The organism is Phytobacter sp. (genome assembly GCF_059074235.1).
In genome coordinates, this window is sequence record NZ_JCACPZ010000004.1 from 1,720,245 (window position 1) to 1,777,915 (window position 57,671).

The 57,671-nt window shown below is 52.2% G+C and carries 54 protein-coding genes, 1 tRNA gene and 2 pseudogenes (2 of these 57 cut by a window edge); 28 read left to right on the top strand and 29 right to left on the bottom strand.

Annotated features, from left to right (window positions below; translation table 11 throughout):
- Together AC5JPW_RS12065 and AC5JPW_RS12070 are read left to right on the top strand one after the other, a co-directional pair.
- Positions 1–976: the 3' portion of a site-specific DNA-methyltransferase gene (locus tag AC5JPW_RS12065; protein ID WP_494240545.1), read on the top strand. 563 nt of this gene lie to the left of the window's left edge; the window shows 976 of its 1,539 coding nt (coding positions 564–1,539); its start codon lies beyond the left edge, outside the window; its stop codon occupies positions 974–976.
- An 11-nt stretch (positions 977–987) separates the two neighbouring features.
- Positions 988–3,696 (top strand): DEAD/DEAH box helicase, encoded by a 2,709-nt coding sequence (locus tag AC5JPW_RS12070; RefSeq protein WP_494240546.1) that lies wholly within the window; start codon positions 988–990, stop codon positions 3,694–3,696.
- A gap of 437 nt (positions 3,697–4,133) precedes the next feature.
- Here AC5JPW_RS12070 and AC5JPW_RS12075 read toward each other — a convergent pair whose 3' ends face one another.
- Positions 4,134–4,442, bottom strand: a complete 309-nt coding sequence (locus AC5JPW_RS12075) for a hypothetical protein (protein ID WP_494240548.1) — start codon at positions 4,440–4,442, stop codon at positions 4,134–4,136.
- 49 nt (positions 4,443–4,491) lie between these two features.
- Entirely contained in the window at positions 4,492–5,190 is a 699-nt protein-coding gene (locus tag AC5JPW_RS12080) for an HNH endonuclease (RefSeq protein ID WP_494240549.1), read from the bottom strand.
- Between the two features lie 620 nt (positions 5,191–5,810).
- Here AC5JPW_RS12080 and AC5JPW_RS12085 point away from each other — a divergent pair.
- From AC5JPW_RS12085 to AC5JPW_RS12105, 5 genes and pseudogenes are all read left to right on the top strand, one after another.
- Positions 5,811–6,104 carry a hypothetical protein gene (locus AC5JPW_RS12085; RefSeq protein ID WP_494240551.1) on the top strand — a complete coding sequence of 98 codons (294 nt, stop codon included), beginning with the start codon at positions 5,811–5,813 and terminating at the stop codon, positions 6,102–6,104.
- A gap of 85 nt (positions 6,105–6,189) precedes the next feature.
- Positions 6,190–7,101 (top strand): annotated as a pseudogene (locus AC5JPW_RS12090) (ArdC family protein).
- Between the two features lie 419 nt (positions 7,102–7,520).
- A complete protein-coding gene (locus tag AC5JPW_RS12095; protein ID WP_494240553.1) occupies positions 7,521–7,763 on the top strand; it encodes an ogr/Delta-like zinc finger family protein in 243 nt (80 codons plus the stop codon).
- Positions 7,764–7,777: 14 nt separating this feature from the next.
- Positions 7,778–8,344 (top strand): phage polarity suppression protein, encoded by a 567-nt coding sequence (locus tag AC5JPW_RS12100; protein ID WP_494240554.1) that lies wholly within the window; start codon positions 7,778–7,780, stop codon positions 8,342–8,344.
- A gap of 292 nt (positions 8,345–8,636) precedes the next feature.
- A complete protein-coding gene (locus tag AC5JPW_RS12105; RefSeq protein WP_494240555.1) occupies positions 8,637–11,390 on the top strand; it encodes a restriction endonuclease in 2,754 nt (917 codons plus the stop codon).
- Positions 11,391–11,463: 73 nt separating this feature from the next.
- On the opposite strand, the pseudogene AC5JPW_RS12110 reads toward AC5JPW_RS12105, so the two are convergent.
- Both AC5JPW_RS12110 and AC5JPW_RS12115 read right to left on the bottom strand, forming a co-directional pair.
- Positions 11,464–12,495 (bottom strand): annotated as a pseudogene (locus AC5JPW_RS12110) (tyrosine-type recombinase/integrase); the annotation flags it as partial.
- Positions 12,496–12,743: 248 nt separating this feature from the next.
- Positions 12,744–12,828: transfer RNA gene (locus AC5JPW_RS12115), tRNA-Leu, on the bottom strand.
- Positions 12,829–13,073: 245 nt separating this feature from the next.
- On the opposite strand from AC5JPW_RS12115, the gene AC5JPW_RS12120 reads away from it, so the two are divergent.
- Genes AC5JPW_RS12120 through ahr form a run of 3 tightly spaced genes read left to right on the top strand, consistent with a single transcriptional unit; the run spans position 13,074 to position 15,742 of the window.
- Positions 13,074–14,087, top strand: coding sequence for an HNH endonuclease family protein (locus tag AC5JPW_RS12120; protein ID WP_494240557.1), 1,014 nt, complete (start codon positions 13,074–13,076; stop codon positions 14,085–14,087).
- Positions 14,087–14,665: a class I SAM-dependent methyltransferase gene (locus AC5JPW_RS12125; protein ID WP_494240558.1), complete on the top strand. Its 579-nt coding sequence runs from the start codon at positions 14,087–14,089 to the stop codon at positions 14,663–14,665. Before AC5JPW_RS12120 ends, AC5JPW_RS12125 begins: the two co-directional genes overlap by 1 nt.
- A 57-nt stretch (positions 14,666–14,722) precedes the next feature.
- On the top strand, positions 14,723–15,742 hold the full coding sequence (gene ahr, locus AC5JPW_RS12130; protein WP_494240560.1) for an NADPH-dependent aldehyde reductase Ahr: 1,020 nt from the start codon (positions 14,723–14,725) through the stop codon (positions 15,740–15,742).
- A 44-nt stretch (positions 15,743–15,786) separates the two neighbouring features.
- On the opposite strand, the gene AC5JPW_RS12135 is transcribed toward ahr, so the two are convergent.
- From AC5JPW_RS12135 to AC5JPW_RS12150, 4 genes are all read right to left on the bottom strand, one after another.
- Positions 15,787–17,424 carry a dihydroxyacetone kinase subunit DhaK gene (locus AC5JPW_RS12135; RefSeq protein WP_494240562.1) on the bottom strand — a complete coding sequence of 546 codons (1,638 nt, stop codon included), beginning with the start codon at positions 17,422–17,424 and terminating at the stop codon, positions 15,787–15,789.
- A 171-nt stretch (positions 17,425–17,595) separates the two neighbouring features.
- Positions 17,596–18,678 carry an LPS export ABC transporter permease LptG gene (gene lptG, locus AC5JPW_RS12140; protein ID WP_494240563.1) on the bottom strand — a complete coding sequence of 361 codons (1,083 nt, stop codon included), beginning with the start codon at positions 18,676–18,678 and terminating at the stop codon, positions 17,596–17,598.
- Positions 18,678–19,778 (bottom strand): LPS export ABC transporter permease LptF, encoded by a 1,101-nt coding sequence (lptF, locus tag AC5JPW_RS12145; protein ID WP_494240564.1) that lies wholly within the window; start codon positions 19,776–19,778, stop codon positions 18,678–18,680. The genes lptG and lptF overlap by 1 nt, the downstream gene beginning before the upstream one ends.
- Positions 19,779–19,842: 64 nt before the next feature.
- Complete coding sequence (locus AC5JPW_RS12150; RefSeq protein WP_215195782.1) at positions 19,843–19,893, bottom strand: hypothetical protein; 51 nt, start codon at positions 19,891–19,893, stop codon at positions 19,843–19,845.
- A gap of 153 nt (positions 19,894–20,046) precedes the next feature.
- On the opposite strand from AC5JPW_RS12150, the gene pepA reads away from it, so the two are divergent.
- From pepA to AC5JPW_RS12165, 3 genes are all read left to right on the top strand, one after another.
- On the top strand, positions 20,047–21,558 hold the full coding sequence (pepA, locus tag AC5JPW_RS12155) for a leucyl aminopeptidase (protein WP_494240565.1): 1,512 nt from the start codon (positions 20,047–20,049) through the stop codon (positions 21,556–21,558).
- 124 nt (positions 21,559–21,682) lie between these two features.
- Positions 21,683–22,126, top strand: a complete 444-nt coding sequence (holC, locus tag AC5JPW_RS12160; RefSeq protein ID WP_494240566.1) for a DNA polymerase III subunit chi — start codon at positions 21,683–21,685, stop codon at positions 22,124–22,126.
- Positions 22,126–24,981, top strand: a complete 2,856-nt coding sequence (locus AC5JPW_RS12165; protein ID WP_494240567.1) for a valine--tRNA ligase — start codon at positions 22,126–22,128, stop codon at positions 24,979–24,981. The genes holC and AC5JPW_RS12165 overlap by 1 nt, the downstream gene beginning before the upstream one ends.
- 97 nt (positions 24,982–25,078) lie before the next feature.
- Here the strand turns inward: AC5JPW_RS12165 and AC5JPW_RS12170 are convergent, their stop codons facing one another.
- A complete protein-coding gene (locus AC5JPW_RS12170; protein WP_494240568.1) occupies positions 25,079–26,281 on the bottom strand; it encodes a YjgN family protein in 1,203 nt (400 codons plus the stop codon).
- A 205-nt stretch (positions 26,282–26,486) separates the two neighbouring features.
- Positions 26,487–27,677 carry a YjgN family protein gene (locus tag AC5JPW_RS12175; protein ID WP_494240569.1) on the bottom strand — a complete coding sequence of 397 codons (1,191 nt, stop codon included), beginning with the start codon at positions 27,675–27,677 and terminating at the stop codon, positions 26,487–26,489.
- 177 nt (positions 27,678–27,854) lie between these two features.
- Between AC5JPW_RS12175 and AC5JPW_RS12180 the strand changes: the two genes are divergently transcribed.
- On the top strand, positions 27,855–28,358 hold the full coding sequence (locus tag AC5JPW_RS12180; RefSeq protein ID WP_494240571.1) for a GNAT family N-acetyltransferase: 504 nt from the start codon (positions 27,855–27,857) through the stop codon (positions 28,356–28,358).
- 41 nt (positions 28,359–28,399) lie between these two features.
- On the opposite strand, the gene AC5JPW_RS12185 is transcribed toward AC5JPW_RS12180, so the two are convergent.
- The 3 genes from AC5JPW_RS12185 to rraB form a co-directional block, all read right to left on the bottom strand.
- Positions 28,400–29,236, bottom strand: a complete 837-nt coding sequence (locus AC5JPW_RS12185) for a topoisomerase II (protein WP_494240573.1) — start codon at positions 29,234–29,236, stop codon at positions 28,400–28,402.
- 63 nt (positions 29,237–29,299) lie between these two features.
- Positions 29,300–30,070 carry a tRNA isopentenyl-2-thiomethyl-A-37 hydroxylase MiaE gene (gene miaE, locus AC5JPW_RS12190; protein WP_494240574.1) on the bottom strand — a complete coding sequence of 257 codons (771 nt, stop codon included), beginning with the start codon at positions 30,068–30,070 and terminating at the stop codon, positions 29,300–29,302.
- 45 nt (positions 30,071–30,115) lie between these two features.
- Positions 30,116–30,538 carry a ribonuclease E inhibitor RraB gene (gene rraB, locus AC5JPW_RS12195; RefSeq protein ID WP_494240575.1) on the bottom strand — a complete coding sequence of 141 codons (423 nt, stop codon included), beginning with the start codon at positions 30,536–30,538 and terminating at the stop codon, positions 30,116–30,118.
- Positions 30,539–30,635: 97 nt separating this feature from the next.
- Here rraB and argL point away from each other — a divergent pair, with 97 nt between their 5' ends.
- Positions 30,636–30,704, top strand: a complete 69-nt coding sequence (gene argL / locus AC5JPW_RS12200) for a putative translational regulatory protein ArgL (RefSeq protein WP_408939024.1) — start codon at positions 30,636–30,638, stop codon at positions 30,702–30,704.
- Positions 30,701–31,708, top strand: coding sequence for an ornithine carbamoyltransferase (gene argF, locus AC5JPW_RS12205; RefSeq protein ID WP_494240576.1), 1,008 nt, complete (start codon positions 30,701–30,703; stop codon positions 31,706–31,708). Before argL ends, argF begins: the two co-directional genes overlap by 4 nt.
- Positions 31,709–31,786: 78 nt before the next feature.
- Here argF and AC5JPW_RS12210 read toward each other — a convergent pair whose 3' ends face one another.
- Positions 31,787–32,239 carry a YhcH/YjgK/YiaL family protein gene (locus AC5JPW_RS12210; protein ID WP_494240577.1) on the bottom strand — a complete coding sequence of 151 codons (453 nt, stop codon included), beginning with the start codon at positions 32,237–32,239 and terminating at the stop codon, positions 31,787–31,789.
- Positions 32,240–32,514: 275 nt separating this feature from the next.
- Here AC5JPW_RS12210 and pyrL point away from each other — a divergent pair, with 275 nt between their 5' ends.
- The 5 genes from pyrL to AC5JPW_RS12235 all read left to right on the top strand — a co-directional run bounded on the left by pyrL (position 32,515) and on the right by AC5JPW_RS12235 (position 35,101).
- A complete protein-coding gene (gene pyrL / locus AC5JPW_RS12215) occupies positions 32,515–32,661 on the top strand; it encodes a pyr operon leader peptide (protein WP_437432329.1) in 147 nt (48 codons plus the stop codon).
- Complete coding sequence (gene pyrB, locus AC5JPW_RS12220; protein WP_494240578.1) at positions 32,654–33,589, top strand: aspartate carbamoyltransferase; 936 nt, start codon at positions 32,654–32,656, stop codon at positions 33,587–33,589. The genes pyrL and pyrB overlap by 8 nt, the downstream gene beginning before the upstream one ends.
- An 11-nt stretch (positions 33,590–33,600) precedes the next feature.
- The gene (gene pyrI / locus AC5JPW_RS12225; RefSeq protein ID WP_494240580.1) at positions 33,601–34,062 is read left to right on the top strand and encodes an aspartate carbamoyltransferase regulatory subunit; all 462 of its coding nucleotides are present in this window, start codon (positions 33,601–33,603) and stop codon (positions 34,060–34,062) included.
- Between the two features lie 93 nt (positions 34,063–34,155).
- On the top strand, positions 34,156–34,542 hold the full coding sequence (ridA, locus tag AC5JPW_RS12230; protein WP_494240582.1) for a 2-iminobutanoate/2-iminopropanoate deaminase: 387 nt from the start codon (positions 34,156–34,158) through the stop codon (positions 34,540–34,542).
- A 100-nt stretch (positions 34,543–34,642) separates the two neighbouring features.
- Positions 34,643–35,101: a transposase gene (locus AC5JPW_RS12235; RefSeq protein WP_494240583.1), complete on the top strand. Its 459-nt coding sequence runs from the start codon at positions 34,643–34,645 to the stop codon at positions 35,099–35,101.
- Here the strand turns inward: AC5JPW_RS12235 and AC5JPW_RS12240 are convergent, their stop codons facing one another.
- From AC5JPW_RS12240 to mgtL, 4 genes are all read right to left on the bottom strand, one after another.
- Complete coding sequence (locus AC5JPW_RS12240) at positions 35,102–35,470, bottom strand: hypothetical protein (RefSeq protein WP_494240584.1); 369 nt, start codon at positions 35,468–35,470, stop codon at positions 35,102–35,104.
- Between the two features lie 3 nt (positions 35,471–35,473).
- The gene (locus tag AC5JPW_RS12245; RefSeq protein ID WP_494240585.1) at positions 35,474–35,887 is read right to left on the bottom strand and encodes a hypothetical protein; all 414 of its coding nucleotides are present in this window, start codon (positions 35,885–35,887) and stop codon (positions 35,474–35,476) included.
- A gap of 277 nt (positions 35,888–36,164) precedes the next feature.
- A complete protein-coding gene (gene mgtA, locus AC5JPW_RS12250) occupies positions 36,165–38,870 on the bottom strand; it encodes a magnesium-translocating P-type ATPase (RefSeq protein ID WP_494240587.1) in 2,706 nt (901 codons plus the stop codon).
- A gap of 140 nt (positions 38,871–39,010) precedes the next feature.
- On the bottom strand, positions 39,011–39,061 hold the full coding sequence (gene mgtL / locus AC5JPW_RS12255) for a mgtA regulatory leader peptide MgtL (protein WP_222557130.1): 51 nt from the start codon (positions 39,059–39,061) through the stop codon (positions 39,011–39,013).
- A 166-nt stretch (positions 39,062–39,227) separates the two neighbouring features.
- On the opposite strand from mgtL, the gene treR reads away from it, so the two are divergent.
- The 5 genes from treR to nrdG all read left to right on the top strand — a co-directional run bounded on the left by treR (position 39,228) and on the right by nrdG (position 46,517).
- A complete protein-coding gene (treR, locus tag AC5JPW_RS12260; RefSeq protein ID WP_494240588.1) occupies positions 39,228–40,175 on the top strand; it encodes a trehalose operon repressor TreR in 948 nt (315 codons plus the stop codon).
- Between the two features lie 130 nt (positions 40,176–40,305).
- Complete coding sequence (gene treB, locus AC5JPW_RS12265; protein ID WP_494240589.1) at positions 40,306–41,724, top strand: PTS trehalose transporter subunit IIBC; 1,419 nt, start codon at positions 40,306–40,308, stop codon at positions 41,722–41,724.
- Positions 41,725–41,772: 48 nt separating this feature from the next.
- Positions 41,773–43,434, top strand: coding sequence for an alpha,alpha-phosphotrehalase (gene treC / locus AC5JPW_RS12270; protein WP_494240590.1), 1,662 nt, complete (start codon positions 41,773–41,775; stop codon positions 43,432–43,434).
- Between the two features lie 385 nt (positions 43,435–43,819).
- Positions 43,820–45,955: an anaerobic ribonucleoside-triphosphate reductase gene (gene nrdD / locus AC5JPW_RS12275; RefSeq protein WP_494240591.1), complete on the top strand. Its 2,136-nt coding sequence runs from the start codon at positions 43,820–43,822 to the stop codon at positions 45,953–45,955.
- A 97-nt stretch (positions 45,956–46,052) separates the two neighbouring features.
- Positions 46,053–46,517, top strand: coding sequence for an anaerobic ribonucleoside-triphosphate reductase-activating protein (gene nrdG / locus AC5JPW_RS12280; RefSeq protein ID WP_494240593.1), 465 nt, complete (start codon positions 46,053–46,055; stop codon positions 46,515–46,517).
- Between the two features lie 31 nt (positions 46,518–46,548).
- On the opposite strand, the gene AC5JPW_RS12285 is transcribed toward nrdG, so the two are convergent.
- Positions 46,549–47,148 carry a nitroreductase family protein gene (locus AC5JPW_RS12285; protein WP_494240594.1) on the bottom strand — a complete coding sequence of 200 codons (600 nt, stop codon included), beginning with the start codon at positions 47,146–47,148 and terminating at the stop codon, positions 46,549–46,551.
- Positions 47,149–47,536: 388 nt separating this feature from the next.
- Between AC5JPW_RS12285 and AC5JPW_RS12290 the strand changes: the two genes are divergently transcribed.
- Positions 47,537–48,016: a hypothetical protein gene (locus tag AC5JPW_RS12290; protein ID WP_494240595.1), complete on the top strand. Its 480-nt coding sequence runs from the start codon at positions 47,537–47,539 to the stop codon at positions 48,014–48,016.
- Between the two features lie 169 nt (positions 48,017–48,185).
- On the opposite strand, the gene AC5JPW_RS12295 is transcribed toward AC5JPW_RS12290, so the two are convergent.
- From AC5JPW_RS12295 to AC5JPW_RS12340, 10 genes are all read right to left on the bottom strand, one after another.
- Positions 48,186–50,096 (bottom strand): BglG family transcription antiterminator, encoded by a 1,911-nt coding sequence (locus AC5JPW_RS12295; protein ID WP_494240596.1) that lies wholly within the window; start codon positions 50,094–50,096, stop codon positions 48,186–48,188.
- A gap of 65 nt (positions 50,097–50,161) precedes the next feature.
- Positions 50,162–50,902 (bottom strand): 2-dehydro-3-deoxy-phosphogluconate aldolase, encoded by a 741-nt coding sequence (dagF, locus tag AC5JPW_RS12300; RefSeq protein ID WP_494240597.1) that lies wholly within the window; start codon positions 50,900–50,902, stop codon positions 50,162–50,164.
- Positions 50,899–52,017, bottom strand: a complete 1,119-nt coding sequence (locus tag AC5JPW_RS12305) for a DgaE family pyridoxal phosphate-dependent ammonia lyase (protein WP_494240598.1) — start codon at positions 52,015–52,017, stop codon at positions 50,899–50,901. Before AC5JPW_RS12305 ends, dagF begins: the two co-directional genes overlap by 4 nt.
- Entirely contained in the window at positions 52,001–53,134 is a 1,134-nt protein-coding gene (locus AC5JPW_RS12310) for an amidohydrolase/deacetylase family metallohydrolase (protein ID WP_494240599.1), read from the bottom strand. Before AC5JPW_RS12310 ends, AC5JPW_RS12305 begins: the two co-directional genes overlap by 17 nt.
- Positions 53,135–53,176: 42 nt before the next feature.
- Positions 53,177–53,818 (bottom strand): DUF4310 family protein, encoded by a 642-nt coding sequence (locus tag AC5JPW_RS12315; protein ID WP_494240601.1) that lies wholly within the window; start codon positions 53,816–53,818, stop codon positions 53,177–53,179.
- 9 nt (positions 53,819–53,827) lie between these two features.
- The gene (locus AC5JPW_RS12320; RefSeq protein WP_494240603.1) at positions 53,828–54,604 is read right to left on the bottom strand and encodes a DUF4311 domain-containing protein; all 777 of its coding nucleotides are present in this window, start codon (positions 54,602–54,604) and stop codon (positions 53,828–53,830) included.
- Positions 54,605–54,626: 22 nt separating this feature from the next.
- Positions 54,627–54,926: a DUF4312 family protein gene (locus AC5JPW_RS12325; protein WP_494240604.1), complete on the bottom strand. Its 300-nt coding sequence runs from the start codon at positions 54,924–54,926 to the stop codon at positions 54,627–54,629.
- Between the two features lie 2 nt (positions 54,927–54,928).
- Positions 54,929–55,291 (bottom strand): SFCGS family glycine-rich protein, encoded by a 363-nt coding sequence (locus AC5JPW_RS12330; RefSeq protein WP_494240605.1) that lies wholly within the window; start codon positions 55,289–55,291, stop codon positions 54,929–54,931.
- A 10-nt stretch (positions 55,292–55,301) separates the two neighbouring features.
- Complete coding sequence (locus tag AC5JPW_RS12335) at positions 55,302–55,640, bottom strand: glycine dehydrogenase (RefSeq protein ID WP_494240606.1); 339 nt, start codon at positions 55,638–55,640, stop codon at positions 55,302–55,304.
- A 283-nt stretch (positions 55,641–55,923) separates the two neighbouring features.
- Positions 55,924–56,823, bottom strand: coding sequence for a LysR family transcriptional regulator (locus AC5JPW_RS12340; protein WP_494240607.1), 900 nt, complete (start codon positions 56,821–56,823; stop codon positions 55,924–55,926).
- Between the two features lie 112 nt (positions 56,824–56,935).
- Between AC5JPW_RS12340 and AC5JPW_RS12345 the strand changes: the two genes are divergently transcribed.
- Positions 56,936–57,671 carry the 5' portion of a zinc-binding dehydrogenase gene (locus tag AC5JPW_RS12345; RefSeq protein ID WP_494240609.1) on the top strand. 209 nt of this gene lie beyond the right edge of the window, so 736 of the gene's 945 nt are visible here — the first part of the coding sequence; the start codon lies at positions 56,936–56,938; its stop codon lies off the right edge, out of view.

Sequence of the window (57,671 nt, forward strand, 5' to 3'; positions counted from 1 at the left end):
TGGAATATTTAGACCAGATAATTACACATGTAGTAAGAGTGCCGATGAGCGCCCTAATCTTTACTATCCAATAAAAAATCCGAATACGGGGGAGGAAATATGGCCCAAGAAAACCAGAGTCTGGTCTTATTCGCGTGAAGAGCATCTCCGCCATGTCCAAGAGGATTTTATATATTGGGGGAAAGATGGCAAAAGCAAAACCCCATCTTTTAAGAGATACAAGCATCTATTAAAGAACGACGGAGTAGTACCTCATAGCCTCTGGGCTCATGACTTTGCTGGTCATACTGATGGTTCACGGAAAGAGGTTCGAGCAGTTCTAGATAGCAATTCATTGCTCGATGATTTTATTACCCCAAAACCGGAGCTACTTATTTCAAGGGTATTTGAAATATCAACTCACGCTGGTGATTTGGTACTTGATTCATTCCTTGGTTCCGGCACCTCAGCCGCTGTCGCACACAAAATGAACCGACGTTATATTGGTATTGAAATGGGTGAACATGCCAAAACACACTGTATCCCACGCCTACAAAAAGTGATTAATGGGGAACAGGGGGGGATTTCTCAACGTGTTGAATGGCAAGGAGGCGGTGGTTTTAGTTTTTACACATTAAACCCAGAACCTGTATTTCAACCAAATGGTCAGATTCGCCCCGATATCAAATTTGCACCTTTGGCTGCATATATCTGGCATCACGAAACTGGTATGGGCGCTCTCCAAGCTATGAATATACCATATCTTGGTTCTCATAATGAGACAGCTTATTACTTACTTTATAACGGTATACTTGGCGACCGTCGTCCCAATAGTGGGAACGTTTTAACTCGCTCCTTACTTGCTTGGCTGCTCGAAACTTTCCCTCATGAAGGACCAAAAGTAATATATGGCGAAACGAGCCGCATTGGCCCAGAACGACTGGCACAAGCCAACGTAACATTTAAACAAATTCCTTATGACATTGTCTTGCGCTAACGGAGTGACCAATGAGTTTTAGTCTCAAACATTATCAAGCTCGTGCACTCGAAGCTTTAGTAAAATTTTTCAGCCAGTTAAACACACAAGCAGATTTACATAAAGTATGGCGGGAACAACCTCTTCAAGAGCAATACCAGAACCGTGGTGAACCCTTAATCCCCTATCAGGATACTGCATTCGGTGAAATACCTTGTGTATGTTTACGGCTACCTACTGGAGGGGGTAAAACCCTCCTTGCCGCCCATGTGATTGGTGAAATTGCCCAGCACTATACATTCACAAATGCACCGGTTGCACTGTGGCTGGTTCCATCTGATGCCATTCGCGAACAAACACTGAAGGCATTGATGAATAAGCAACACCCTTATCGTCAATCATTAGATCAACGTTTTAACGATAAAGTCAGAATCTGTGATCTGGAAAGTCTGGTTACAGTTGGTCCGCATGAAGTTGGTATTCATGCGATTATCATCGTCGCGACAATACAGGCATTTCGTGTCGCGGATACCACCCAGCGCAATGTTTATTCTTTTGATGAATCACTAATTCATCATTTTGATGGTGTCACGACAACTCAATTTCCTACATTAGATATCATCAAAGAATCTGACCTGATTGCTCAGTCGTTCCTGACCCAAGCAGATCTTGGAAAAATTAAAGCGTCTCTGGCTAACTGGCTACATCTGCATAACCCGATAATCATCGTTGATGAAGCACATAATAGCCGGACACAAAACAGTTTTGAAACTCTCAAACGCTTCAATCCTTCAGCTATTGTTGAGCTAACAGCAACCCCGATTAAGGGTTCCAATGTGCTCTACCACGTCAGTGCGCAAGAGCTGAAAAATGAAGAGATGATTAAGCTGCCTATTATGCTCATGGAGCATGTTACCGGGTGGCAAGATGCGGTACGTGATGCCATTCTCACCCAGAGAAAATTGGAATTACTCGCTCAAAAAGAACCTGATTACTTACGGCCCATTGTGTTATTTCAGGCAGAACCTAGAGGTAAACAAATCACTGTTGAAATATTAGCTACCTACCTGGAAGAAGTGGAAAAAATCCCTAAAGAACAGATTGCAATTGCTACTGGCTCACAGAAAGAACTGGATGGAGTCAACTTATTCGATCCTGCATGTCCAGTACGCTATGTCGTTACTGTTGAAGCGCTTAAGGAAGGATGGGATTGCTCGTTTGCCTATGTGCTATGTAGTATGCAAGAGTCACGCAGCGCAAAAGATGTGGAACAGTTGCTTGGGCGAGTTTTACGAATGCCTTACGCTAAATCCCGCCAGAATCCAGAACTCAATCAAGCATACGCTCATATTACAGCTCATAGCTTTGGTGAAGCATTACACCGGATCCAGGACAATCTGGTCAACAATATGGGCTTTGATCCCCTAGAAGCAGCAATGGTACTACAATCAAGAACACCTGCTGTACCAGAGCTCTTTAATCAGGATCAAACAGGAAGTGGTAGGGTTCCAGCACTTAAACCAACAAGCAGCGTTCCGGTTCCTGTTCTGCCAGACACGCCAATACCCGTTTCGCTCCAGCAGAAAATTGAAATACGCCCAACTCAGGCTGGGGCAACAATATTAGTAGATGGCGAGATAACCCAAGAAATTGAAGATTTCATATTGACGGGTGTGCCCAAAAAGCACCAAGCATTGGTCAAACAAAAAATTGAACAAGAAAAAGCACGCTTTGATGCTGAAACCAGCCCAAGTGCAAGAGGTATCCCTTTTGGCCAATTACCCCTGTTATGCTGGCGAGATCATGACGATACTTGTATTGTCGATGCTGCTTTGCTTGAAGAGATCAGCCAATTCAGCTTGCTAACTGATGCAATCGAGCTTCCTTACTTCTCGATTAATGAACAAGCAAGATCATGGCTACTTGATATGGAAAAAGGAAAGCTGGCATCTGCGTTTGTAGCTGTTTCACAAATGGCTCTTGATGGTGTCAATTCAAAAATAACAGAAGCCGATCTGATCGGGTGGTTAGATTCTCAGTTACGCCAACCCAATATTTTTCAGAGAGATATGCAAGCATATTTATCCAAAATGCTGGACTATTTAATTAACACGTCAAAAATATCACTTACGGCATTAATCCGTGGTAAATATCAGCTTGTTGATGCTTTGTATAATGATATTATTGCACGTAAAAAACGTGCTGGAGAAAAAGGTTTTCAACAACTTTTACCTGATATGATTACAGCAGAACATCAGGATGGGATGGATTATTTTTTTACTTTCAAACCAAACTATTATGCTGGCCGACCGCCGTTCTATCAGGGTACTTATCGCTTTCAAAAGCACTATTATGGTAGTGCTCAAATCCATGACCTCCGCGAAAAAACAGCCGCTGGTAAACCAACCGAAGAATTTCTTTGTGCTCAGGCCATTGATATTCACCCTAAAATTAAACATTGGGTGCGTAACGTCGAGAAAGAACCTCGTTTGTCGTTTAAATTACCCATCGCAGGGGGCTATTTCTACCCTGACTTTGTTTGTGAACTAGAAGATAATCGGTTACTCGTTGTAGAATATAAAGGACAACATTTGCAGGATAGTGCAGATACCAGAGAGAAAGCTGCCGTCGGGGCGCAATGGGAATTAACAAGCCAAGGCAGATGCCTGTTCCTGATGGCAACACTTGATGACAAAGGTGCTGATGTTTCCACTCAGATAGATCGAAAAATAAAACAATAATGACTTACCGCCCCGTCAATATGTTTACTTGACGGGGCATGCTCAACATCATGTATTTTTGCAACTTATTATAATAACAGTAAATTATCTTACAAAATATCCCACAACCACATGTTAAAAAGATCACACTGTTTGAAGTGGATTATTTAATTGAGATCAGTTTTACCATTAGAAAAGTTTCTTAAAATTATTGGTGCTGAAGCACCAATATGGATTGCAATAATTTCGTTAAGTTTAAGATTTAATATATTTTCGTAAAAAAATACTAATGTAACACCAATAAGTATCATAACCAGTGTACTTATCCAATAGAATCTAGATGTTAGCCAAGCAGGTCTGCTTTTTTTCGACACATCTTAAATTATATATCCCTACCATCTCAGGGATAAGGCCGCCAATAAGGCCATATATAAGTAGTGACATATTATAATTCCTAATTATGCATTATTTTTATCGTGATTTAGTGCTTTGAAAGCAACCCATATGTCGCCAAGAAATGATTTCCTTTTCTTTAACACATAAAGATCAGAGCCATCAGGCACTGGAATAACTGACTTTCTTACTTTAACCGAATGTGCTAAGATTTTATTTACATCAGATTCAGATAGTTTTGTTTGTTTCGCTACACCTTTAGCACTTCTATATAGCCATTTCGGATTTCCCATTTCGTTGATAACTAACTCTTCGATATCAGAATTTTTATTATGCATTATTACTAATTTATTTGATGTATCTTTAATATTCATTATCCGTGTTCAACTCTGACATTGTAGTTCACAAATACCTTTATTATTTTTAACCAAAGTGTTCTTGCCTATGGCAATTAGGGCAAACAGCAATAGCGTTTTCAATTGTATCTTCTCCACCTTTAGACAAAGGAACTACGTGATGAACTTCAAGGTAAGGTGTATTATCTTTAACTCTTTGAAATGGTGCCGGTTTGTGGCACTTCTCGCAATTCCCCATTGCCCGATGAAGCACTTCAGCCACCACATCAGGGCTTCTAACAAATACAATAGATAGGACTCTTCTAGTTACTGGTATAGTACTGTTAATTTCTTTTAGACGTTTTTTGCGTTCTTCTGGGGCTAGATTAAACGACTCTCTAATAGCTTCATCAAATTCGCCCTGAAGTCGTTGCGATTCATCTTGTATTATTTCCCGTGTAAGCCATTTTATTTTCCCACTTATTACCACTGAATATATTTTCCATATTCCATGTTCCTTTTGATTATATGACACATAATACTCATTATTTATTTTATAGAGTTTATCGGCTTTATTACTTTCATTAGTTAATCGTTCATTCCAGTTTAAGGAGTAATTAATCCTTCTGTCATGGTTTACTGTCAGTTTATCAATCGTTTTGCTAATAGTCTCATTTTTAACATTGGTAACAATCTTGGATACATAATCAACAATTTGTTTTTTCGTACAAACCCCATTTGCTTCAACAAATCTTGAAACTTGAATGTTTGTTTCTTCACTTGCCATTTTAATAACCATTTTTACGCCGTACTAATATTGTATCTCACAAGATGCACTTATCCCATTGTTCTGTACACAACATTAGATACAGCTACCAGTTAGCAATTGTTGGTTTATGGATTCAGCCCCGAATATGCTCAGAAAGCTCCCCTTAATAGTCCATGCAAAAATCGAGAATCTCATCCCACCCTAAACCTCTCAGATTCGAACAGTATCTTCACGACAAATAGCTGTGGCCCACTGCACAATACGTTGGCTGGCACCGTAAGCAGATCTTCAAATCCTGAGATCATAAGCTTCCTGATGTGCTCCGCAGGTACTATCGATTATATTGTCCAATATACTTTATCTCCTAAAGACGATAAATTGCCTTACCCCCTATAGCGGATAAATACCCCCCCCAGATTAGCTCTTGATTATTATTGATACCGTATCAATCTGTACGAATTTTGACCCACAACCAGAGCCTTCAGGTTGCCACCCCACCCGGTGAGGCTCGCCTTTTCGTCCGCTCCGTATCATCCTCGCGGACAGCGCTTAGCGCCTGATACATCCTCTACCCCACCATGCAGGGAATCACTCCCTGCCGGGCGGTGTTTCTCTGCTTTCATCACTGGAGAAATGCTATGCCTACTTCATCTTGCCCTGAAGCAAAATCCTTATCGCTGTCTGTCTCAACTGAGGCCTGGGAAAAGGTAGTCAGTTTTCCACCCGATCCCTCTCAGGAAGACGACCGTCTCGAAAACCTGATTGTCGCGACCATACTGACATTCAAAAGCGCAGGCCCGGACCGTAAGAGTATTAATTTCGGTCTGTACTGTTTTCCCGCTGACAGCAGCAGCAATGTACCGCTGATGACGCCGCTGCGCTTAACCCTTGAAGATGATCACTTGTTGGTTACTGCCCTTCACACCAGCTGATTACCTCAGCATCCTCTACTCCCCGTGCCGGGCGACTCCCGACCGGGAGCGCTGTACCCGGCTTCTTTATCATGAGGTTACGCTTATGAACAGAAGCAACGATCTTTATCAGAAAGTCACCGATGAAATTATCGCCGCGCTGGAAAAAGGCATGATCCCCTGGGTTCGCCCATGGCGGAAAGGGGAACCGGTGGTGCCGATGAATGCCCTGTCCGGGCGGTTTTATCACGGCATCAATATTCCTCTGCTCTGAAACAGCGCAGAACGACAGGGGTATGAAAGCGATCGCTGGCTGACCTTCACGCAAATTCGCAATGCGGGCGGTAACATCCGCAAAGGCTAAAAATCTACACTGGCCGTGTTCTATCTGCCGCAGCAGCGCGAAGTAGTGGACAGCAATGGGAACATGGTTCTTGATGCTGACGGCAACCCTAAATTGACGTCCTACACCCTGGTACGCGAGTTCCAGCTGTTCAACATTCAGCAATGCGAAGATCTGCCGGAGGCGTTTTCACAACCTGTCGTGATGGTCAATGACCCCATCGCCGCTGCCGAGCAGGTTGCCCGGCAAAGCTCGGTAATGATCACTCACCGACGCCAGAATCGGGCGTATTACTCGCCAGGACGCGACTGCATCATCATGCCGCATCCTGAGCAATTCGCTTCACGTGAGGATTACTACGGCACGCTGCTGCATGAACTGACGCACGCTACCGGACACGCTTCACGGCTGAACCGGGATGGCATCACTGCCGGCAAGCATACCTTCGGCGATCCGACGTACAGTTTTGAAGAGCTCGTCGCCGAAATGGGAGCGGCTTTCCTGTGTGCTCACGTTGGCATCCAGTCGAAGCTACATCATGACAGTTACATCGCATCGTGGCTGAAGGTGTTGCAGCAGGACAAAAAAGCTATTTTCCGCGCCAGCGGATTAGCGCGTAATGCCTGTGAATATCTGCTTGAACAGGCACAGCAGCCGTTAGCGCTGAGCGCATGACCTTCACATCAACGGCGGAGCATCCTGCTCTGCCGTTTTTATCCACTCCAATAAATTTGCGCAACCCAATAAACAGTTTCGCCCCAAATCTGACGGCACCAAAAGGCAAAATCCAAACGGTTAAGGGGAAGAGAGTGAGGGGGGAACGGGCTTACCCGAAAAAGGGGCTTCCCTTCGTCTTTCGAGTTGCAGGTGCGTTGGCTTTCCTCGCTCACCCCAGTTACTTACTTATGTAAGCTCCTAGGGATTCACTGCGTCGCCGCCTTCCTGCACCTCAAAATCCATTGGGAATAAAAGGCCATTATGCAGATATGGCTGACGCGCAAAAAGCAAAACACCACACCATCCACTGGCGAACCCGACGTCACGGAGGGATGGCTGCATCCTGAAGCTGACCTGAAAGCGCGAGGACTGCTGTCATGATGCATTGTCCGTTCTGCAAAAAGGCCGCGCATACACGAACGAGCCGGTATCTGTCGGAAAACGTCAAGCAACGCTATCACCAGTGCACCAATATCGAATGTTCGTCGACGTTCCGCACCATCGAATCAATTGATGAGGTGATACGCCCCCCGGCTGAGACAGCGAAACCTGAGCCAGAAACGGCCACCCTGCCACCGCGTAACGTGAAGGGCTGTTACAGCTCGCCGTTTCGTCATTAATCCGGAGAGACACCGTGACCACTCTGACGCTACAGCAGGCTTTTGAAGCCTGCCAGAACAGTAAAACCGCATGGCTGACCCGCAAGCAGGAGCTGACCGACACCGAACAGAAATACCGCGCACACATCGCCACCGCTGATGACGGTGGCCCTCGGAGTCTGCAAACCCTGCGCGACATCATCGACGTGAAAAAATGGGAAATTAATCAGGCTGCCGGTCGCTATATTCGCGCACATGAGAACGTGCAGCGCATCAGCATCCGCAACCGCCTGAATGATTTTATGCAGGCGCACGGCGCAGAGCTAGCCGCCGCACTTGTGCCGGAATTAATGGGCTATAACAGCCAGCCTCCCGCCGTCGCACGCTGCGCAATGCAGCATTCAGTCGATTATCTGCGTGAGGCGCTGTCGGTGTGGCTGTCAACCGGTGAAAAAATTAATTATTCCGCACAGGATAACGACATTTTAACGGCCATCGAATTCAGGCCTGACGCGGCTTCGCGGGATGATAATCGTGAAAAATATACACCCGCACAAAACCAGAATTACGTGAATAAACGCGCAGAACTGGCCGCGCAGTAGCCCGTCAAAAAATCCCCGCAAATCCCACTTTTTTCCCGAATTAAGCCATGCATGCATAAGGTGCATGGTTTTGCATGCGTTTTTCACCCCGCAAAACTCTCCTCCACGCCAGTCAGGTTGCGGCCTGACGCCGTTCATGCAGTTGCATTAAAAGCGGCCCCTTAAGCGGGCAGGCGTGGCGGGGAGAGCATTGCGCGCCACCTCAGAAAAAGATGCTTGGAGTGCAAAGACGAAAAAAGTATATTGAACACTCTACGCACAGCCCCCTTTTCAAAAAACTCAGGACAAATGTATGCAAATTGAAGTTGCGACAGAAAACACTGATACGACAAAACAAAAAGGCGATCTTTTCGAAGGGCTTATAAAGGATCTGCTTTCGGCACAAAATTACGAAGTCGCACAAGAATTAAGAGTGACAGGTGCCGAATTAGATTTATTATGTAAACACAAAGTTAACTCAAAAGAAATTTATGTTGAATGCAAGGCTCAAAAAGAAAAAATTAGCGCACCGATTCTAAATAAACTTATGGGTGTAGTCGATTTACATGATTATTCTGAAGGCTGGATAATTTCAACATCAGAGTTCGGCAAGGATGCACTAGGAATAGTTGATATAATATCAAAAAAGCCTAAAGAAAAATCCTCTAAATTCAGCTTCTACACACCTCAACGAGTAATTGAATCACTTACTTCCGCAGGCGTAATTAAAAACACTCCAACTGACAAAGCTATTGATTTCATAGGATCAGAAGACAATTTAGGTAGTTGGACACTTTTAATAAGCAAATTCGGAAGGTTTTGGGCTGTTTATACATTAAAAGGCGGCGTCCCTGAAGGAGTATTATTATTTAATGCTACTTCTGGTAATTTAGTTAATGATGGTGCTACTTTAGAAAACATATCTAAACTTGAAGCGACAATCACAGGCTACGATTTATCCGTAGGAAAAAAAGATGATGACCTATCAATTCTACCTGACAAAACTGAAGGTGTTACAAATGTAGTTGAAGTCCAAATAGGCGATTCCTGGGATGATTATCGACCTGCAAGACCAAAGGATTTTGTTGGTCGGGACGATATGCAAAAAGAAATCCTTGGTTTTTTAGCAAATGTAAAAGAAGGGAAAACTAATACTAGAATATTTGCAATAACCGGGAACTCGGGTTTAGGGAAAAGCTCTTTAATCGCTAAAATCAGAGACAGGTCAAAAAACAAACATTACCATAAAAAATATTTTGTTTATGCTGTAGATATTCGCGGGGCAAAATCACCCTCATATATTACATCCGCACTATTGCAAGCTCTAAAGCTGGCACAAGAAAATGGATTTGGCAAAAAAATTGATTTATCTCTCACCGATCCAACAAACCATTTTTCATCAGAATCTATAGCTGAATATCTTGAAAGCATCAAATCCGAAGATAAAGTCATATGTATTATCTTTGATCAGTTCGAAGAGCTTTATTCAAAACCTGAATTGTTTAGTGTATTTAACTCTGCGAATAGCTTAATGCTTGAGGTGGCTGGTTATAAAGGGAATTTAACTCTTGGTTTTGCATGGAAGACTGACAGCACCACTCAGCAAGATCATCCAGCGTATCATATGTGGCATAACCTGTCTGACTTAAGAAAAGAATTTAAATTAAGTTTATTCGATGGTGGTGAAATATCGAAATCCATTACCACGTTTGAAAAAGAATTTAATCACAAGTTAACGCCCGCTATCAGGAATCAGATAACATACAGTTGCCAGGGTTTTCCATGGCTTCTGAAAAAGCTTTGCATTAATTTGAGGGAAAACTTTAAAAAAGCAGGAAATAATGAAGTTACTACAGTTGAGCTTGATGTAGAGAAGTTATTTACCAACGATCTTGACTTACTGACTCCATCAGAAAAAACCTGCCTTGATTTAATTGCTAGTAAAGCCCCAGCCGACTGGAGCGAAATAATAGAACTATCAAGTGCCGCAGATGTAAGTAATTTAGTCAATAAAAGAATGGTGATTAAAAGTGGCGATAGACTCAATATATACTGGGATATATTCAAAGATTATTTAGTCACAAGGAAATTACCTGTAATCCCTTATAACTATGTTCCAACCTCTGATTATCGAACTATCGTTAACATTGCTAATGAACTAGATAATAAAAATTATCTTTCATCGCATGAAATATCACTGAAGGCTGGAATAAAAGAATCAACAATGTTAAACATTGGAGCGGACTTAGTAATGTTTAACATAGCTGAGCGAAATGGTTCTAGTTTTAAGTTAAATGCTGCTATTTCGTCTAAAAGTGAAGATGAATTTCTAAAAAAAATACGCGAGCGACTTGGAAAGCATTCATTCAAAATAGAATTGTACAAAAAATATCTTGGCAAAGTCATTGATATTGACACATTAATTGAAGTTTTGAAAGAAAGCCTGCCAAAAGCGCACCACAGCCAACCAACTTGGGGTGTTTATGCTCGAAGGCTATCTCGCTATTTGCATATGACAGGATACATATCTCAGCAAAAAAATATCTATATCGTTCAAGATAAAGGAGCAATACAACAGGCTGTTGCTTCCTGGCAAAAAAGAACCAAGGGGCATAAGAGTGAGATATTCGCTCCTAATGCTTCACCGCTTTTAGTTTATGAGTGTTACAAACTAATCCAAGAAGGTAAAACTTATGAACAAATACAAGATGATGGCTGCAAAAACGCGCTCACTGTATTATTAAGATTTAATTTAATTTCGATTGTAAAGAAAGAAATTCATATAGAACATGAATTGATGTCGAAATATAACTCACCACTAGAAGCTATATGGGTAAATGCATCCAATGAAATATGCATGAAAACCTGCATTGAAAAAATCAATAGCGAACCGCATATAAACAATATTAGTCTTGCTAGTTACATTGCTAAAAGACATGGGGCTAATTGGAGCGATTCCAGTCTAAAACGATTCGGAAACAGTTTAAAACAGTGGTCGAATTGGCTCAACTCGAGAAAGTCGGGCGATGCCATCCCCACACCACCGGGAAGAAAAGCACAAGCTTAAATATTAAGTAAAGAAAATGATGCAGTGGGAATAAATAATCACTGCATCATTTATGATAACAACAGCCAGAGGGTTAGCTGCTTTTAGCAAAATCGAATAGTGACACGTCAATTATTTTATTTGCATCAAGATAATCTGCCCACCACTGCACCATTAACCTCCGTTCATCCAAATGCTCAGAAGTGTGAATATAAGCTGCACGCACATTATTACGCTCTGAATGGCTCAACTGCCGCTCTATAGCGTCATCACTCCATAACCCTGATTCACCCAACGCGCCACGCGCCATCGTCCTGAATCCATGCCCGCAGACCTCAGTTTTCGTGTCATAGCCCACCGTACGCAATGCGCTATTTACCGTATTTTCACTCATAACCTTGGTTGGGTTATGATCTCCCGGAAAAAGCAGCTCTTTATCACCACTTATCTGCTTAAGCAGCTCTAACAAAGTCATCGCCTGTCGGCTAAGAGGAACAATGTGCTCCTCTTTCATCTTCATGCCACGGTACGAGTAGCGCACACCTTTAATTTCTTCTCGTTTTGCTGGTACACGCCAAAGAGATTTATCGAAGTCGAACTCATCCCATCACGCGAAACGTAACTCACTGGAACGCACAAAAGTGAGTAAGGAAAGCTCGACCGCGATCCACGTCATTACACGGCCACGATATGCAGCAAGACGAACAAGAAACTCAGGGAAGCGGTTGGAGGGTAATGCCGGACAGTGTCGTGCTTTAGTTGTCAATAACGCACCGGCCATGTTACTGGCTGGATTAGAGTCGATGTAATCGTTTTGTACGGCATAACGCATAATGGCCGTGACACGCTGTTGCAGACGCAGAGCAACTTTGTGTTTACCACTGACATCAATTTTTTTAATCGGGGCTAACAGGTGATTGGTTTTGAGCTGGCGAATGTCGGACAAATCGATATGAGGGAAAATATAAAGTTCAAGATAGCGAAGAACGCGTAATCGATGGTCTTCTCTCCAGCGCTTGTTGTTGGCATCCCGCTCTATGACGACGACGTCAAAAGTTATCGATTCCTGCTCTTGTTCTACTTTAACGGCTTTCTTACTCTCAATTGAGAGCGGCACCATCAGCTTATTGATTCCGGCCGTCGTTCCGCAAAACTCAGCCACCCGTCAGCGAAACTTCAGGATATTTACCTAAACCAGCGCTTCTCTTTGCACCCAAAGCGATGACGTAGCCGTCAGTAAGTTTGTGAGCTTTTAGTTGGCGAAGCCCAAACCGGGTTGAATTAAGTTGAGTCAGAAAGTTACGAAGGTATTCAAATCACTAAATTCCAGACACAAAAAAAGCCGCCCTTGGGCGACTTCTTTGTTGCATCTTATGGTGCCGAAGGCCGGACTCGAACCGGCACGTATCTCTACGGTTGATTTTGAATCAACTGCGTCTACCGATTTCGCCACTTCGGCACTGAAGGGGATGCTGATAGCGGGTTGCATTATACCTGTTGCTGACCCCTGCGCAAGCATTCCCCCGCCTTGTCGCGTCTGAGTGCCGAAAAAATCGACATATCTCCCATTCACTTAGCCTTTCTCTGGAAGGCGGCTCGCAAAACGCTGCAACGTGACGGCGATGGTTTACATTTTCCCCGTCTTGTTATCTGATCCTGTTACAGGTTGTTGGCATTCACCACATCCATAACTCAGGACAAGATATGCGTTTCTATCAGGTCGAGCCCACGCTGGAGAACTACTGGCGCGGCATAATCCTCTTTGGCAAAAATGTCGCTTCCTACAAGTTCGCGCTGGCGCATGCGATGTATGACGTAAAGCGCGACGGCAGTGACCTCATCCTGCTTGAAGACCTCGCCGTGCCGTTCAGCCAGCATCTTTGCCATCACCTGGCGCAGGCCCCCAAACAAATCACCTCTGCCAGAAGTCAATACCTCGATGCCTGTCGCCAGTTTAATGCCGGGGAGATCGACCAGAACACCCTCACCGCCGCCACCGTGCGCTTCGGCTTTAACAACGTGATTGATGCCTTCCACAATGTGAATCAGGGCGAGATTGAGAAACGCTTTTTCATAGATGAGCGCAAAAGCCATAAAGGCATTCGTCTGACGACAAACTTCCATCAGCTCACCGAGCGTCAGCAGTTCCAGAACCTGAAGTGTGAGACCGACGCGCGCTGGAACCTGGTCGAACAGGGTTGGGCGATGGGCGTGTCGCGCAATCTCATCGCCGTGGAGCATGACGAGCAGGACAACATGCTGTTCAGCATTCAGAATAACCGCCGCATCACCATCACCAGCTGTCGCGACAGCCTCAACGGCTACCAGAAAGGACGCTGCTTTTACTGCTTCGCGCCCATCAGCGTGGAGCCGGGCGACGCGAACCTGGCCGATGTCGATCACTTTATTCCGTGGATGCTCAAAGACCAGGTGGGGAATGTGAACGGCGTCTGGAACCTGGTGCTGGCCTGTAAATGTTGTAACCGGGGTAAGCAGGGAAAATTTGCTCACATCCCGTCGTTGAAACTGCTTCAGCGCCTGCACGATCGCAACGAATACTTCATTACCAGCCACCTCCCACTGCGCGAAACCCTGATCCGTCAGACCGGCGCGAACACCGTAAAACGGCATGATTTTCTGTCAAATGTCTGGAACACTGCGCGGGTAAACTTATTCCACGAGTGGGAGCCAAAGGCCGCCGGGCCGGATACCTTCTAATGACCATCAACTATTATCAACACCATGCGCAGGCGTTTTTCTCCGACACCATCGGCGTCGATATGTCGTCGCTTTACGCCCCCTTTGTTGCCCACCTTGCGCCCGGTGCCCGCGTGCTGGATGCCGGGTGCGGTTCCGGTCGCGATGCCCGTGCCTTTGTGGAGATGGGCTATGCGGTCGAGGCCTTCGATGCCTCGTCGGAAATGGTGCGCCTGGCAACGGAGCACAGCGGTCTGCCCGTCAAACAGATGACCTTTAGCGAGGTGCAGGCCAGTCATCATTACGATGGCATCTGGTGCTGCGCGTCGTTGTTGCACGTACCCGCGCAGGATCTGCCGCAGGCGATGAGCAACCTGGCGCAGGCGCTGAAGCCGGGTGGCATCTGGTACGTCTCGTTCAAATACGGCGACAGCGAGCGCGAAAAAGGCGGCCGTCATTTCAGTGATTTAACCGAAGCGGGGCTGAACGCGCTGGTCGCGCAGCTTGCGGGCATCCGGGTGCAGTCGATGTGGACGACGCAGGACAAACGCCCCGATCGCGATGAAACCTGGCTTAACGCCTTGTTACGCAAAGATTAGATCCATCAATCACTCTATCCTCTACACTCAATTCTCAACCATCATGAGGGAAAGGCGATGTCGATTATCAAAAGCTATGCCGCTAAAGAAGCCGGGGCTGACCTGGAGCTGTTCGAGTATGACGCGGGAGAGTTAAGTCAGGAAGACGTTGAAGTCCAGGTGGATTACTGCGGGATTTGCCACTCCGATTTGTCGATGATCGACAACGAATGGGGCTTCTCACAATATCCGCTGGTCGCCGGGCATGAAGTCATTGGCCGCGTGGTGGCGCTGGGTAGCACGGCGCAGAGCAAAGGGCTGAAGGTTGGTCAGCGCGTGGGTATCGGCTGGACGGCGAAAAGCTGCGGCCACTGCGACGCCTGTATCGACGGCGACCAGATCAACTGCCACGAAGGCGCGGTACCGACCATCCTTAATCGCGGTGGCTTTGCCGACAAAATTCGTGCGGGTTGGCAATGGGTCATCCCCCTGCCGGACAGCATCGACATTGAAACCGCGGGTCCGCTGCTGTGCGGCGGCATCACCGTGTTCAAACCGCTGCTGATGCACCATATCACCGCCACCAGCCGCGTCGGGGTGATTGGTATTGGCGGGCTGGGGCATATCGCCATCAAGCTGCTGCATGCGATGGGCTGCGAGGTGACGGCGTTCAGTTCGAACCCGGCGAAGGAAGCGGAAGTGCGCCTGATGGGTGCGGACAATGTGGTCAACAGCCGCGACCCGGAGGCACTGAAAGCGCTGGCGGGTCAGTTTGACCTCATCATCAACACCGTGAACGTCGATTTGCAGTGGCAGCCGTACTTTGAAGCGCTGGCCCACGGCGGTGCGTTCCACACGGTGGGCGCGGTGCTGAAGCCGCTGGAAGTGCCTGCGTTTACGCTGATTGCGGGCGACAGAAGCATCTCCGGTTCCGCGACCGGTACGCCGTTCGAGCTGCGTAAGCTGATGAAGTTTGCCGGCCGTGCGAAAGTTGCGCCGACGACCGAGATGTTCCCGATGTCGCAGATCAACGAGGCGTTACAGCACGTGCGTGATGGGAAAGCGCGTTACCGCGTGGTGCTGAAAGCGGATTTCTGATGCCACTCGCCCCTCGTCCTCGTTTGAGGAAGAGGGGCGTTTTTTTACCCCTTACTCAGCGCTGCAAACACTTCTGCAATCGCCACGGCACCGGGGTCTTGTACTCCTTCAAGATTCTGACTGTTCACGTATGACGAGCGGCCTGCACCGGCTTTTTGCATGGTCGCCGTTTTCTCGGAACCGGTCTTCGCGGCAGCAGCAGCGGCATCCAGCCCGCTGTCACGCAGGACCTCCAGCGCAGGTTGCAGCGCATCAATCAGCGTGCGGTCGCCCAGGTCGGCACCACCATAATGTTTCATCTGCTTTAAGCCACGCAGCAGCGCCTCGGGCAGCGGTTTCTCATCGTGCACCGCCTGACCCGCAGCGGTGAAGAAGATAGACATCAGCACGCCGCTGGAGCCGCCCATCACCGTGGCGAGGCGTTCACCCACCAGTTGCAGCAGTTGCGCAGTGTTGTTCAGCGGCAGCTTGCCCTGCTCAAGCAGGCTGGCGATTTCCCGCGCTCCTTCGGCAAAGGTGGAACCGGTATCCCCATCCCCCACTTTGGCGTCCAGCGCGTTCAGGCGGTTTTCCAGCCCAATCAGCGTCTGTGTAGCGGCAGAAACCAGCGCGTTGACCTGCGCGTTCTCAGAGGGGTCAATCTCCAGTTGGTTGTAGACCGGGCTATGGCGCTGGGTTTTCATCGGCGCGAACGGCACCGGTTTTTGCCAGCCGACGGTCTGCACATCGGCGCACAAGGCCTTCTCAAAGGTCTCGTTCAGGCGCAGAACAGAGAGCGAAAAGCCTTTCATGTCGAGCGAACTGACCAGCGGTGCGGGGCCAATCAGGTACGCAATCTGGTCTTTCAGCGACGAGTGCGCCAGCTCTTTGGTGAGTAGCGCCATCTCTAGCGCAGATACACCGCCAAGGTTATTGATCAGCACCGCCACACGGTCTTCGTCCGCCAGCTCTTTCAGCGGTTTCACCAGCGTGTCGATAAGCTGTTTGCTGTTGTGACTGTCGACGGTGCTGGCACCCGGCTCACCATGAATGCCCAGCCCCAGTTCGACCTGGCCTCGCTGGATGCGGTCATCCTCTTCGCTGCCCGGCAGGTTGCAGCTCTCCATTGCCAGCCCCAGGCTCCAGACGTTGTCGCAGGCCTGTTGGGCAATATGGAGCACTTCACTTAACGAGCGGCCTTGCTCCGCCGCGTAACCCGCAATTTTGTGCACCAGCGCGGTACCGGCGATGCCACGCGGTTGCTTGTTGTCCGGCAGCGCGATGTCGTCGGCGACAATCACCATCTCGACTTTCAGGCCGTAGCGTTTGGCTTTCTCGGCGGCAAGACCGAAGTTCAGGCGGTCGCCGGTGTAGTTTTTGACGATCAGCAGGCAGCCGCGATCGCCGGTCACCGCGACAATGGCGTTCAGCACCGCATCCACGCTTGGGGAAGCAAAGAGATCGCCGCACACGGCGGCAGTGAGCATTCCCTTACCCACGAAGCCTGCATGCGCGGGTTCGTGGCCAGAGCCACCGCCGGAGATCACCGCCACGCGGGATTTATCCCAGTCGGCACGGGCAACAATACGAATAGCGGGGTCGATATCGAGGCGAACCAGGTTGCCATGGGGGGCGGAAATCACCATGCCTTCAATGGCGTCATTGACCAGTTGCTTACGGTCATTAAAAAAGAATCTGGACATAGCTTCCTGAATTTTTTGCGAACCATAAGCCAAGCATAGTCTGCGCAACGTATTACGTTTTCAAGAACGGATTTTACTGAGGGGGGATGATGGGCTGTTAGTGCGGTCTGATGCCCTCACCCCAGCCCTCTCCCACGGGGAGAGGGAGAAAGGCTGGAGGAGGTCTGAAAATTAATTCTTACGCAGCAGCAGCCAGAGGCTGATCAGGAAGAACGAGGCGCTCGGCAGCAGCGCACCGATAATCGGTGGAATGCCGTAGACCAGCGTCAGCGGGCCGAAAATCTGGTCCAGCACGTAGAAGACAAAGCCGAAGCTGATGCCCGTTACCACGCGCACGCCCATCGCCACACTGCGCAGCGGGCCGAAGATAAACGACAGCGCCATCAGCATCATCACCGCCACCGACATCGGCTGGAAGATTTTGCTCCACATATTGAGCTGGTAGCGCCCGGCATCCTGGCCGCTCGACTTGAGGTATTTCACGTAGTTGTGCAGGCCGCTGATGGAGAGCGCATCCGGGTCCAGTGCCACTACGCCCAGCTTGTCTGGCGTGAGGTTAGTCTTCCAGGTGCCGTTCAGGGTCTGCGCGCCCGTCACCTGTTTCGGGTTGGATAAATTAGACTCATCCACCTGCGAGAGCTGCCAGACCTTACGGTCCTTGTCGAATTTAGCAGACGCGGCGTAGCGCACGGACTGCAAACGACGCTGGTCGTTGAAGGCATAAATGCTCACGCCGCCCAGTTCGTCATCGCCCTTAACACGCTCGATATAGACAAAGTTATTACCGTCTTTCGCCCACAACCCTTGTTGTGTGGAGAGCAGCGAGCCGCCGTACATAGATTGCGCACGCTGGTTACGCGCCATCTGCTCGCCCTGCGGTGCCACCCATTCGCCAATCGCCATGGTCAACAGCACCAGCGGAATCGCGGTTTTCATGACCGAGAGCGCGACCTGCATACGGGTGTAGCCAGAAGCCTGCATCACCACCAGTTCACTGCGCTGGGCCAGCATACCGAGGCCCAGAAGCGCACCCAGCAGTGCGGCCATCGGGAAGAAAATCTGAATATCTTTCGGCACACTGAGGATAGTGTAAAGACCAGCGCCCAGTGCGTCGTAACTCCCCTGCCCGGCTTTCTTCAGCTGGTCGACAAACTTGATGATGCCGGAGAGGGACACCAGCATGAACAACGTCATCATGATGGTGGTGAAAATGGTTTTACCGATATAGCGGTCGAGTACGCCAAACGCCTGCATTATACCGCTCCTCTGCCCATCACACGGGCGCGAATCCGACGCATCGGCACCGTATCCCACAGGTTCAGGGCAATCGCCAGCGCGAGGTACGCGAGGTTCACCGCCCACATCCAAATCAACGGATCAATCTTTCCTTTCGCGGCATTGGATCTCAGGGAGGTCTGCAGCAGGAAGAATACCAGGTAGAGCAACATGGCTGGCAACATTGACAACACACGGCCCTGACGCGGGTTCACCACGCTCAACGGCACGACCATCAGCGCCATCATAAACACGGTGAAGATGAGCGTCAGACGCCAGTGGAACTCAGCCTGGGCGCGCGGGTTATCGGTGCGCCACAAGGTGCCAAGTTTCATCTGTTCGGTATCGTCCGGGTCCAGCGTAACGGCCTGGTGACCGATAATCGCCTGGTAATCTTTGAAGTCAGTAATGCGGAAATCTCGCAGCAATGCGGTGCCTTCAAAGCGCGTGCCCTGATTTAAGGTCACCACCTGTGAGCCATCTTTAAGCTGCGAAAGATGACCGGAATCCGCCACCACGACAGACGGGCGCGCATTACCTTTCGGGCGCAACTGAGCGAGGAACACCTCGTGGAACTGGCTGCCCGCCACGTTCTCAATAAACATCACCGAGTTGCCGTCAGAGGCCTGCTGGAACTGGCCTTGTGCCAGCGCCGCCATGCCAGGGTTGGCTTTGGCATCCGCCAGGACCACTTCCTGATGGCGAGACGACCAGGGGCTCAGCCACATAACATTGACTGCCGCCACTGCACCGGTCAGCAGCGCAAGCAGCATCGCCGCCTTCACCAGTACCGCACGGCTCAGGCCGCAGGCGTGCATGACGGTAATTTCACTCTCAGTATAAAGTTTGCCCAGCGTCATCAGCAGGCCAAGGAACAGACTGAGAGGCAGGATAAGTTGCGCCATTTCAGGCACGCCGAGACCCAGTAGCGAGAGCACCAGATTCGTAGGTATTTCGCCGTCGACCGCAGCGCCAAGGATCCTGACCAGTTTCTGACAAAAGAAGATCAGAAGCAGGATGAAGAGGATCGCAAGCTGGCTTTTAAGCGTCTCCCGCGCAAGATATCTTATGATTATCACTTTACATTACGCCCGTAAAAACCAGTCTTTTTACTGGAAAATCGCTTGTTTCGTGGCTTAAACGTCATTTATTCTCTTGAGTCGTCGAAATCATCGCTAAGATTATTATACTCAGCGGTTAAAAGTATCCGACCCCGATCTGACGTGCCGAAACCTAAGTAACGTTAAGATTAACACGAAGTCACCGCAACAGCGGAACCGAGTTACGAAAGCTTGCAATTCTATCCGTAGCCGCCGCTGTTGTCTTTAAGATTCAGGAGCGTAGTGCATGGAGTTCAGTGTAAAAAGCGGTAGCCCGGAGAAACAGCGGAGTGCCTGCATCGTTGTGGGTGTTTTTGAGCCGCGCCGCCTCTCTCCAATTGCCGAGCAACTCGACAAAATCAGCGACGGTTACATCAGCGCACTGCTGCGCCGCGGCGAACTGGAAGGCAAGCCGGGGCAAACCCTGCTGCTGCACCACGTGCCGAATGTCCTTTCTGAGCGCATTTTGTTGATTGGTTGCGGCAAAGAACGCGAGCTGGATGAACGCCAGTACAAGCAGGTCATCCAGAAAACCATTAACACCCTGAATGACACCGGTTCGATGGAAGCAGTCTGCTTCCTGACTGAGCTGCACGTTAAAGGTCGCAACACTTACTGGAAAGTACGCCAGGCGGTAGAGACAGCAAAAGAATCCCTCTACAGCTTTGACCAGTTGAAAACCAATAAGAGCGAACCGCGTCGTCCGCTGCGTAAAATGGTCTTCAACGTACCGACCCGTCGTGAGCTGACCAGCGGTGAGCGCGCCATTCAGCACGGTCTGGCGATCGCGGCAGGCATCAAAGCAGCGAAAGATCTCGGCAACATGCCGCCGAACATCTGTAACGCGGCTTACCTGGCTTCTCAGGCGCGCCAGCTGGCTGACTCTTACAGCAAGAATGTCATAACCCGCGTGATTGGCGAGCAGCAGATGAAAGAGCTGGGGATGCACTCCTACCTGGCGGTCGGCAACGGTTCGCAGAACGAATCGCTGATGTCGGTGATTGAGTACAAAGGCAACCCGTCTGAAGATGCGCGCCCGATTGTGCTGGTCGGCAAAGGCCTCACCTTTGACTCAGGCGGTATCTCCATCAAGCCTGCCGAAGGCATGGACGAGATGAAGTACGACATGTGCGGCGCAGCGGCGGTGTACGGCGTGATGCGTATGGTCGCAGAGCTGCAGTTACCGATTAACGTGGTGGGCGTGCTGGCAGGATGTGAAAACATGCCTGGCGGTCGCGCTTATCGCCCGGGCGACGTGCTGACCACCATGTCCGGCCAGACCGTTGAGGTGCTGAACACCGATGCCGAAGGTCGTCTGGTGCTGTGCGATGTGCTGACCTACGTTGAGCGTTTCGAGCCGGAAGCGGTTATCGATGTGGCGACCCTGACCGGCGCGTGCGTGATTGCCCTGGGCCATCACATCACCGGGCTGATGTCGAACCACAATCCGCTGGCGCATGAGCTTATTGGTGCTTCTGAGCAGGCCGGCGACCGCGCATGGCGTCTGCCGCTTGGCGATGAGTACTACGAGCAACTGGACTCCAATTTTGCTGATATGGCAAACATTGGCGGACGTCCTGGCGGTGCAATTACCGCGGGCTGCTTCCTGTCGCGCTTTACCCGTAAGTACAACTGGGCCCACCTGGACATCGCCGGTACCGCCTGGCGTTCAGGGAAAGCCAAAGGCGCAACCGGTCGTCCGGTCGCCATGCTGTCGCAGTTCCTGCTGAACCGCGCAGGTTTTAACGGCGAAGAGTAAGCAAAATCCCCCTCACCCTAACCCTCTCCCCAAGGGGCGAGGGAACGGTTTTCTCCCTCTCCCTTGAGGGAGAGGGCCGGGGTGAGGGTGTACGGTTTAAATCCACCACAAGAAGCCCCATATCATGAAGAACGCCACGTTTTATCTTCTGGACAACGACACGCAGCAAGATGGCCTGAGCGCCGTGGAGCAACTGGTGTGTGAGATTGCCGCAGAACGTTGGCGCAATGGCAAACGTGTATTGATTGCCTGCGAAGATGAGCAACAGGCTATTCGCCTCGATGAAGCGCTGTGGGCAAGACCCGCTGAAAGTTTTGTGCCGCACAACCTGGCGGGCGAAGGTCCTCGGGGCGGGGCTCCGGTCGAAGTCGCCTGGCCGCAAAAACGTAACAGCAGCCCACGCGACATTCTCATCAGCTTACGCACAAACTTTGCAGATTTTGCCACCGCTTTCACAGAAGTGATAGACTTTGTCCCTTACGAAGACTCTCTGAAACAACTGGCACGCGAGCGCTATAAAGCCTATCGCATGGCTGGTTTCAACCTGAACACGGCAACCTGGAAATAATGGAAAAGACATACAACCCACAAGATATCGAACAGCCGCTTTACGAGCACTGGGAAAAGCAGGGCTACTTCAAACCGAATGGCGACGAAAGCCAGGAAAGCTTCTGCATCATGATCCCGCCGCCGAACGTCACCGGCAGTTTGCATATGGGTCATGCCTTCCAGCAAACCATCATGGATACCATGATTCGCTACCAGCGCATGCAGGGTAAAAACACCCTGTGGCAGGCCGGTACCGACCATGCGGGTATCGCTACCCAGATGGTGGTTGAACGTAAGATTGCCGCTGAAGAAGGGAAAACCCGCCACGATTACGGTCGTGACGCCTTTATCGATAAAATCTGGCAGTGGAAGGCAGAATCCGGCGGCACCATTACCCGTCAGATGCGCCGTCTGGGCAACTCCGTGGACTGGGAGCGTGAGCGCTTCACCATGGACGAAGGCCTGTCCAATGCCGTGAAAGAAGTCTTTGTCCGCCTGTACAAAGAAGACCTGATTTACCGTGGCAAGCGCCTGGTAAACTGGGACCCGAAACTGCGCACCGCGATTTCCGACCTCGAAGTGGAAAACCGCGAGTCCAAAGGGTCCATGTGGCACATCCGCTACCCGCTGGCTGACGGCGCAAAAACCGCTGACGGTAAAGATTACCTGGTGGTCGCCACCACCCGTCCGGAAACCCTGCTGGGCGATACCGGTGTGGCCGTTAACCCGGAAGATCCGCGTTATAAAGACCTGATTGGCAAATTTGTGGTTCTGCCGCTGGTGAACCGCCGTATTCCTGTCGTGGGCGACGAACACGCCGACATGGAAAAAGGCACTGGCTGCGTGAAAATCACCCCGGCGCACGACTTTAACGACTATGAAGTGGGTCGTCGTCATGCCCTGCCGATGATCAACATCCTGACCTTTGACGGCGATATCCGTGAAAGTGCAGAAGTGTATGACACCAAAGGCGAAGAATCTGACGCCTATTCCAGCGACATCCCGGCTGAGTTCCAGAAGCTGGAACGCTTTGCTGCGCGTAAAGCCATCGTGGCGGCGGTAGACGCCCTGGGCCTGCTGGAAGAGATTAAACCGCACGACCTGACCGTCCCTTACGGCGACCGTGGCGGCGTGGTTATCGAACCGATGCTGACCGACCAGTGGTACGTGCGTGCTGACGTGCTGGCAAAACCGGCGGTTGAAGCGGTTGAGAACGGCGACATCCAGTTCGTGCCGAAACAGTACGAAAACATGTACTTCTCATGGATGCGTGATATTCAGGACTGGTGTATCTCCCGTCAGCTGTGGTGGGGTCACCGTATCCCGGCCTGGTACGACAACGAAGGCAACGTCTACGTTGGCCGCACCGAAGACGAAGTGCGTCAGGAAAACAACCTTGGCGCTGACGTTGCGCTGCGCCAGGACGATGACGTACTGGACACCTGGTTCTCCTCCGCCCTGTGGACCTTCTCTACCCTCGGCTGGCCGGAAAACACCGACGCCCTGCGTCAGTTCCACCCGAGCACCGTGATGGTCTCTGGCTTCGACATCATCTTCTTCTGGATTGCCCGCATGATCATGATGACCATGCACTTCATCAAAGATGAAAACGGCAAGCCGCAGGTTCCGTTCCATACCGTCTATATGACCGGTCTGATTCGTGACGACGAAGGCCAGAAGATGTCCAAATCCAAGGGTAACGTCATTGACCCGCTGGATATGGTCGACGGCATTTCCCTGGCAGACCTGCTGGAGAAACGTACTGGCAACATGATGCAGCCGCAGCTCGCTGAGAAAATTGCCAAACGTACCGAGAAGCAGTTCCCGAACGGCATCGAGCCGCACGGCACTGACGCCCTGCGCTTCACCCTGGCCGCTCTGGCGTCTACCGGTCGCGACATCAACTGGGACATGAAGCGCCTGGAAGGTTACCGTAACTTCTGTAACAAGCTGTGGAACGCCAGTCGCTTCGTGCTGATGAACACCGAAGACCAGGATTGCGGCTTCAACGGCGGCGAAATGGTGCTCTCTCTGGCTGACCGTTGGATCCTCGCGGAATTCAACCAGACCGTGAAAGCGTACCGCGAAGCGCTGGATAACTTCCGCTTCGATATCGCGGCAGGCATTCTGTACGAATTCACCTGGAACCAGTTCTGTGACTGGTATCTGGAGCTGACCAAGCCGGTAATGAACGGCGGTTCTGAAGCAGAACTGCGCGGCACCCGCAATACGCTGGTAAACGTGCTGGAAGCGCTGCTGCGTCTGGCGCACCCGATCATTCCGTTTATCACTGAAACCATCTGGCAACGCGTGAAAGTGCTGAAAGGCATTACCGATGACACCATCATGCTGCAACCTATCCCGCAGTACGATGCGTCTCAGGTGGATGAAGCTGCCGCAGCCGATACCGAATGGCTGAAGCAGGCGATCGTTGCCGTGCGTAACATCCGTGCTGAAATGAACATCTCTCCGGGCAAACCGCTTGAACTGCTGCTGCGCGGTTGCAGCAAAGATGCTGAGCGTCGTGTGAACGACAACCGCAGCTTCCTGCTGAACCTGGCGCGCCTGGAAAGCATCACCGTGCTGCCTGCTGACGATAAAGGTCCGGTTTCCGTGACCAAGATTGTTGACGGCGCAGAGCTGCTGATCCCGATGGCAGGTCTTATCAACAAAGAAGATGAGCTGGCGCGTCTGGCGAAAGAAGTGGCGAAAATCGAAGGCGAGATTGGTCGCATCGAAAGCAAACTGTCTAACGAAGGCTTTGTGGCACGTGCACCGGAAGCGGTGATTGCCAAAGAGCGCGAGAAGCTGGACGGTTACGCCGAAGCAAAAGCGAAACTGATTGAGCAGCAGGCGGTTATCGCCGCGCTGTAATCAGAGTGCACATGAAAAAGCCGGGCTTCGATAGCCCGGCTTTTTTTATGGCTGAATGTCCGAAGAAGGCGTTTATGCCCTCACCCGGCCTGGCGACTTAGAACACCGCCGGGAAGAACGACAGCCCACGCGCCAGCAGGTTAGCCGGATCTTTAGCTGGCGTCTGACCATGGTTTTCCAGCGTCAGGCTCTGCAACTCACCGTGTACATGGGTATTTTCCAGCACATAGCGAGTGAAGCGGACTTTCGCCCACGGCCAGGCGAGGAACAGCGTGATCATGCACACCAGTACGTTGGTGATCGACAGCCACATCACACGGCTAATGGTCACGGTGGAAGAGAAACGAATGTTTTCCGCCAGGCTCACCTGCGCATAAATGTAGTTACGCATTTTCACGAAGGCGTAAATGAAGCAGAAAATCGCGCCGAAAATGTAGATGAAGTACGCCAGTACCATCTTGCCGTAGAACGGCCCGGCCAGCATCGCCAGTTGCTCAGGGTTGTCACCCACCATCGCAGAGTACTGCATCAGGGTCATGAACGCCGGAACCACGATAAACAGCGCCAGTGCGAGGAACGGGAACAGCAGCAGCATGGAGAACAGCGCAATCAGGATGCATTTCTTGATGGAGAAAGTACCTGCAAATTTCTGCGTACCGTATTGCAGGTTATTCACCAGCATGCCGTACCACTGCGCGGTGTAGACACCCTGCATAATGGCCGTGCCCACCAGTAACCCCAGCGAACCGATACCAATACCTGCGAAAATCGCCGTATACGAACCCGAGCTAATCGTACTGGTCATCAGGGTAGAGAAAATAAGAATCGACACCACCATGATTAACAGCGGGCAACCCAGCATCACCCACCACGCACGTAGCGGGCTGGCATAAAAACTGAAGCGGACATTATTAATTTCCGTCATCAGCATTTGATAACGCAGACCTTGCGTCACCAGCCACGGGAAGAAAATCAAGAATAACCCTATCATGCAAAGGGATAACATGACGTTATTATGGACCATGTTAACCAGAAATATGACATAGAGGACGATCAGACACAGCCAGCCAACAAATACGGAACTGCCGGTCGCGTGATAAGAAAAACGCGCCCCTTCCAGCTCAGTATTCGCATAAAAATAACGGCGGGCGCGTACTAATGCCCAGGGTAAAAACAGCCCTAGCGTAACAATAGTCAGTAAGATATTGACCAACCAGATCCAGAAATATCCTGCACCGCTCCCCTGGAATGCGAAATTCCGGGAAGGGGTAGCCGCAGCACCTTGAGTTTCGAAAGACATAACAATCCTTATCGTAAAAAGAACAACACCAAATAGACCATAGAAATATTGCGGTATTTTTATTGCCGTTATTAATTTTAGTAAACTTTGTACCAAAAATGTAGCGCCCAATATTACTGGTCTTGTCAGCCCTGCCAGGAGATGGTATGGCGGCGAGACGAAGAAAGGGGAAATAAAGGCCGGCTTGAACACCGGCCAGGAATGATTAAATAAAGGGAACGACAGGCATTACGCCACGAGAAACAGCGGCAACAAAGCCTGTTTCAGGCAGCTCTTTATGGTCAGTGAGTTCAATGCTATTCAGATCACCGTCAACATGAGAATGGCTGGCCTGGTAACGAATGAAGCGCATCTTCATCCACGGATAAGCTAACCCACATGTGATCATTGAAACAAAGACCAGCAGGAGCAACTGCACCACGACGCCATGAAACGTCAGGGTGGATGCAAAACGGATGCGCCCGTCAGCCAGGGTCAGGCCATTCATAAAGTGGTTGCGGAAGGCCTGCCAGATCCAGGCAGAAGAGAGAAGGACTGCGCCAAAATAGAGCATATAGCACAACAGAACCTGCCCAGGATACTGAGAAATGACGTCATCGCCGGTGCCATTCATCACACGCAGCATCCCCATGCTGCTAAACGAGGTCGAGAGTAAATAAAACATCAAACCGAAAAAGGGAATCAAAATGCACAGAGAGAACAAGCAGGCTTTAATGCAGTATCGGGTGCTAACGCGAATATCAAATTTATGTACCCCAAACTGCCCGCCTTTGCCGGTCAGCGATATCCATTTGGCATACACATAGCCATTGGTGACGCTCATGCCGACAATACCAATAACTACCAGAATAATAACTTTCACCAGCAAATTATTTAAGTCAAATCCACTAAACATCATATACCCAAGAAAATATATGATTAGGCCGAGCGCAATTACCAATAATGTAGGCAACCCCATCATTATCCACCATGCGCTTTTCATTGAGCAATGAAAGGCAAAGCGGATATTATTGAGAGTGGTCATCAGCGCATTATATTGCAGACTTTTCACCATTAAGAACGGCATGACCAGCATCAGCAGAAATATCACCACTGAGCCTAAAAACGGATGTAACATCTCTGCGACGAAGAGGATGACAAAAATCAGTACCGACATAAGCAGCCAGCTCAGAAACAGCGCACCGCCCTTTGCGTGGTAGCCAAAGCGCGCACCGTTAAGTTCCAGATTTTCGTAGACGTAACGGCGCGAACGCACCATTGCCCAGGGAACGTAAATACCGAGAGTAATAATAGATAGCAAAATATTGACTAAAGAGATCAAGAAATAGTCGAGGCCTTTACCATGAAATATAAAGCTTTGCCTCGGAATATTCTTCGAGTAGATATTACCGTACATAAACCTTTCATCCTTAAATATAAGCATTGATTTGATAAATAATGATTATCACTTCCGTGAGCGCGCTACGATAACGTATCACCGATTAAATAACATCTGTATTAAACAACTTGCACCCACTTTCAGAGAGTGCTATTAAATATGGCAATAAATAAGTCTGTATTATTGAGTGTATGTATGAATGTAGTCGTTAAACAGAACGCGACATTACGCCGGATGACTGCCGGAGATAATGCCGCTATCGCTGCCGTTATCCGTCAGGTTTCCGCCGAATACGGTCTTACCGCCGACAAAGGCTATACCGTGGCCGATCCTAATCTCGATGAGCTGTATCAGCTCTACAGCCAGCCAGGCCACGCCTATTGGGTGGTTGAGCAGGATGGTGTGGTAGTGGGCGGTGGTGGCGTTGCGCCATTAAGCTGTAGCGATCCGGGTATCTGTGAACTGCAGAAGATGTATTTCCTCCCTTCCGTTCGTGGTCAGGGGCTGGCAAAGAAACTGGCGCTGCTCGCGCTGGATCACGCCCGCGCACAAGGTTTTACTCGCTGTTATCTGGAAACAACAGAATTCTTAAAAGAGGCGATAGGCCTGTACGAACACCTTGGTTTTGAACACATTAACGAACCGCTCGGCTGTACCGGGCATGTGGATTGCGAAGTGCGGATGTTAAAAACGCTCTAGTCTTTATGCCCTCTCCCACATTGCGCAGGAGAGGGAAAATCTTACTGATTCTCTGCCGCCGTCATCATGCGAATGATGCCTGCCGCTTTGTCCTGCGGCAACGTCAGGACGTTATTCCACAGATCCTGCACCATCTCGCAGGCGATTTTTTCTTTGCCAATCGCTTTGTTCGGTTCGGACATAATTTCAATATCCTGCCCGTATTTTTTGACCAGCGTCGCCACGATCGGCTGAATGTTCTGCTGCGCGTCCTGCCGCTCTTTATCGGTGATCGTGTGGCGGCCAGTACCGTATGCCGAACGCATCATCGCGGCATCAATATTCATACGATTCATCAGGAATTCGCGGGGCAACATTCTCGCCGGGTTAATTCCCCCCTTGACTGAGGGGAATAAAAAGCGAAAACAGTTATCGTCACTGACTTTCTGAATAGCCGCCGTTTGTTCCATATTGATTCGCATATATGCCAGCACGTTTTCATCCGGGGCATTTTGTATCCGTGCCATCTGGATGCCGAGGATTTGCGGCTGAATATAATCAATAATCTGCTGCTGGGTTTTCCCCTCTTTTTGCATCTTCTGCGCCGTCGTGCGGATGGTCTCCATCAACTGCGGCTCCTGGTCGCGCATGACCTGGTAGGTTGGCATCGTACTCAATGCACGAAATGCCGCTTCCATTTCCGAGTCACTGGCTGATGCACTTTGGCTGACTCGCGGCGCTAAGTAAAAGATATCAAACGTATTCCAGGCAAAAATGGCGACCACAACCAGGGCGGCAGAGGCTATCTTCCCCACCTTGCCTTTGCGGCGATAAAGCACCACGACCAGTGCCACAATGATGCCGATATACGCGCCAAGTAACGCATGCGTCCAGTTCATGTCCATGTCCTTGTCAAAAGAGTGCCGCCTGTTGTACCAGCCTGACGGTAAATATCTAACTACCTATTTTTGCAGGTCTTCGGGTACGCCGCTGTGAAAACGGAATTCGCTGTCCGGCGTGCCTATCAATGCCGCTTCTACTTCACCGAAATGACGTACCCGTGGCGCAATGTCGGTCTTTGAAATCTGCTGAGCCAGCGTGAGGTAATCCTGAAAATGACGGGCTTCAGAGCGCAGCAACGACAGGTAGAACTTTTGCAGTTCATCATCCAGATACGGCGCCAGCGCAGCAAAACGTTCACAAGAGCGCGCTTCGATATACGCCCCACAAATCAATTTGTCGATGAGGGTGAGCGGCTCATGGGTACGTACCTCTTTGAGCATTCCTTTGGCGTAGCGACTGGCGGTGGTTTTCACATACGGAATGTTGCGGGCAATCATGGCCTCGCGCACCTGCCAGAAATGGTGCAGCTCCTCTTTAATCAACAGCACCATGCTGTCGATAAGCAACTGTCCCCACGGATCATCTGTTTTTGGCATCGCCCCTTTAACGACCTGCTTTTGCAGCGCAACAAAATCAGGTTCCGGCGCGTCGCGAAACGCGAAAGCTTCGTAGGGTTTAAGCCACTCCAGCAGCGCATCCGCACCTTCTTTACCCGCGACGTATTTACGCACCAGAAACATGCCTGTTTGCGCGGCTTTTAACTCGCAGATCAGGTGGTCGGTGAGTAACAGAGGAAGGTTTGCCGGGTCACGGGCTTTGTCTATCCAGGCTTGCGGTGTTGTGCAGTGGAGAAAGTGTAAAACCGGGGAGAGTATCTGGGGGTAATCCATGCCTGTTCCTTGCAATGCGGCAGCCGAAGCTGCCGCAGGGGGGACTTAGTGACGCACGCCGTCGTCGTCTTCATCCTCATAATCTTCATCATCTTCGTCGCCGTCTTCGCCATTCGGGTCTTCGTAGTAAGTACCCCAACCGTCGTATTCGACTTCAAATTTTTCTGCCAGATCCATCAGTTGCACAACCTGCGCATCGATCAGATCCGCATTCAGTGCGCTTTCGGAAAGCAGGTCGCAGCAGATAACCACTTCGCCTTCTTCCAGCTCCAGCTCTTCTGGCTCAGTCACTTCGTAGCCCATCTTAAAGGCTTCAACCGCCACTTTTTCCAGGGTTTCGAAGTCATCTGCCGACAGGTGATGTTCAATGGTGTACAGCGCATCAGGATCGCTGCCGTCATCCAGCAATTCTTCAATAATCAAACGCGTCTCTTCGCGCTGCTCTTCCAGTTGTTCCGGGTTCGCCATGGCTCATTCCTCATAATGTGGCAGATAGACTTATTGTCACATACCGCCGCCAATGCCTCCACTCCTGGGAGAAAAGATTTATTCATAGCGCTTGCAAATGAATATTCATACATATAAATTGAATTTTAATTCAATAAGTGGCCTTAGCCAGGTGAGGGAACCATGACGACGTTTTACCAGAAGCATTTTTTAAAATTACTCGATTTTACCCCTGCTGAAATCAATACCCTGCTGCAACTTGCCGCCCAATTAAAATCTGATAAGAAAAAAGGCAAAGAAGTACAGAAACTTACCGGCAAAAACATCGCGCTCATCTTCGAAAAAGACTCCACTCGCACCCGGTGCTCTTTCGAAGTTGCCGCTTTTGACCAGGGCGCTCGCGTCACTTATCTCGGCCCAAGCGGCAGTCAGATTGGGCATAAAGAATCAATTAAAGATACCGCGCGCGTACTGGGCAGAATGTACGACGGTATTCAGTACCGCGGTTACGGTCAGGAAATCGTCGAAACCCTGGCGCAATTTGCCGGTGTTCCGGTGTGGAATGGCCTGACCAACGAGTTCCACCCGACGCAGTTGCTGGCGGATTTACTGACCATGCAGGAACACCTGCCGGGCAAAGCGTTTAATGAAATGACGCTGGTGTATGCCGGTGATGCGCGCAATAACATGGGTAACTCCATGCTCGAAGCCGCAGCCCTGGTGGGTCTGGATCTGCGTCTTGTTGCACCGATAGCTTGCTGGCCGGAAGAGAGCCTGGTGGCAGAGTGTAAGGCGCTGGCAATCAAGAACGGCGGCAATATCACGCTGACCGAAGATGTCGCTGCGGGCGTAAAAGGCGCGGACTTTATCTACACCGACGTGTGGGTGTCGATGGGTGAAGCCAAGGAGAAATGGGCGGAGCGTATCAACCTGCTGCGTGCTTACCAGGTGAACAGCCAGATGCTGAGCCTGACCGGCAATCAAGAGGTGAAATTCCTCCACTGCCTGCCTGCATTCCATGACGACCAGACCACCCTTGGCAAGAAAATGGCCGAAGAGTTTGGTCTGCACGGTGGGATGGAAGTGACGGATGAGGTGTTTGAGTCGGCAGCCAGCATTGTGTTTGACCAGGCTGAAAACCGGATGCATACGATTAAAGCGGTGATGGTGGCGACGCTGGCGCAAGCATAGTGCGGCCTGCCCTCTCCCTAAGGGAGAGGGCGCAAAACATCCCCTCGCCCCTTTGGATGAGGGGAAACAAGCAGCGCTTTACGCCACCTGCAATTTCACGACAACCTTACGCACCTGCGCTGGCGCACCGACGGCACACAGCGGTTTATGCACTTCACCCGGATAGAACACCACGAAATCCCCTTCGCTCAGCGTGAAGGTTTTTTCCTCGCCGCCTTCCGGCAGGAAAGCGATGTCTTTATCCGCCAGCCAGTCGGTATCCGGCGCGCCCGCAGGCAGGGTGCTGAACGTCATCCCTTCCTGACCTTTCAACACAATCTGAATGTCCAGATAGCGCGCATGATACTCCGCACGACGCTCGGCGAAAGGCTGAGTCATATCTTCTGATACCAGGAAAAACAGGCGGCTGCCGTCAATGTCGTGCTTACCGGTCGGGGTCGCGTCAGTGACATGCGCTTTGATATGTTCAATGGCCTGGCGCAGCTCCTGCGGCAACCAGCTCTGAAGGTGGTGGATGTTGCCAACGATCATGGTTCACTCCTTAATATAAAACAATGTTTCATTTTTATCTTTTATACGGAAAATCCCTTTTTCCTACCACCTCTTTCTGACGAAGATTTGCGGTAACGCATGTTTATTCTTTCAGGAAACGAGCCTCGGACCGCCCTCAAACACAAATTAATTAGTTATTTATAAATTATGCATTTATATGCAAATAAACCGATTGCTTGCGGCAAATGTTGCATTAATCGCTTGATAGATAAAAACAGCTGAGTATAATCGCGGACAATTTGCCGGGAGGAAGCATGGTCCAGTGTGTTCGACATAGTGTCCCTGGGCGTCTGAAAAAGGACGCAGGCCTGCCGTTTTTCTTCCCATTGCTCACCCCATTCCACAGCCCCTCTATTGAGGGGCTTTTTTTTGCGCAGTCGTCAGGAGATAACCATGGCTAATCCGCTGTATCAAAAACATATCATTTCCATAAACGATCTCAGCCGCGAAGAACTTGAACTGGTGCTGAACACTGCCGCCCGACTGAAAGCCAATCCACAGCCGGAGTTACTCAAGCACAAAGTGATCGCCAGCTGCTTCTTTGAAGCCTCAACCCGTACCCGCTTGTCATTTGAGACCTCCATTCATCGCCTGGGGGCGAGTGTGGTGGGCTTCTCAGACAGCAGCAACACCTCGCTGGGCAAGAAAGGGGAAACCCTGGCGGACACCATTTCCGTCATCAGCACCTACGTGGACGCCATTGTGATGCGCCACCCGCAGGAAGGGGCGGCGCGCCTGGCGACCGAATTCTCCGGCGGTATTCCGATTCTCAATGCCGGTGACGGCGCGAATCAGCACCCCACGCAAACCCTGCTCGATCTCTTCACCATTCAGGAGACGCAGGGCCGTCTGGAAAACCTCAATATCGCGATGGTCGGTGACCTGAAATATGGCCGCACCGTGCACTCACTGGCACAGGCGCTGGCGAAGTTCAACGGCAACCGCTTCTACTTCATCGCCCCGGATGCGCTGGCAATGCCGCAGTACATTCTCGATATGCTGGATGAGAAAGGACTGGCCTGGAGCATTCACGCCAGCATCGAAGAGGTGATGGCCGAGGTCGACATTCTCTACATGACCCGCGTGCAGAAAGAGCGTCTGGACCCGTCCGAGTACGCCAACGTGAAGGCGCAGTTCATCCTGCGAGCCAGCGACCTGACCGGGGCGCGTAGCAATATGAAGGTCCTGCATCCGCTGCCGCGCGTCGATGAAATCACCACCGATGTGGATAAGACGCCGCACGCCTGGTACTTCCAGCAGGCAGGCAACGGCATCTTCGCACGCCAGGCGTTACTGGCACTGGTTCTGAATAGTGATTTGGCTCTGTAGGAGAAAAAAAGATGACACACGATAACAAACTCCAGGTTGAAGCCATCAAGCGTGGCACCGTAATTGACCATATCCCGGCGCAGATTGGCTTCAAACTGCTGACACTGTTCAAGCTGACCGAAACCGACCAGCGCATCACCATCGGCCTGAACCTGCCATCCGGCGAAATGGGCCGCAAAGATCTGATCAAAATTGAAAACACCTTCCTGACCGATGAGCAGGTCGATCAGTTGGCCCTGTATGCACCGCTGGCGACAGTGAATCGCATCGACAATTACGACGTGGTCAGCAAATCCCATCCGAAATTGCCGGACCGTATCGACAGCGTGCTGGTCTGCCCGAACAGCAACTGCATCAGCCACGCCGAGCCGGTCGCCTCCAGCTTTGCGGTGAAAAAACGGGTGAAAGATATCGCCCTGAAGTGCAAATACTGTGAGAAAGAGTTCGCTCATTCCGTGGTGCTGCGCGGCTAACACATGCCGGTGCGCGCGCAGGTGGTGCGACACACCGGTCACTCGTGTATATAATGGCCCCGACCTTTTTACCGCTGTTCTTCAGGAGATAACATGACCAAAACTATCGCGACGGAAAATGCACCAGCAGCAATCGGCCCTTATGTTCAGGGTGTTGATCTTGGCAGCATGATCATCACTTCCGGTCAGATCCCGGTCGATCCGAAAACCGGAAGCGTGCCGGAAGACGTTTCCGCTCAGGCGCGCCAGTCGCTGGAAAACGTGAAAGCCATCGTCGAAGCCGCAGGTCTGAAAGTGGGTGACATTGTTAAAACGACGGTATTCGTGAAAGATCTGAATGACTTCGCCACCGTTAACGCCACTTACGAAGCCTTTTTCACCGAGCATAACGCCACCTTCCCGGCGCGTTCCTGCGTTGAAGTTGCCCGCCTGCCGAAAGATGTGAAAATCGAGATCGAAGCCATCGCTGTTCGCCGCTAATCTCTGTCAGAAAGATAATCCGGGTGGATGCCTGGATTATCTTTTCTCCGTACTACCCTTACTTAACTCAGTAAACCGATCTCGCCATGGAGGGTTGTTAATGGCAAAAGCACGCTTTACTGAAGAACAAATCACCACCTTCCTTCAGCAGATGAAAAAGGGCGTCCCGGCCAAAGAACTGTGCGAAACGCATGGCTTTAGCATAAGCACGCTTCGCCGCTGGCAGGAACTTCATGCCCAGCACATCCGTGGTGAATTAAAAAAAATGGAAACCACCGCGTCGTACATCTATCTGGGCTTCCTGATTGTCTCCGTATCGCTGGCGCTTATTTTCTCCAAGACCGTAGCGATGTGGACGCTGCCCCTCTTCCTGCTCTACTGCGTGAACTACATCCGCCGCTATCGCGCAGTGTCCGCAAAGCACATTAAAGAAGAGAATACGTCCCTCGCCCGTTCCGGCATCGGCGCGAGCAATGCGTTTTACCTGTTTAGCTGGACCATCCTGCTTCTGGTTCTCGGCTCACTGGGATATGGGTTGATTCTGCTTGTTTTTAAATAATTAGCCTGAACAGTCAGTAAAGGAATAAACCAATACTTTTCCATTGTTATTTAAAGTCACCTCTCCCATTGCAAACGCATCAATCGTCCAGTTATACAGCTCCATTGGGTTTGTAGTTTGAGATTCAATATATTTAGAGAGGCAAACTCGACCTACAATCCAATTTAGTCTGGAGCGATAAACATTCATCTTCAGCACATCAGCATCTTCATTTCGCACTCTTTCCAGTGTGAAAATAATTTCATTATCGATTCTAAAGCTGACAATATCGTTATACCGCTGGGCTGAACCAATAAAATAAAGACAAACCAAAATAACCAGCAGTAAAAAAATAAAGCTTCCACTGAATTGCCGTAGAAAATAACTCACTGCTTATGCTCCCCATGAGAAAACATAACCCGATGTACCGATAAGGGCTTTATTGTGCTCCAGACATTTAATGGTGCCCCATTTCTCTCTGACTGTCTGAATGTTACTTTCGTACCCAATAGTCTGGTAACGATATCTGTAAGACTGAAAGGGGCTGGCAAGGGCGATGCTCATTTCTCTTACCCTGATTTTCCCTGATGATTTTTCCAGATAAACGTATAGTCCATGCCTGGAGAGCTCATCTGCGTATCGGAAACGTGATTGATCATTAGGGCACCATTGCACGGCCACCAGTTCACTGCTTTCACGTACAAAATCCCAGCAAGCGCAAATCGCATAGAGCATATAAAAAAAAGCAGCAACCGTAACGATGCGGATTATTTTCGACAGAAAAACGGCGAACCCGCGTTTAGTCATGCCATTTAACCTCGGTCTCAATCGTGCCAAATATGTTAAACTCTCTGGCCAGAAACAGTTGACACCACAATATTAAAAACACGACTGAAATAATATTAACCATGTAAACACCAGGAACGGTAATAGTTATTCCTTTACGTTACCATCAATATATTATCTATTCTGATACGTGATTTTAAAAATTAATTATTTCAGAAAATATTTAGTCCAGCGCAGCGAGTAATAAGACGTAAAAAAAGTAAAGCGTTATGGCTGCCGCAGCAGCCATAACGTGAGATTACTGCCAACCGTAACGGCGGCTGTAGAACCCTTTGACCAGTTGGGTCAGCGTCATATATCCCGCCAGAATGGCAATCAGCCACGGGAAGTATGAGAGCGGTAACGCCTGTAGTTGCAGGTAGCTCGCCAGCGGCGAGAACGGCAGCGCAATACCCACCACAATGACCATCAGCGTCATGATGATCAGCGGCCAGGCGGCGCGGCTCTGGATAAACGGCACGCGACGGGTACGGATCATATGCACAATCAGCGTTTGCGACAGCAGTCCGACCACAAACCAGCCCGACTGGAACAGGGTCTGCGCTTCCGGCACGTTCGCTTTAAACACCCACCACATCACGCAGAAGGTGAGGATGTCGAAAATCGAGCTGATCGGGCCGAAGAAGATCATAAAGCGCCCCAGATCCGCCGGGTTCCAGCGCTGCGGTTTTTGGATCTGCTCTTCATCCACGTTATCGAACGGGATCGCCACCTGGGATACATCGTACAGCAGGTTCTGAATCAACAGATGCAGCGGCAGCATCGGCAGGAACGGCAGGAAGGCGCTCGCCACCAGCACGCTAAAGACGTTACCGAAGTTCGAACTTGCGGTCATTTTGATGTATTTCAGCATGTTGGCGAAGGTTTTACGTCCTTCGATAACCCCCTCTTCCAGCACCATCAGGCTCTTTTCCAGCAGGATGATGTCAGCCGCTTCACGGGCGATATCCACCGCCCCATCAACGGAAATACCGATGTCCGCTGCACGCAGCGCAGGCGCATCGTTAATGCCGTCGCCCATAAAGCCGACTACATGCCCTTCCCGGCGCAGCAGGGTGACAATGCGTTCTTTGTGCATCGGAGTCAGGCGCGCAAACAAGGTGGTGTGTTTGGCAAGCGTTGCCAGTTCGTCATCACCCATTTTCTCAATCTGATTACCCGTGACCAGTTCCCCCACGTCCAGCCCCACTTCACGGCACACTTTCGCCGCCACCAGTTCGCTGTCACCGGTGAGAATTTTCACCGTCACACCGCTGGCTTTCAGCGCTTTCAGAGCCGGAGCCGTGGTCTCTTTCGGCGGATCAAGGAATGCAATGTAGCCTTCGAGGATCAGATCCGATTCATCCACGCGATGATAGTCGCCCGTCCGCGCTGGCAGATATTTGGTCGCTACCGCGACCACCCGCAGCCCCTGACGGTTTTGCGTTTCAGTCACGCGCTGAATGCGTTTCAGCATCCCCTCATCCAGCGGCACAATTTCGCCGTTGTAGCGTACCTGAGTACAGACGTTGAGGATCTCCTGCAGCGCACCTTTGCAGATCAGCTGATGGGCATCGGCCTGCTCGGCCACCACGACTGACATGCGGCGGCGTTCGAAATCAAACGGGATCTCATCAATTTTCTGCCAGCGTGAAGAGAGTGCATGCGCCGATTCGGCTTCCACCCCTTCCAGCACCGCCACATCGAGCAGGTTTTTTAACCCGGTCTGGTAATGGCTGTTCAGCCAGGCCGTGTGCAGCACGCGCTCACTGACTTTTCCGGCGATGTCCGTATGGTTCTCCAGCACAATTTTATCCTGGGTCAGGGTGCCGGTTTTATCGGTACACAGGATGTCCATCGCGCCAAAGTTTTGAATCGCGTCCAGATGTTTGACGATCACTTTCTGTTTTGACAGTTTCACCGCCCCACGCGCCAGGGTCGAGGTGACGATCATTGGCAGCATTTCTGGCGTCAGCCCGACCGCGACAGAAAGAGAGAAGAGCGCCGCTTCCCACCAGTCGCCTTTGGTAAACCCGTTGATCAGCAGCACAATGGGGGTCATTACCATCATAAAGCGGATCAACAACATGCTGACGCGACCAATGCCTTTCTGGAAGGCGTTCGGCTCGCTCTCCTGCTCGCTCACGCGCCCGGCCAGTTGACCAAACCAGGTGTTGCCACCCGTCGCAATCACGATAGCCAGCGCCGTGCCGCTTACAACGTTGGTGCCCATGAAGCAGAGCGTGTCGCTTTCCAGCGGGTTGCTTTGCTCAGGGTGACGGGTTTTTGCCACTTTTTCGACAGGCAGGGATTCGCCGGTCAACGAGGCCTGGGCCACGAAAAGATCGCGCGCCTGCACCACACGCAGGTCGGCGGGGATCATATCTCCGGCCGCCAGCTTGACGATATCGCCCGGCACCAGTTGATCGAGTGGGATCTCCACCCAGCCGTTTTCTCCCAGCTCATTGACCACACGCTGAACGGTCGCGGTGTTGCTGACCATCGCCTTGAGCGCATCCGCCGCTTTGGTTGAGCGCGCTTCCTGAATAAAGTTCAGGCAGGTCGAGATGACCACCATCAGGCCAATCACGCCCGCTGCAAACAAGTCTTCGGAGGCGTAGGAAAAGAGCCCCAGGCAGGTCAGTAACAGGTTGAACGGGTTGCGGTAGCAGGTCCACAGATGGCGCCACCAGGGCGTCGGGCGCTGGCCAGGGATCTGGTTAATCCCATGCGTTTCCCGCGCGTCCTGCACCTCTTTGTCGTTGAGTCCTTCCGGGTGCCCTTTAAGCTCTTCCCAAAGTTCAGCCAGTTCCAGCTTTGCGAGCGTCAGGCAACGTTCACTTAAAGAAGCGGGAACCTCGACATGCTGAATGTTTGCCGCATCAGGCAGCGGATCGCGCTGCACCAGACGACGGGGTAGATGGCGGTTGAGCCGTGCCAGAATCCGGGTGATATTTTTGAACATGATAGTCGTCCTTGCCCCCGCATCACGCGGGTGCCTATCTCTTGCAGGCACGGAAAAACCGCGTCCTGAAGACGAAATAAATTGTGCAGGGACGTGTGACGTCGCTGCCTTACGTTTCCGGTAAGGCAGCAGAGGCGGGCTTACCGGAAAGAGTGTCTCCGTCGAGGGAGAGGTGCGGGATCAGGGTCCATATAACCTCCGGTAAGCGTGAAAAGAGTGTGCGTTTATGCCACGCAATAATAACCCCGGTGAATTAAACCGAACATAAACCAGACTTTACTCATTGCCGCCTGGTTGAGTCCTTACCAAACTTTCTTTATTCTGCAATCCGCCTTGATAAGGAACAGGACAGAGCGAATGCAAAACCGGCTGACGATCAAAGACATTGCGCGTTTAAGTGGCGTGGGGAAATCGACTGTCTCCCGCGTGCTTAATAATGAGAGCGGCGTGAGTGAACGCACCCGTGAGCGCGTGGAAGCGGTGGTCAATCAGCATGGTTTTTCCCCTTCCCGCTCCGCACGTGCCATGCGCGGTCAGAGCGACAAAGTGGTTGCCATTATTGTCTCTCGCCTTGATTCGCTGTCTGAAAACCTCGCTGTTCAGACCATGCTCCCGGCATTTTATGAGCAGGGCTATGACCCCATCATGATGGAGAGCCAGTTCTCCCCGGACCTGGTGGAAGAACATCTGCAGATGCTGAGCCGCCGCAATATCGATGGCGTGGTGCTGTTTGGTTTTACCGGCGTGACGGAAAAACTGCTCTCCTCCTGGCGTGCCTCTCTGGTGCTACTGGCGCGGGATGCCAAAGGGTTCGCCTCGGTCTGCTATGACGATGAAGGGGCGATTAATCTGCTGATGCAAAACCTTTTCGACCAGGGCCACCGCGAGATAAGTTTTATCGGCGTGCCTCATAGCGATGTCACCACCGGCAAACGTCGCCACGATGCCTACATGGCGTATTGCCAGCAGCATCAACTCACGCCCCACTTCATTTTGCCGGGGCTGGCAATGAAGCACGGTTATGACAACGTCGCCAAAGTGCTAACGCCGCACACCACCGCGCTGCTCTGCGCGACCGACACCCTCGCACTCGGAGCCAGTAAATACCTGCAAGAGCAACGCATTGAAAACCTGCAACTCGCCAGCGTCGGCAACACACCGCTGATGAAATTCCTCCACCCGGAAATTGTCACCGTCGATCCCGGCTATGCCGAAGCGGGCCGCCAGGCCGCCGCACAGTTGATCGATCAGATCAATGGTCGCACCGATCCGCGCCAGATAGTGATCCCCGCCAGCCTCGTTTGATCCCTTCGCCATACGGTTTATTGTGATCTTCGCTTGGTTTCGGGAACGTTCCCATTTTCAGTTATTCAGTCAATGGATATGCTGCGCTCATTCATCAGCAGTCATTATTTTCTCTCAGCGGGACACTACGATGAGCAAAGTCAGACAAGAAGATATTACCCGGCTTATTGAGCTGGTCGGCGGGCGCGAGAACATCGCTACAGTGAGCCATTGCCTTACTCGCTTGCGCTTCGTCCTCAATTCACCGGCCAAGGCTGACCCGAAAACCATCGACACGCTGCCGATGGTCAAAGGCAGCTTTACCAATGCCGGACAGTTCCAGGTGGTGATCGGCACCGATGTCGGCGACTGGTATCAGGCATTGATTGCCGCCACCGGTCAGGCGTCTGCCGATAAAGAGCAGGCGAAACGCGCGGCGCGCCAAAACATGAAATGGCACGAGCAGCTGATCTCGCATTTCGCAGAGATCTTCTTCCCTCTGCTCCCGGCGCTCATCAGCGGCGGTCTGATCCTCGGTTTCCGTAACGTCATTGGCGACCTGCCGATGAGCAACGGCGAAACGCTGGCACAGATGTACCCTGGTCTGAAAACCGTTTACGACTTCCTCTGGCTGATTGGCGAAGCGATCTTCTTCTATCTGCCGGTGGGCATCTGCTGGTCGGCGGTGCGCAAGATGGGCGGCACGCCGATCCTCGGCATCGTGCTGGGCGTGACACTGGTTTCGCCGCAGCTTATGAACGCCTATTTGCTCGGCACACAGGTACCAGAAGTGTGGGACTTCGGCCTGTTTAGCATCGCCAAAGTGGGCTACCAGGCACAGGTCATCCCTGCCCTGCTGGCGGGTCTGGCACTGGGGATCATTGAAACGCGCCTCAAAAAATGGGTACCGGATTACCTTTATCTGGTGGTCGTGCCGGTCTGCTCCCTGCTGCTGGCAGTCTTCCTCGCCCATGCCTTTATCGGTCCGTTTGGCCGCATGATCGGTGACGGCGTGGCCTTCGCGGTCCGCCACCTGATGACCGGCAGCTTTGCGCCTATTGGTGCCGCCCTGTTTGGCTTCCTCTACGCGCCACTGGTGATTACCGGCGTGCACCAGACCACACTTGCCATCGACATGCAGATGATTCAGAGCATGGGCGGTACCCCGGTCTGGCCGCTGATTGCGTTGTCTAACATTGCTCAGGCGTCGGCGGTAACGGGGATCATTATTGTCAGCCGTAAACAGAACGAGCGTGAAATCTCTGTTCCGGCCGCCATTGCCGCGTACCTCGGCGTGACCGAACCAGCGATGTACGGCATCAACCTGAAATACCGTTTCCCGATGCTCTGCGCGATGATCGGCTCCGGCCTCGCCGGCCTGTTGTGTGGCCTGAACGGCGTGCTGGCGAACGGCATTGGCGTCGGCGGCCTGCCGGGCATCCTCTCCATCCAGCCAACTTACTGGCAGGTCTTCTCGCTGGCGATGGCGGTAGCGATTATCGTGCCGATGGCGCTGACCACGGTGGTGTACCAGCGTAAGTTCCGCCAGGGCTCGCTGCAGATTATTTAACTCTTTTGGGGCGCAATTGCGCCCCTTCGCTTTGACCAGGAAATCGCTATGAATACCCTTCCCCAATGGTGGCAAAACGGCGTCATCTACCAGATCTACCCAAAAAGTTTTCAGGACACGACCGGCAGCGGTACCGGAGATTTGCGCGGCGTCATCCAGCGCCTGGATTATCTGAAAACGCTGGGTGTGGATGCTATCTGGCTGACCCCGTTCTATATCTCTCCGCAGATCGATAACGGTTATGACGTGGCGGACTACACCGCCATCGACCCGGCGTATGGCACGCTGGCCGACTTTGACGAGCTGGTCGCACAGGCGAAAGCCCGCGGCATTCGTCTGGTGCTCGACATGGTGCTGAACCATACCTCGACCGCACACCCGTGGTTTCGCGAATCGCTGCACCCCACCAGCCCGTATCGCCAGTACTACATCTGGCGCGATGGCGAACCGAGCACCCCGCCGAACAACTGGCTGTCTAAGTTTGGCGGCAACGCCTGGCAGTGGCATGCCGAAAGCGAGCAGTACTATTTGCACCTTTTTGCCCCGGAGCAGGCGGATCTGAACTGGGAAAACCCGGCAGTTCGCGACGATCTGAAAAAAGTCTGCGAATTCTGGGCCGATCGCGGCGTTGATGGTCTGCGTCTGGACGTGGTCAACCTGATTTCCAAAGATCAGACCTTCCCGTTCGATACGGATGGCGACGGCCGCCGCTTTTATACCGACGGCCCACGGGTGCACGAGTTCTTACAGGAGATGAGCCGCGACGTGTTTGTGCCGCGCGGGCTGATGACCGTAGGCGAGATGTCCTCCACCGCTCTGGAACACTGCCAGCAGTATGGCAACCTCGACGGGCGTGAGCTGTCGATGACCTTCAACTTCCATCACCTGAAAGTAGACTATCCTGGCGGTGAAAAATGGACGCTGGCGGCACCGGATTATGTCGAGCTTAAATCCCTCTTCAGGCACTGGCAGCAAGGCATGCATAACCAGGCGTGGAATGCCCTGTTCTGGTGTAACCACGACCAGCCGCGCATTGTGTCACGCTTTGGTGACGAGGGTGAATTCCGCGTTCCGGCGGCGAAGATGCTGGCGATGGTGCTACACGGCATGCAGGGTACGCCTTACATCTACCAGGGCGAAGAGATTGGCATGACCAACCCGCACTTCACGCAAATCACCGATTATCGTGACGTGGAGAGCCACAATATGTTTGCCGCCCAGCGGGCCGCTGGGTGTGACGCCGATGAACTACTGGCGATTCTTGCCAGTAAATCCCGCGACAACAGCCGCACGCCGATGCAGTGGTCCGCAGAAGAGAACGGCGGGTTTACCACCGGAACACCGTGGATTTCACAGTGCGACAACGCTCGCGAGGTTAACGTCGAGGCTGCACTTAACGATCCCGATTCCGTGTTCTACACCTATCAGCAACTGATTGCGCTGCGTAAAACCCAGTCCGTGCTGACCTGGGGTGACTATCAGGATCTGCTGCCGGAACATCCACATTTATGGTGTTACCGCCGTCAGTACAACGGACAGACGCTGGTAGTGGCCGCTAATCTCAGTCGCGAATTCCAGCACTGGCAGCCAGGTAGCCAGCCCGGCCACTGGCAGGTGCTGATGAGCAACTACGCGGAAATGTCCCTTGCCCATGGCGATATGACCTTGCGTCCGTTTGAAGCCGTCTGGTGGTTGCTGAGCGACGCATAATCCCCCTGCCCGGCAGGTCTCAGTCTGTCGGGCAATCCACTATTACCACACTGTTTTTGCTGAATAATTAATCAGAATTTTCTGCCGACAATTTACAATCCCCGCCAGCGCCCGTCCTTTGTACTCTCTCTTTTTTACTTTGTTCTGAATCAAAAAAATCGCAAACATGTTTGATGCAAATCACTATATATAGAACTTAGAATGCACGCCGACCCAACATATTGTATTAATCGTCTATTATTCCAACAAGGTAACGGCAACGACGCTGGCCGGAATTGTGGATAACAAGGGTCGGGATTCGGGGAACTCACTGTCGCGGCAACAAATAGCGCTTGTGAATACTTCCTCACCTCTGTGGATAACCTGTTTTTAAAATGGAGTGATCATGACACCGCATGTGATGAAACGTGATGGCAAGAAAGTGCCGTTCAAGTCAGAGCGCATTCAAGAAGCAATTTTGCGTGCAGCTAAAGCAGCGGGAGTCGATGACGCAGACTATTGCGCCACCGTCGCAGAAGTTGTCAGTCAGCAGATGCACAACCGTACTCAGGTTGATATTGGCGAGATCCAGACTGCGGTCGAAAACCAGCTGATGTCTGGTCCACACAAGCAACTGGCTCGAGCCTATATCGAATACCGTCACGACCGCGATATCGCGCGTGAAAAACGGGGTCGTCTGAACCAGGAAATTCGCGGTCTGGTTGAGCAGACCAACTCTGCACTGCTGAATGAAAATGCCAACAAAGACAGTAAAGTGATCCCGACCCAGCGCGACCTGCTGGCCGGTATCGTTGCCAAGCATTACGCCCGCCAGCACCTGCTGCCGCGTGATGTGGTACTGGCGCACGAGCGTGGTGACATTCACTATCACGATCTCGATTACTCGCCGTTCTTCCCGATGTTCAACTGTATGCTGATCGACCTGAAAGGCATGCTGACCCACGGGTTTAAAATGGGTAACGCGGAAATTGAGCCGCCAAAATCCATCTCCACCGCCACCGCTGTCACCGCACAGATCATCGCTCAGGTGGCGAGCCATATTTATGGCGGCACCACCATCAACCGCATCGACGAAGTGCTTGCACCGTTCGTAACCGAGAGCTTCGAAAAACACCGTAAGATTGCCGTTGAGTGGCAGATTCCGGATGCCGACGGCTATGCCCGTAGTCGCACGGAAAAAGAGTGCTATGACGCTTTCCAGTCGCTGGAGTATGAAGTTAACACCCTGCATACCGCCAACGGTCAAACCCCGTTCGTGACCTTCGGTTTTGGCCTCGGCACCAGTTGGGAATCCCGTCTGATTCAGCAGTCCATTCTGCGTAATCGCATTGCGGGCCTGGGCAAAAACCGTAAAACCGCCGTGTTCCCGAAACTGGTGTTCGCCATTAAAGATGGTCTGAACCATAAATTCGACGATCCGAACTACGACATCAAACAGCTGGCGCTGGAGTGTGCGAGCAAGCGCATGTACCCGGACATTCTCAACTACGACCAGGTGGTCAAAGTGACCGGCTCGTTCAAAACGCCAATGGGCTGCCGCAGCTTCCTGGGTGTGTATGAAGAGAATGGCGAACAGATCCATGACGGGCGTAATAACCTCGGCGTGATCAGCCTGAACCTGCCGCGTATTGCGCTGGAGGCGAAAGGCAACGAAGCTGCATTCTGGACACTGCTGGATGAACGTCTGGTACTGGCGCGTAAAGCGCTGATGACTCGTATCGCCCGTCTGGAAGGGGTAAAAGCGCGTGTGGCACCGATTCTCTATATGGAAGGGGCCTGCGGCGTGCGTCTGAAAGCGGACGACGACGTGTCTGAAATCTTCAAAAATGGTCGTGCCTCTATTTCTCTGGGCTATATCGGTATCCACGAGACCATCAATGCCCTGTTTGGCAAAGAGCATATGTTCGACAGCGAAGCGCTGCGTGCCAAAGGCGTGGCGATCGTGGAACGCCTGCGTCAGGCCGTTGATATGTGGAAAGACGAGACCGGTTACGGTTTCAGCCTCTACAGCACCCCGAGCGAAAACCTGTGCGACCGCTTCTGCCGTCTTGATACCGCTGAGTTTGGCGTAGTGGATGGCGTGACCGACAAAGGTTACTACACCAACAGCTTCCACCTCGACGTTGAGAAAAAGGTTAACCCGTACGACAAGATTGATTTCGAAGCGCCTTATCCTCCGGTTGCCAGTGGCGGGTTCATTTGCTACGGCGAATACCCGAACATCCAGCACAACCTGCGCGCGCTGGAAGATGTCTGGGACTACAGCTATCAGCATGTGCCTTACTACGGGACGAACACGCCAATCGATGAGTGCTACGAGTGCGGGTTCACCGGTGAGTTCGAGTGCACCAGCAAAGGCTTTACCTGCCCGAAATGCGGTAACCACGATGCCGCCCGCGTCTCTGTAACCCGCCGCGTTTGCGGTTACCTGGGCAGCCCGGATGCCCGTCCGTTTAACGCCGGGAAGCAGGAAGAAGTGAAGCGCCGCGTGAAGCACCTGGGGAATGGGCAGATCGGCTGAGTTTTTTTACCGGCCTTTCCCCCTCACCCTAACCCTCTTCCCGTGGAAGAGGGCCGGGGTGAGGGCATCAGCGCGCACGACTTTCTGGACGACTTCTATGCGATATCACCAATACTACCCTGTCGACATCGTCAACGGCACCGGCACACGCTGCACCCTCTTCGTCTCAGGGTGCGTCCATGAATGCCCGGGCTGTTACAACAAAAGCACCTGGCGATTAAACTCCGGCAAGCCGTTTACGCAGGAAATGGAAGACCAGATCATCGCCGATCTCAATGACACCCGCGTCAAGCGCCAGGGAATCTCACTGTCAGGCGGCGATCCGCTGCATCCGCAGAACGTGCCGGATATCCTTAAGCTGGTAAAACGCATTCGCAAAGAGTGTGTAGGCAAAGATATCTGGGTCTGGACGGGCTACAAAATGGATGAGCTGAACGACGCGCAAATGGCGGTGGTCGATTTAATTAACGTGTTGATCGACGGGAAGTTTGTGCAGGACCTGAAAGATCCGATGCTGATCTGGCGGGGGAGCAGCAATCAGGTGGTACATCACCTGCGCTGACAAAAAAGCCGCCTAAGGGCGGCTTTCTCATTTATTTGGCAACGATAAAACGTTTGTCATCGTCCATAAAGGCTTTATCACCAGCCTGCGCATTGATCGAACCAAAGTTCATGTGTGCACGTAATTTCCAGCTTGCCGGGATATTCCAGGTCTGCTGTACATCGGCATCCACCAGCGGATTATAGTGCTGGAGGTTGGCTCCAATGCCTTTCTCGGCCAGCGCCAGCCACACAGCGTACTGGGCAATACCGGAGCTATGCTCAGACCAAATCGGGAAGTTATCAGCATACGCGGCGAACTGCTCCTGCAAGCCGGTCACAACATCCTGGTCTTCAAAGAACAGGACAGAACCGGCAGCAGCGGCAAAGCCGTCGAGTTTATCGGAGGTAGCATGGAAGCTTTCTGCAGGAACGATCTTTCTTAACTGTTCGCGAACCAGTTCCCAGAATTTGTTGTGCTCGTTCCCCAACAGAATCAGCGCACGGGAGCTCTGTGAGTTGAAGGCAGAAGGCGCTTGCTTAATAGCATCCTGAATTGTCTGCACAACGTCATCTTCTGGCAGCGGCAGGTCTTTGCCCAGTGCATAAATGGTTCTGCGTTGTTTCGCTAAAGCAAGGTAGTTCTCTGGCATAACGCCTCCTGAAAGGGTCGTGAATTCCAACGGGGTTGTGGTCTGCGCGACAGGTTGTTCACGGGATAATAATGTGTTCAAAATTCGCTGAAACGAGTTCATGATGCGTTGCTTCCTGTCTGTCCCTTAAACGAGAGCAAACAACCCGCTGGAAGTTTGCCCTGACTGTGAAAAGAGTAATCTCAACAGCCATTTAGTGAAAGCATAACTATTTGTCCCTATCGTTCAAAAAAAGTGAAAGAGCAGCTGGTGTGATTATTTACTAAACAATTTTTTTGCCCTGCCGATAATGACGTAGTCTCGTTTTGTCCAACGCAGATTCATCACTCCAACGAGGCGTTAACGCTCCTGGCGTCAGGTACTACGTTGTATTTTTTCGGAGATGATAATGAACGGTATTGATAAAATTACCGCCGTTAGTGCTGGCGCACACGGCGATTCTCATTTATCGGATAATGAAAGCGCGTCAGCTCTGCGAAATAAACCTAAATCCGCAGAGATAAATGCTGATAATAAAAAAAGTGACTCGGAGGAAAGTAGTACCAAACTTTCTCTCGCGTCAAAATCAGCAGACGAAATCAAAAAAGAGCAGCAATTAAAGCAGGAGGAAGTAAAGAAAACTGATTATACGCTGGAGATGACCGGAATCCCGCTGTACCACGGCCGTCTGGTCTCAGTTGTGAAGTACCCAAACGGAGAAAAGGTCACCGTTGACGCCTTCTCCGGGCAAAGGGTCAGTGCGCCTGAGCTGTCATTTAACGCCAGCCAACCCGCAACGGTTATTAAGGGAATATTAAATGACAAAATGACAAACATTGCGGCTAAGGAAGGAGAATCTATAAAATCCCGCAATGAAGAAAAGGAATAATTATTAATAAAAAATAATCATTCTTCCTTGCACATTTCCTATTTATTGACTACGCAAGAAGAAAAAAGATAAGAAACGCTTATTCCCAAAACGGGAATAAAGAAATAGCAGTAACCTTTTTATATTATCTGGTCAACGGTGGGGCGCGTTGATTCAACGCGCAGCCACATTAAAAACGGCTGACACACTCCATCGCCACCGCTTTGAAGGAAGCAAAATCCGGACAGTGGCTCAGCCTGGAGGATGCTCTCTCGCGCAAAAAAGTGACAAAAATATCGTATATTGCCATCGCTTCTTCATATTCACGCTTGCTAATAGCCAGCAGGAAAATAACGTGCGCCGTCTCTTCTCCCCACTGAATGCCCTGCGGTGCCAGCACGGTGTAGACCACCGTCTTTTTCGCCAGCAATCCTAATGAGTGCGGCAGTGCAATCCCTTCACCAAACATGGTGCTGACAATCGCCTCACGCTCAACAACCGAGTCGACAAATTCCGCATCGACAAAGCCCTCTTCGCATAACTGCCCGCAGAGGGTGGTAAACAACGTCTGCTGATCCATCGTGCCATGAACAATGCGAAAGTGGCTCTCGTCAAAATACTTTTCCAGCATCCACGGGCGCGTACGATCAACCAGCACCAGTTTGCCGATCTGCTCAAGCTGATAATCGGTGGGGAACGGCGCGATGGTCACCACCGGTTTGCCCTTCTCACTGATGCGGGCGGTGGAGATAACAAAATCCTCGCTGAGGGTTTCACACTGTTCGTAGTCACGCAGCGTCACCGTGCGGGTGACCTCAATCTGCGGGTATTTACGCTGCAATACCGCTTCAATCATCCGCGCCATCGCGTTACCGGCATCGCACACCAGCATCACTCTCGGCTGGCGCTGATAGCCGATGTTATAGTGCCGCTCAAGACCCACACCCACATGCAGCACCAGGAAGCCCACTTCGTTTTCGCTGATCACATAAGGGGTGTATTTGCCCCAACTGGAGACCGCCGCCAGAGTCATGTCCCATGCCATCGGATAGTGTTGCTTGATATTATCCAGCAACGGATTGGGGATCATTATCTGGTAGCGCACCCGGGTGATCATGGTTTTGATATGCGTCAGCAGGTCCGCATGCAACTGGGCGTCGTTTTGCAGGTTGTAGTTATAGTGGGTGTTGATGTAGCTCAGCAGGTAATTAACCAGCGCTTCATCGTCGTCAGCGCTGATGGCACTCGGCGTAATGTCCTGCATCTGCCGTCCGGCAATATGCACCCGCAGCCAGTGTTCTTCTGCCGAAGCCAGCGGTTTGCCCGCCAGTTGTTGTAACATAGAGGCTATTTCACGCGCCGCATCGCGCACGTTTTCGTCTCCATCCTCGGCGCTAAACTCTGACAGCGGAAAACCCTCACTGATACGGCGCACGGCCACCGCACAGTAGAGACGGATAAACAGTTCGCCTTCATCGGTCAGGCGAATGCGATGACGGGTGAACACTTCGTGCAGAATCCGCGCCAGTTGCTCCGGCACGCCAGGGTAGAGCGCCTCTTCGGTCACCAGCGGGTTCTGTGCATTCTGTTGCGCCAGTTCCCACAGCAAATCGGTCAGGCACGCACGCAGCGCCATCTCACTACCAAACAACTTCATACCGTGACGCGGGCGTGTCTCCAGCGTCAGGCGGTAGCGGGAAAACCACTCCCGCACTTCAGCCATGTCGTTTTGCAGCGTGGCACGACTGACAAACCACTCATCCGCGAGGTCTTCCAGCTTCAGTGAAAACGCCGAGGTGAGAAAACGCAGCAGCAGATAATGCACCCGCTCCGGCCCACTGCGCGGAATACGCAGCGTGCGCGGGCGCTCAGCCTGCAAGGTTTCGTAGCGTGTGGCATCGTCAATTTTCAATTGATAGCCGTTGCCACGGCTGAGAATAAACTGCGCCCCGTGGCTTTCCAGTAATGCATTCAGCGCAGTGATATCAGCCCGAACGGTACGCGTCGACACCGACAGCCGCTGCGCCAGCTCATCCTGCGGCAGCGTCTCGTTCTGCAACATCATGAACAGTTGCGCTAAACGTTGGTTGGGGAATCGCACGTCGGTGTCCTCTTGGCATGGCTTTTCTCCCTCTCCCTAAGGGAGAGGGTCGGGGTGAGGGTGTTTTAACCCACGCGCTGTTTGGTCATCACCAGCAACTGGCGGACGTCTTCAGGGCGGGTATCACCGCTTACCTTATCAATAATAGAACTATAAATATGAGGAATGATTTTACGCACACCGGCGTCCAGTGCGATCTGCAGGATCTCGCCATAGTTTTCCAGATCGATACCGCCCGTCGGCTCCAGCCAGAAGTCGTGGCGAGCACAGGCTTCTGCGACAGCCTGGTACTCTTCACGGCATTTCAGGCCGCCCATCGGGAAATATTTAATCGAGCTGCCGCCAAAATCTTTCAGCAGCGCAATCGCAGTCTCGACCGGCACAATGCCGTCCGCCGCCTGGCTGCTGAGCGGCCCGGTGGAGATTTTGACCAGACCCGGCGTGCCCGTTGGCGACACCAGACCATTGACCACCGATTCATTCTGCCCCAGCAGCGCGCGGCTGGTTGCCACCCCAGTAAAGACCTGGTTGACGTGCTGCGGCTGAACCTGACGGGAGATTTCGCTCACCATCGCTGACTGGTTCGGGTCGCCCGCTCCCAGACCTACTGACAGCGCGTTATCGATAAGCGCCGCATATTCGCGCATATCCGCCACCGCACTGGTCACGTCCGGGTAGTTTTTGGAGAGCACACCCACCAGCACATGACCTTCCGCCGCCTCATAAATCGCGCTGGCGTTGGCTTTGGAGCCGGCCAGTACGTTCAGGCAGACGCGGTCACGGTAAAAGTTGGGGGTCAGTTTCATGCGGTTTTCTCCTTGTTCAGTTCTTCGGCAATGCGGGTTGCCACGATGTCCAGTTGCTCAGCGCTGACGCTGCGCACATCGGCTTCGATAATCCCTTCGTTGGCTTTGTAGCCACGGAAGTAAATGGCGTATTCACCCTGTTTGAGCGCGCTGACCAGCTCACCGGTGGCGATACCGGTGACGGCTTCATTAAACTTTATTTCACTGCGGGCAATGTCGCGCCCGGCGCTATCCCACACCACGCGGGCGCTGACGCCATTGAGCGTATTAAGCGTGTCGATAAACGGCGTCATTTTGGCGACCATTTCCGCCCCACTCTCTTTGCGGGCGTTGAGATAATGCTCAATGGCGCAGGTCAGACCGAGGATGCCTTCTTTGCCCACTTTCATGGCGCGCCCGATACCTGCGGTCTGGCGCTTCACCCACTCCACATACTGGGTTTTGCCAATCACCAGCCCACTGGTTGGCCCTTCAATGGCCTTCGCGCCGCTGTAAATCACCAGGTCCGCCCCGGAGCGGTAATAGCACTGCAGATCTTCTTCCGCAGCCGCATCCACAATCAGTGGCAGATTATGCTTACGTGCCACCACGACTGCCTGCTCCACGCTGAGCATGCTTTTCTGCACGCAGTGGTGTGATTTGATGAAGAGGATCGCCGCCGTGCGCGGAGAAATCGCTGCCGCCAGTTGGTCAGCAGAGCATTCATTGGCATAACCCGCTTCCACTACCTTGCCGCCGCCCAACGCCACCATAGTGCCTACCGGCGCGCCGAAGTTAACGTTGTGCCCACGCGGCAGGACGATTTCGTTGTTCTCAATCGGCGTGCTGTGCAGATTTTCCAGCAGCCAGTCACTGTCTTTCACCAGCACCGCTGCCACGGACTGGGCAATGCCCGCCGAGGCGCAGGAGACGACCGTCGCCCCTTCCACGTCCAACAATTTCGCAATGTAGTCGCCGGTTTTGTTCACCAGATCTTTCATTTCGAAGTAGTGATTCATACCGCTCAGCACGGCCTCGACCACTTCCGGGCGTGGCGTGGAAACACCGAGCGCCGTCATACGCCCGGAGGCGTTAATCACTTGCTTTAACTGATATTTCTCATAAATCGAAGGCATGCTCTGCACTCCCTTGTTCGGTCATATAGCCCTTGCCCGCCCGAATAGCGGCCAGCGGCGTCAGTAACTGGTCAGCCTGCAGGCTGTCGTTTTCCGCATCGCGGAAGAGAACCGGCTGGCTACGGAGATCAAAAATGGTCAGGTCGGCGTCAAAGCCCACTGCCAGACGCCCTTTTTGGCTCAGGCGTAAGCCGTCGGCGGCGTGGTCGGTGACGCAGGCAATCACCTGCGGCAGTGACATGCCGATGGCGAGGAATTTGGACATCACTTTGGCCAGCGACCAGACCGGGCCATTGATGCGGTTACGGCAATAAATATCAGAGCTGATAGTCTGCGGCAGAATGCCAAGACCAATGGCCAGCTTTGCCACCGCAAAGCTGAAACTGGCGCTGCCATGGCCGACGTCGAGACGCACGCCGCGCGCAATCGCTCGGCTGACGGAAGCCCGCAGTTCGCCGGACGGGGTCAGAATACGGTTGGGTTTGCCGTTGTAGCAGTGAGTAATGATGTCGCCGGAAGTCAGCAGCTCGGCAATTTCATCGAGGTTCGGCGGGTTGTTACCGATGTGTACCATCAACGGCAGGTCGCCGTTCTCTTTCTGAATCGCCTTGGCGCGTTCCAGCGGCGTAATGCCGTTTTCGCCGACCACGCTGCTGCTCATGCGCGCTTTGAGGCCAACAATAAAGTTCGGGTGGCGCTTCACCGCCGCGCGCGCGGCGTCGGCGTCAATGTTCGCCATGTTCGCCAGCTCGTTTTGCGCGATAAGCCCCACGCGGGAGATGTTCAGCAGCGCATAAACGTCGGTCACGGCTTCACGGGTGATGGCGTAGAAGTCATCCACATCGTCGGCACCGGTACTGCCCGCGTCAATCACCGTGGTCACGCCGGTGGCAATGCCAATGCTGTCCGGCTGGTCGTTATAAATCGGTGAGTTTGGGTAGCAGTGGACGTGGGAGTCAATCCAGCCTGCGCTGACGTAGTGATCGCCCCCTAAATCCACGGTTTTGGCCGCTGGCACATCGATGTCGCCCAGCGCCGCGATTTTGCCGTCTTTGATGGCGATGTCCGTCACCGTGTCATCCACCAGTCGAGCCTGGCGCAGGAGTAAATCAAACATGCGTCTCTCCAGTGATAACGGGCGCTTTCGCGCCCGGTCAGATCAAAGTGCAATCGGGAAGATGGAGCCCAGCAGCATCGCCCCGAGGATCGCGCCACCGGTAATCGGCTTCTGCCAGATGTAAAACAGCAGTGCGCCAATCAGGGAGCCGACACCGATAGGAATCGATGCAGTCATCGCGCTGAGGATAATCAACGGCCCGAGGAAACGGCCGGAGGCATTACCTGCCCCCATCATCACGTCCGCCCCGTAGGTCGAATCGCTCTGATTGATGGTGAACTTACGCGCCAGGATGATGATGTAGCCAATCGCCAGACCAATCACCAGACCCGTCGCCAGGGAGGCCATAAAGTTGGTCACCGGGAACATGATCCCTGCGCCCAGTAGCAGCGCCGGAACCCCAAGGCCCACGCCGGTCTGGATGGCGCCGCCGATGTCGAGGATCCCCACCAGCGATCCTTCGATAATGCGGGCAAACAGGAAGCTCGCGCCAAACGCCGCCACCGCGCCGTAAGCCCCGGTATCAATTCCGGCCTTCAGCATCGCCACGAAGGCCACTTCGTTAAACGCACCAATGCCGTAGAGGTAGTACATGTGCGTCCCGGCAAAGACGCCGGAAGAAAGCAAGCCAACGAAGATCGGGAATGACCAGTCGGCGTACCAAAAACCTTTATTCTGTTCCATGGTCATTCCTTACTTGCCGCTGAGCGAGTTATGGATGAGCTCCAGCCAGTTCGGCGCGCTCAGGTGGAAGGACTCGATCATCTTCAGATCGAAGCCGCGGAAGAAGGCACTCAGGACAAACAGAGCCACAATGGCGCTCATCATCACTTTGGTGACGCGGTGCCAGCCGCTCTCTTCCACACCTTTACCAATCAGAATGCCCAGCACCAGACCCGGTACGGCGTTTCCCATGATGAGCTGTGCTGCACCACCAAAAACGGTGGCCCAGAAGCCGGATTTTTTACCCGCGTCGATGGCCGCCAGCCAGAAAATCACCGGCATCACGGTGTTGACCAGCAGGTTGGCCGCAGGCACCAGTACCTTCACCGCCGTCACCTGTAGAGCCGCCGGAACGGAGGAGGCCGTCAGGTTAAGGAAGGTCACGACCAGCATGCCGATCAGGCCGCAGGCGATAGCCATCTTTTTCGGATCGTGCAGGGTTTCGCCGACGTTGCGGTTTTTCACCATCAAAGCCGCCGCGCCCCAGTTCGGGATGATGCGATGGTCAACGTCCTGGGTGAAGGAACCCGCCGCCACGGACGAGGCCCAGGCGTTGAAGAAGAATCCTAAACCAAAGGAGAAGTGTGAAGCCGGATCCCCTTCGCAGGAGTTCAGCTCGCCGAGTGTACGAAATGCGCCCATCCCTTGCGTGGTCGGCGCATGAAACATGCGTGCAGCCCCAGCGCCCACGCCGACGCCCACGAGGCCACCGATGATGAGCGATTTTATTAGTATGATTAAGAACATCAGTCTGCCCTTTCAGTAAAAATCAGCGTTGCGTGACAAAATCCACCTTGTCGAGATTGATGGCGGTCACGTTGACGGTCACGTCCAGCTCCACGCTGTACGCACGTCTTTCCCGACGCAGAAAGATGAACAAAAACGCCTCTTTCCGCGCCGTTTCCTGCGCATGAACAACCTGCACATCCTGTGGCTCAATACGCAGTAAAATATGCGGCGACGCTTTCATCACCGCGGCCTGAACGTGGTTCAGCGCATCGGAGAAGGCGCGTGCTTTCGACTCGCCTTTACCTTTAACCCTGACCGTGGTGGTGAACTGTTCTTTCATGGTTATGCGCCGTATTTTTTCTGCCACGCCTGCACCAGGCGCTCGCCCAGCTCTTCTTTGTCCATAAAGCCGAAGCCCAGCACCGTGCAGCCTTCGTTAATGGCGGTCACTCCCTCTTCCACTGAGCGCATGCCGTATTTGGCTTTGTAGCCATATTTGGTCTGTGCGGTGATCGCACCCGCACCACCGCTGCCACAGAAGGAGATGCCAAAGGTGGCATTTTCTGCTTTCATCATGTCGCCAAGCTTCATATCCGCCGCCACACCCGGTACTACCACGGCACGGCCACCTGCTTTTTCCACACCTGCTGCCACTTTCTGGCCTTTACCCAGGCGGTCGCCAATCACGACAGTAATCTGTTCCATTGTTCGCTCCTTAAAGGTTGTCTTTTGCCACTTCGAAGTGCACCGACAGCAGCCAGGCTTCTTCTTCCGGGAGGTTGCCGAATTCCGCCACCACATCACGTGCGAGGCTCATGGACTCCGGTGAAATTTCATCAAACAGGCTGGCATCCACTTCCGGCAAGGGCTCGCCAGTCACCGATCGGTGCGCCATGGCACGAACGTGAGAAGTCAGCATCTGTTGCTGCACCGCGTTAGGCACGATGCCGTGGTGGCTCAGCAGGGTGTAGACCTGCGTCAGCATGCGTTCGGCCAGGGTTGCCGTTTGCTCAGCCCAGTCTCCAGCATCGTTCATTACCGCTCCGTTATTCACTCGTCTTACCCCGTTAATGGCCTGGGATAAAACTAACGTTGCAGGTTAATAGTTTGTAGCGAGGAGTTTTCCACTTTGAAGTGGAAAGGTGGAAGGCTTTAGTGATCTGCGCCACATAAATTCATGGTCTGGGGATATTTGACTGTACGTGGGTCACATCCTTGCCCAAAAGATGCGGAAATCCCCCCGGTTAAAAGCATAAAAAAATGCCGAAGCGTGGGAGGAAAGTGTGAAGTGATAAGGGTTTCTTATATGAAAATCGCAGCCGGATGACTGATATTTCCTAAAACGTGCCGGGTTCCGGGCGTAATGCGTTAAGAAAGAAGTCGATAAAAGAAGACACCGCTGGCAGCGGCGGCCTGACCGGTAAGCGCAGCAGGTGCATTGGCCGTTCAGGCGGCAAATAATCCGGCAGCACCGGGCAGAGCCGGCCTTCGTCGATATCACGCTGTAGCGTCAGCGTGGAGTGCAGCACAATCCCCAGGCCGGAGAGCGCGGCCTGGCGAATGGCCTCACCGGAATCAACCATCAAACGGGGCGTGATCGGAATGTCATGCTTACCATCCGGCCCTTCCAGATGCCAGCGGTGATCCGATCGCCACTGGCTGAAGCTGATGCAGTGGTGCTGTTTTAAATCATCAGGCGTGGACGGCGAACCGTGGCGCTGAAGATACTCAGGCGAGGCCGCCAGCAACATGCGGTACGGCGGGAGTGGCAGCGCGATAATTCCGTCATCGTTGATGTTGCCAATCCTCACGGCCAGTTGAAAGCGCTCTTCAATCAGGTCCACCTTGCGGTCGCTGAGGACCATTTCGGCATCCACGCCGGGGTGCAGTTGCAGAAAGCGGGAAAGGATCGGGGTCAGAACATGGTGACCATACGTGACGGGGGCGCTGATACGCAGTATGCCCGTCACGCTATCGTTGAGGTGATTTGCCAGCCCGTCCGCCTCGCGCACGGTCGCCAGTATTTGCAGTCCGTACTGGTAAAAGCGCTGGCCTGCATCCGTTAAGCCCTGCCGACGCGTGGTGCGATGAATCAGCTGGCAACCGGTGCGTTTTTCCAGTTCGCGGACGTGCTTACCGACCATCGCCGGGGTGATGCCCAGTTCATCTGCCGCCGCCGTAAAACTGCCCGTCGTGACCGTGCGAACGAAGGATTCCACGCATTTAATGTAGTCCATGCCACCTTCCATTCTAAATTCTGGTTATCAAATCATAATACCAAAGAGCGCTTTATCCGCACCTTCGCCGCAAGAATAATGACGTTATTCTTGGTTATCAGGTCATTTTATTATGCAATCTTTGGTTTTCGATGATTTTGGCTCTGCTGATGTGCTCTACCTGCGGGACAGCGCCACGCCCGTGCCAGGAGAAGGTGAGATTCTGGTTGAAGTCTCTGCCGCCGGGCTGAACTTTGCTGATGTCTACCGCCGACAGGGGCGCTATCCGCTTGCCGGGGAAGCCCCGTGGACTGCGGGCTATGAAGGTGCCGGACGTGTGGTACAGGTGGGCGCTGGTGTGAGTGACTGGCAGCCAGACGATCGTATCGGCTTTACCGATGTACCGCTGGCACATGCCAGCCACGTTGTCGTCCCGCAAACCCACGCGATTCGTCTGCCTGACTGGCTCACCAGTACGCAGACCGCCGCCGTGCTGCTGCAGGGGCTGACCGCAGATTACCTGCTTCATGACGTGCTACCGGTGTTGCCTGGCATGCGCGTTGCGGTACTGGCGGCAGCCGGGGGCGTTGGGCGTCTGCTGACCCGAATGCTTGTCCACCGGGGAGTGGAGGTGATTGCCGTGGCATCAAGCAAGGCAAAGCAGGACATCTGCCTCGCTCACGGCGCGAAAACGGCAGTGGGCTACGAGGCCTGGCAAACCCATGCCGATGGCTGCGATATCGTCTTTGACTCTGTCGGCAGCACCTTGCTGCAAAGCCTGGAGGCAGTGAAAGAAGGCGGTCGGGTGGTGCTGTTTGGCATGTCGGGCGGGAAGATTCCGGCGGTGGATCCTGCAGATTTCTTACTGA

Bases quoted from the DNA above. Each gene is read 5' to 3' on its own strand.
- dagF (WP_494240597.1), bottom strand. From the start codon at position 50,902: ATGAAACTGACCCCCAACTTTTACCGTGACCGCGTCTGCCTGAACGTA.
- mgtA (WP_494240587.1), bottom strand. From the start codon at position 38,870: ATGTTCAAAAATATCACCCGGATTCTGGCACGGCTCAACCGCCATCTA.
- AC5JPW_RS12080 (WP_494240549.1), bottom strand. From the start codon at position 5,190: ATGGCAAGTGAAGAAACAAACATTCAAGTTTCAAGATTTGTTGAAGCA.
- AC5JPW_RS12290 (WP_494240595.1), top strand. From the start codon at position 47,537: ATGAACGGTATTGATAAAATTACCGCCGTTAGTGCTGGCGCACACGGC.
- AC5JPW_RS12305 (WP_494240598.1), bottom strand. From the start codon at position 52,017: ATGCCTTCGATTTATGAGAAATATCAGTTAAAGCAAGTGATTAACGCC.
- ahr (WP_494240560.1), top strand. From the start codon at position 14,723: ATGTCGATTATCAAAAGCTATGCCGCTAAAGAAGCCGGGGCTGACCTG.
- AC5JPW_RS12085 (WP_494240551.1), top strand. From the start codon at position 5,811: ATGCCTACTTCATCTTGCCCTGAAGCAAAATCCTTATCGCTGTCTGTC.
- treB (WP_494240589.1), top strand. From the start codon at position 40,306: ATGAGCAAAGTCAGACAAGAAGATATTACCCGGCTTATTGAGCTGGTC.
- AC5JPW_RS12095 (WP_494240553.1), top strand. From the start codon at position 7,521: ATGATGCATTGTCCGTTCTGCAAAAAGGCCGCGCATACACGAACGAGC.
- AC5JPW_RS12125 (WP_494240558.1), top strand. From the start codon at position 14,087: ATGACCATCAACTATTATCAACACCATGCGCAGGCGTTTTTCTCCGAC.
- AC5JPW_RS12210 (WP_494240577.1), bottom strand. From the start codon at position 32,239: ATGATCGTTGGCAACATCCACCACCTTCAGAGCTGGTTGCCGCAGGAG.
- AC5JPW_RS12245 (WP_494240585.1), bottom strand. From the start codon at position 35,887: ATGACTAAACGCGGGTTCGCCGTTTTTCTGTCGAAAATAATCCGCATC.
- AC5JPW_RS12070 (WP_494240546.1), top strand. From the start codon at position 988: ATGAGTTTTAGTCTCAAACATTATCAAGCTCGTGCACTCGAAGCTTTA.
- AC5JPW_RS12175 (WP_494240569.1), bottom strand. From the start codon at position 27,677: ATGTACGGTAATATCTACTCGAAGAATATTCCGAGGCAAAGCTTTATA.
- AC5JPW_RS12105 (WP_494240555.1), top strand. From the start codon at position 8,637: ATGCAAATTGAAGTTGCGACAGAAAACACTGATACGACAAAACAAAAA.
- AC5JPW_RS12170 (WP_494240568.1), bottom strand. From the start codon at position 26,281: ATGTCTTTCGAAACTCAAGGTGCTGCGGCTACCCCTTCCCGGAATTTC.
- AC5JPW_RS12165 (WP_494240567.1), top strand. From the start codon at position 22,126: ATGGAAAAGACATACAACCCACAAGATATCGAACAGCCGCTTTACGAG.
- pyrL (WP_437432329.1), top strand. From the start codon at position 32,515: ATGGTCCAGTGTGTTCGACATAGTGTCCCTGGGCGTCTGAAAAAGGAC.
- AC5JPW_RS12320 (WP_494240603.1), bottom strand. From the start codon at position 54,604: ATGTTCTTAATCATACTAATAAAATCGCTCATCATCGGTGGCCTCGTG.
- AC5JPW_RS12075 (WP_494240548.1), bottom strand. From the start codon at position 4,442: ATGAATATTAAAGATACATCAAATAAATTAGTAATAATGCATAATAAA.
- miaE (WP_494240574.1), bottom strand. From the start codon at position 30,070: ATGGATTACCCCCAGATACTCTCCCCGGTTTTACACTTTCTCCACTGC.
- AC5JPW_RS12180 (WP_494240571.1), top strand. From the start codon at position 27,855: ATGAATGTAGTCGTTAAACAGAACGCGACATTACGCCGGATGACTGCC.
- AC5JPW_RS12315 (WP_494240601.1), bottom strand. From the start codon at position 53,818: ATGGAACAGAATAAAGGTTTTTGGTACGCCGACTGGTCATTCCCGATC.
- pyrB (WP_494240578.1), top strand. From the start codon at position 32,654: ATGGCTAATCCGCTGTATCAAAAACATATCATTTCCATAAACGATCTC.
- AC5JPW_RS12325 (WP_494240604.1), bottom strand. From the start codon at position 54,926: ATGAAAGAACAGTTCACCACCACGGTCAGGGTTAAAGGTAAAGGCGAG.
- AC5JPW_RS12185 (WP_494240573.1), bottom strand. From the start codon at position 29,236: ATGAACTGGACGCATGCGTTACTTGGCGCGTATATCGGCATCATTGTG.
- treR (WP_494240588.1), top strand. From the start codon at position 39,228: ATGCAAAACCGGCTGACGATCAAAGACATTGCGCGTTTAAGTGGCGTG.
- AC5JPW_RS12310 (WP_494240599.1), bottom strand. From the start codon at position 53,134: ATGTTTGATTTACTCCTGCGCCAGGCTCGACTGGTGGATGACACGGTG.
- AC5JPW_RS12340 (WP_494240607.1), bottom strand. From the start codon at position 56,823: ATGGACTACATTAAATGCGTGGAATCCTTCGTTCGCACGGTCACGACG.
- holC (WP_494240566.1), top strand. From the start codon at position 21,683: ATGAAGAACGCCACGTTTTATCTTCTGGACAACGACACGCAGCAAGAT.
- argF (WP_494240576.1), top strand. From the start codon at position 30,701: ATGACGACGTTTTACCAGAAGCATTTTTTAAAATTACTCGATTTTACC.
- treC (WP_494240590.1), top strand. From the start codon at position 41,773: ATGAATACCCTTCCCCAATGGTGGCAAAACGGCGTCATCTACCAGATC.
- AC5JPW_RS12285 (WP_494240594.1), bottom strand. From the start codon at position 47,148: ATGCCAGAGAACTACCTTGCTTTAGCGAAACAACGCAGAACCATTTAT.
- AC5JPW_RS12330 (WP_494240605.1), bottom strand. From the start codon at position 55,291: ATGGAACAGATTACTGTCGTGATTGGCGACCGCCTGGGTAAAGGCCAG.
- lptG (WP_494240563.1), bottom strand. From the start codon at position 18,678: ATGCAGGCGTTTGGCGTACTCGACCGCTATATCGGTAAAACCATTTTC.
- AC5JPW_RS12120 (WP_494240557.1), top strand. From the start codon at position 13,074: ATGCGTTTCTATCAGGTCGAGCCCACGCTGGAGAACTACTGGCGCGGC.
- pyrI (WP_494240580.1), top strand. From the start codon at position 33,601: ATGACACACGATAACAAACTCCAGGTTGAAGCCATCAAGCGTGGCACC.
- nrdD (WP_494240591.1), top strand. From the start codon at position 43,820: ATGACACCGCATGTGATGAAACGTGATGGCAAGAAAGTGCCGTTCAAG.
- ridA (WP_494240582.1), top strand. From the start codon at position 34,156: ATGACCAAAACTATCGCGACGGAAAATGCACCAGCAGCAATCGGCCCT.
- AC5JPW_RS12135 (WP_494240562.1), bottom strand. From the start codon at position 17,424: ATGTCCAGATTCTTTTTTAATGACCGTAAGCAACTGGTCAATGACGCC.
- rraB (WP_494240575.1), bottom strand. From the start codon at position 30,538: ATGGCGAACCCGGAACAACTGGAAGAGCAGCGCGAAGAGACGCGTTTG.
- nrdG (WP_494240593.1), top strand. From the start codon at position 46,053: ATGCGATATCACCAATACTACCCTGTCGACATCGTCAACGGCACCGGC.
- AC5JPW_RS12235 (WP_494240583.1), top strand. From the start codon at position 34,643: ATGGCAAAAGCACGCTTTACTGAAGAACAAATCACCACCTTCCTTCAG.
- pepA (WP_494240565.1), top strand. From the start codon at position 20,047: ATGGAGTTCAGTGTAAAAAGCGGTAGCCCGGAGAAACAGCGGAGTGCC.